Consider the following 57,128-nt stretch of genomic DNA (forward strand, 5'->3'; position numbering starts at 1 on the left):
ACTGATTACAACTGCCCGACATGTCTTGGTGGGCCGTTCGGGGCCACATTCGTGTACTGGCTGATGCTGTACATAGGGCATGACGAGAGCAAACTGAAGCTCCTGGATGGGGATACAGAGGACTGGAAGGCTGCAGGCCTGCCTGTGCAGAGCACCCCGTATGTGAGACCAGCCACAACCTACACCGTTCAAAGAATCAGATCAGAGCTGCTGGCGACAAATGATTATGTGAAGAACGCGGATGTTCAGATCGTGGATTCCAGGACATTTGATGCGTTCGGCCAGGGATCGATACCTGGAGCTCTGAACATACCTTACGATAAGGTCACAGAGAACGGCAGGCTGAAGGATGAGGCGGAGCTGGAGAGCGTCTTCGCAGGCCTTACGAAGGACAAGCCTGTTGTGGTCTACGCGAACACCGAGTTCAAAGCATCCATGGTCTGGTTTGCGCTGAGGATGATGGGCTACGATGCCAGGATCTACACATGGAACGACTGGCTGAAGAACCTCCCAGCGGTAAGAATGAGGCTCAACAGCACCCTGACGAGGGCTGAGCCGAATCCAGCATCTCCCGGTCCTGTGAAGATCTATGCGGTCTTCGAGCTGCCAGAGGAGGGCGCAGAGAATATCAGCGAGACAGCAGATGAGAACCTGACCACTCTCAGCGTGATGGGCTGTGCGACATGCGAACCTATAACCGTCTGGTCAGGCTCCCTCACCAAGAGCAAGAACCCCGGACTGAGCCTGGGCAAAACTACACAGTACTTCACGTGCACCGCCAGGGTCATGGACGCCCAGGGCGGTGAGGTCGCGTCTGTTCCCATGGAGAGGGTTTCTGACGATGAATACGTCGGAACATGGGATGCGACAAACGCATCTCCGGGCAGATACTCCGTCAGCTTTGTTGTGACTGTATACTCGCTCTCAAAGGAGTTCGAGGATGCCCTCACGGTTGTGATCCAGTAGGTGCATCAAGAGGTAGTGGGGTGGGCAATCCAGATAAAAGGCTCATAAGAAGAAAGGCGATATACATTTTCTCGGCAGCCCTAGCGGCTGCTCTTCTATTCTCCATCGTCTTCGCCGATGATCTCCTCATCTCTGACAGGGCGACGAGATGGTTCCAGAAGGAGTTCAGGGCCCTCATCGAAAGGGATCAAAGCGACACCACACCGCCTGTCATAACTAATCCCAGGATCTTCCCGTACCAGATCAAGCGCGGAGATCCAAGGGCGGAGATAAGCGCGAACGTTTGTGATGGATCCGGCATATCCTCTGTATACGCAGAGGTCGGCAGAAAACAGGTGCTCATGTTCGATCTGGATGGGGATGGAAGGTACATCGGCTACTGCGGCTCGAACCTGCCCCCCGGTGATTATAATATAAGTATAGTTGCCGTGGACAGGGCGGGCAACGCAGCCGTAACCCCATGCAGATCGCTTAGGGTTCTCGATCCGCAGGACCTCAACGCGAACAGGATCGAGGATTCACTGGAATCACTCGGCCCTGAGGAGACAAGAGTGATAGTGCTTCATGATGACAACGTGACAGATACTGCGGGCGAAAAGCTGCACACCTTGGATATCCTCAAGGGAAGCGCCATGCTCGTCCCGGGGAACAAGATCCCAGAGCTGGCCAGGCTGAAGGGCGTAAGGGGGATCTACAGGGATCAGAAGCTCAGGGTCCTGGGCGGATCATGTGGCACGGAGCAGGCAGGATCAGGCTTGCCCGGATCTCCTGAGAACCCGAGGAGAGCAACGACAGGACTTACAGGCAATGGCGTGACGGTCGCGCTCATAGATACAGGCGTGGATGCGGAGCACGACTCTCTAGATGATCTTGATGATGATCCAGCCACATATGACCCCAAGATCGTCGCATTCGTTGATATGGTGAACGGCCTGGAGAAACCGTATGATGACAACGGCCATGGAACGCACTGCGCAAGCCTCATATCAGGCACAAAGGGCATGGGTGTGGCGCCCGGATCGAGGCTTGCTGTGCTTAAGGTCATGGACAGGGATGGATCATGCTATCTATCAGATGCTCTATCCGCGCTCGACTGGTGCGCCAAGAACAAGGATACATACGGTATCAGGGTGATATCCTTCAGCGTTGGGGGGGAGAGGAGCTCCGAGAGGCCAACGCTCCTCGATGAAGCCTGCAACAAGATGGTCGAGGATGGTATCGTTGTTGTTGTGGCGGCAGGCAACTCAGGACCATCGCCATCCTCCATTGTCATTCCTGGAGAGGCAGAGGAGGTGATAACCGTCGGCGCGATAGATTCAAGAGGGAAAATCTTCGAGAGATCCTCGCGTGGGCCCACCTCCGATGGGAGGATCAAGCCGGACATAGTGACCATTGGAGTCGATGTTCCATCAGCGCTTGCAGGGACGAAGGATGATGAGAGCTGCATGAGCGGGACATCCATGGCCGTTCCACAGGTTGCCGGAGCAGTCGCTCTGCTCCTGGAGGGCTTCGGGAACCTGAGCCCGGCTGATGTCAAGAGGGTGCTTCTCAGATCTGCAGATGATTTAGGTGATACAGGCGCTGACAACACGTTCGGCTGGGGGGCGATGAACATCAGTAGAGCTCTGACATACCTGAGAGAAGATCCTGAGATGGTGGCCGGGCCCGAGCTGAAGAGCGTCGACCTGAGCTCGAATGAGGCAAATGTGGGGGATCTCGTCGTCATCGAGGCGCTTGTCGCAGGCGAGGTAGAGGAGGTGACATCCACGATAAGTGGAGCTGAGAAGGTGGCGGAGATACCCATGGTCGACTTCGATCTCAACAGCATATACACCACGTTCTGGGAGACAGGTCTCTGGAAGCCCGGGGATTACACCATAAATGTCGAGCTTCGCGGGAGGTATGGCGAGAGGATCAGCAGATCCATACCCTTTCGCCTGAACCCCAGGAGGGGATAGTCTTCCATCCACAATAGCGGCAGTGTTTTACGCCATTAGAGGCCGAGCGCCAGGGCAAATCCGCTGCCACCACATTGGTCCAGGACTCTCTCGCTCTGCACATCACGCCTTGAACACATCGCTTGCAGCCCTCACCTCCTTGAGCTGAGCCATGCGGTATCCGGTCACCACCTGCCGCCTTCCCGCAAGCGCGCGGTCGATCTCCACGTCTCCGGTATCGACCAGAAGATACTTCAGATCCCTGAGCTTGTGGGGCGTCGCTATCAGTATCAGCTTCTCGGGTCCCACGATCCTCAGAACCCTTGGGCTTATCTGCTGGCTTCCTCTCCCAAGTATGAACCCCTGAGCACCTATCGGGCTGACTATAATCCTGACGCCCCCATCAATCTCACCGAGTAGCTCCAGGAGATCGCTCTCAGATGCGTCTTTTAATACAGTCCTCCCGTTCCGGATGACATCAACACCCAGAAGAGTCTTCTCGCATCCGATCAGCTCTGCTATCTTCGCGGTCGTGGTTCCAGCTCCCAGGATGTAATAGGAACCATCGCTCATGAACTCCCTGGCAAACTGCGCGATCTCTAGCTTGAAGTGCTCCTCATCGGAGCTGGCGTAGACCTGCTTCCTCTGCTGGACCAGCGCTGGCAGGTAGGGCGTCCTGGCCGTGCCATACAGGCGCACCACAAGCTCTCCTTTCCTGTAGTGCTCCTCATCCACATCCGCTATCTCCGTCTCCCTCGTCCTGAGCTCGCCTTTGATGTATCCAAAGGCGAGATCTGCAGCAGCCTCAGGGCTCACAGCAAACACGCCAGAATGCATCTTCACGCCAGAAGGTATGCCTAGGATCGGCATATCCCCGGAGACGGATGCGACATCCCTCGCGGTGCCATCTCCTCCGCAGAAGAGTATCAGATCCACATTCTCAGATGCAAATACGGAACACGTCCTTTTTGTGTCCTCAGCTGTTGTTTTTTCCCGAGGAGTATGCACAACATAGTGCTCCACGTCCAGCTCCTGGAGTAGGCCCTCGCCCATCGGCCCGCCCGCGGTGAGCAGCTGCGCGGGAATATCTCCCCTGGACAGCTCCAGGAGTCTCCTAAAAGCCCTCTCCGCTCTATCTTTGGATACAGGAGCGGCTCCGAGGCGCTCTGCGAGAGCAGCGACGCCATCGGTGCCCTTGAGCCCGACCGCTCCTCCCATTCCTGCTATCGGATTTATCAGAAACCCGAGCTTACACCTTCGGCAGCCTGGCAAGCGATTGCCTCACCAGCTCCTCTGGATACTCATAATCCTCGAGGATCCCATCGTTGTACGCATCGTACGCAGATAGATCGAAGTGCCCATGGCCGCTCAGGTTTATGAGCAGCGTCTTCGTCTCTCCCGTCTTCCTGCATTGGATCGCCTCGTCGATCGCGGGCTTGATTGCATGCGCTGACTCCGGCGCCGGGACGATGCCCTCTGCGCGCGCGAAGGTCGTCGCGGCATCGAAGACCTCTCGCTGGTGGAAAGCCTGGGCCTCGATGATTCCAGCGTTCACCAGGCTGCAGAGCAGGGGCGCATCCCCGTGGTACCTCAGCCCGCCTGCATGTATCCCGGGCGGCACGAAGTCATGGCCGAGCGTGTACATCTTGAGCAGCGGCGTCAGGCGCGCAGTATCTCCGAAGTCGTACGTGTACAGACCCTTGGTGAGGCTGGGGCACGCCGTCGGCTCACACGCCACAAGCCTGAGCTCCTTCTTGTCATTGAGCTTGTCAGGGATGAACGGGAAGCACACTCCCGGGAAGTTGCTCCCCCCGCCACAGCAGCCGTATATCACATCCGGGTAATCGTCCACGAGCTCGAACTGCTTCTTGACCTCAAGACCCTCGACGGTCTGGTGAAGGAGCACGTGGTTCAGAACGGATCCGAGGGCGTAGTTCGTATCATCATGCGTGGCCGCATCCTCAACAGCCTCTGATATCGCTATTCCAAGGCTGCCAGGCGTGTCCGGGAACTGTTCCAGGATTCGCCTGCCAGCGTTCGTCCTGTTGCTCGGGCTCGGGAAGCACTCCGCACCCCAGACCCGCATCATGCTCCTGCGGTATGGCTTCTGGTCGTAGCTAGAGCGGACCATGTAGATCGTGCATTTCAGGCCGAAGATGCATGTGGCAAGCGCGAGCGCCGAGCCCCACTGTCCTGCCCCTGTCTCTGTGGCTATCCTCTCTATGCCCTCCTTCATGTTGTAGTAAGCCTGGGGCACAGCAGTGTTCGGTTTGTGGCTTCCCGCAGGGCTCACTCCCTCGTACTTGTAGTAGATCCTGGCAGGTGTTTTGAGGGCCTTCTCAAGCCTGACAGCCCTGTACAGAGGTGTCGGGCGCCAGAGTCTGTAGACGTCCCTCACCTCCTCGGGAATGTCTATCCATCTCTCTGTGCTCATCTCCTGCTTTATAAGGGATCTCGGAAATATCGGCTCGAGGTCCTCGGGCTTCAGCGGCTCATGAGTCGCAGGGTTCAGCGGCGGGTCAAGAGGTCTGGGCATATCTGCCGCCACATTATACCATCTCTTCGGGATCTCCTCCTCATCGAGCAGTATCTTGGATCTCAATCGGTTGTCCTCCATATGAATTAAAGAAACAATATGTTCATCATAGAACCTAAAACCACATTATATAACCTTTTTGAGGATGGTTGTAAAGGATTTCGATGCGGTGCATGCTCTTCCCATCCATGCTGTTCAAGCGCCTGCTCTTGAACCGCAAATGTTTAGCATGGTCAGCGAGGAACCAAACTTCCCATCCATGCTGTTCAAACGCCTGCTCTTGAACCATGGGTTTGCGTGCATATAGATATGTCAACAGCATACGAGATGGTGAAGTGCTGCCATTGGGCATTTCTCACTGGCCATCAGGCAGTTCGACCTGTAGCCATGTGGTGGATGGCCTCAATCACCGAGCACTGTAAAGGGAGAATCTGGCGCATATCACACAATGCTCGGGCGCATGAGATCTCAGTTTTATGAGTTAACGATCCATCGGGGACCTGTCCGAATAAGAGCTGAATTCAGAAACCTGTAGCTTGTAGCGTTTGGATGCCGGAGAAACTTAATCGTTATTCAGACAGGGGGGCCATCGGGGGAAAGTGTTTTTAACAGGAAAGTGCATCAAAGCACAAAAATATGCATTGAAGTACTTGATATATGGAGGAAAGCATGATACAAACACTCTTGCAAGTCCATGTCGAATGCAGATATCAGGGTGGTGCATTATGATCGTTCCCATTCCATATCTGGCGCTTCTGATCTCGATCGCGATAATGCTCTCGGTGACAATCATTCTGCTCACGAGGCGATACCATGATTAACCAAATACTTCTGCTGGTTTACGTGACAGTAATCCTCCTGCTCTCCTGGAGGTTCCGGCAGGGAACGTTCTCCGGCTTTGCCCTCTCCGACAGAAACATCGCCACGCCTGCGATCATTGGAATTGCATACACCGCAGCGTACTTCAGCGCAGCATCCTTCCTCGGTGGAGGCGGGTATGGTCTCACCGCTGGGATGCCATGGGTGGTCTTCTGCGCATTCTTCCATGTCGCATTCGCATGCCTCGCTTGGTTAATGGCTGGAAGGATATGGGCGGCGGCAAAGGAGTACGACGCGAAGACTGTTCCACAGCTCCTCGAGAGGCGATACGGATCGCCTTTGGGGAAGGTCATACTTGCCGCCATAATGCTCGTTCTTTACACAGTGTATCTGGTGCCCATCTTCAAAGGGTGCGCTACGCTCCTTCAGGGGCTGATCGGGGTCACGTACGTGCAGGGTTTGATCTTCACAGTTATCATCGTAGCAATTTATTACGCCATCGGAGGTCTCCCTGCCATAATATGGATAGGCTTCCTTCAGGGAGTGCTAATGCTCGGCGGTGCGGTGCTGCTTTACAGTAGCATGCTCTCTACATCTGGGGCTCTGGAGATCTGGTCCAGAATTCCAGCATATGCGACCTCGATGAGCGGCATCGATATACCCTGGCAGAAGACCCTCGGCATGGCATTCTCCATAAGCCTCGGGCTTCTCGCTCTTCCGGATCTCCTGATAATGATATTCTCCGCCAGGGACAGAAGGGTGGTGCGCTTCGCAGGCATCTATGGGCCTGTATCCATAGCGGTTTACTCCATCTGCATATTCTCGCTCGGCATTCTCGCATATGGTGTTCTCAGCGGAGAGCAGATCAGCTCATTCATAAAAAATCCGGACAGCCTGGTGCCGTTCCTCGCAAGAACCTACCTGCCGCCCGGGTTTGATGCGCTTGTCCTCCTTGCTGCAATATCTGCGGCGATGTCAACGATCAGCGCCATAGTTCTTGTTACCACAACCTCTCTGACATCAGACATACTGCACTACATGAGACCAGGCATCTCCGACGCCACAGTCCTCCGCCTGACGCGACTGGTCGGAGTGGTCATACTCGCTACAGCAGCGGTCTCGGCGATACGCGTTCCGTCACAGATCGTGCCCCTTGTCTCGATAAGCATGGGTGTGATCGCATGCTGCGTCTTCGTGCCGCTTGTGTTCGGGCTATACTGGCGGAGGGGTAATTCGGTGGGCTTTGTGGCAAGCCTTCTCGCATCGTTCATCTCCATCGTCATCTGGAACTTCTACGGGAACGCTCTCGTCCATCCCGTCTTCGTGGGGCTGATCTGCGGAGGCGCAGCATACATCACAGGCAGCCTTTTCACCTCTGGTTTGGGCACACCAAATCCAGATACGCTGAAAAGCTGAGGCCCAGAGCAGCGCCAACCATTCATTCCACATATTTTTATTCTTTATTACCGCGTCATTCTTGCCCTTTTCAGTGACAGGATATGCGCCAATCTCAAGGGTTCCGGCACTCGATATCCTCTCGCGCAGTTCAGCGCTATCTCGATCGCGGAACTCAGATCTGACATGTGGCCTGGTGATACGAACACCGGCCTGACGTTCGTCCTGGTGCGGAGAGCGGCGCCCACAACCTCCCCGCGATCAACCAGCAGGGAGAAAGATCCTCTTTCCCCATCAGGTTCGCGGAACTCCCCCCAAAGCCTGGACTTCGCACAGCCTATGGAGGGGCGGTCGAGGAGCAACCCGAGATGGCTCGCCTCCCCAAATCTGCGCGGATGCGCGATACCCTGACCATCGAAGAGCAGGACATCCGCCTCATCGATCCCCTCAAGAGCCCTGAGGATGACAGGACCCTCGCGAAACGTGAGCAGCCCCGGAATGTAGGGATAAACCACATCCATCTCCGCGAAGGATACGTCGAGGAGGCGCATATCATGGTAATCGAGCAGAACAGCAGCAGCATGTGCCCTCGATCCCGAGAAAGAGACATCTGCTCCTGCCACAGTTTCCACGCGATCCACCCTCTGAAACCTCACACTTCCGGCCAGCATCTTCTGTATCTCAACTGCTTCGTCCGGTCTTACATCCCACGAATGCAATGCCCTGTATCTCATTCCCATCCAGCCAAATACCAGAATGTGATGCTCTCACAAGCATCTCAGCGCATCCAGTGCATTTCAGCTCAGCGGGAATCACTCAATTCAAATGATGCAGATTTGTAAGACTGCGATGAATCCTCCTGCGACCACAAGAGTGATCTGCACACAATCCAGAGCAAACCCCATGATAGCCCCTGAGTTCCCAGAGGATCTGGTATGGCTCAACACCGACCGCAGGTACACACTGAGAGACCTCCGCGGCAGGTTTGTCCTCATTGACTTCTGGACATACTGCTGCATAAACTGCATGCATGTCGTTACCGACCTAAAAATGCTTGAGGAGAGATATCCTGAGCTTGTGGTGATAGGGGTTCACACCGCCAAGTTCGAGAACGAGATGAGAGTGGAGAACATCGAGAAGGCGATAATGCGATATGGAATCGAGCATCCAGTCATCGTGGATAGCGATCGAACCCTGTGGCGCGCATACGGTATAAGGGCCTGGCCGTCTTTCGTCCTCATAGCGCCGGACGGGGAGATCCTCGGGAGGACCTCTGGAGAGGGGATATTCTCGATCCTTATGCCAATAATGGAGCAGCTCATTCCGGAGTACGAGAAGCGCGGAAGCCTCCATCATGGAAAGCCGGCGCCCAGAGCGACACATAAGGGCGTTTCCGGAGCACTCTCCTTCCCCGGAAAGGTGATCTCTGGTGGAGACAATATCTTCATCGCGGATTCGAACAATAACAGAATACTGATCGTCTCTCCTGACGGTGATCTGATGGACGTTATCGGCTCCGGAGAGAGGGGATACAGTGATGGAGATTTCAGCGAGGCACGGCTCTTCAGACCCCAGGGGATCGCTATCGTCGGGGATGTTGTTTACATCGCAGATACAGGCAACCACATGGTCAGGGCGGCGGATCTGAGAAGAAGAACTCTTGTGAGGATGGCAGGAACGGGAAAGTCACGGCATCCTGGCCTTGGGGGCAGAGGCGCTGAAGTATCACTGAGCTCCCCGTGGGATCTCGTTTTCGTTCAAGATCATCTCTACATTGCGATGGCAGGATCACATCAGATATGGAGGATGGATCTTGAGGGGATGGTAGAGCCTTATGCAGGATCAGGTATCGAGGGGCTCGCTGATGGACCTCTGGAGCAGGCTCGCCTGGCCCAGCCGTCCGGGCTGACGACCGATGGGAATAGGATATACTTCGTCGACAGCGAATCTTCATCACTCAGGGTAATAGATGGCGATGTGAGAACGCTCATCGGAAGGGATCTCTTTTACTTTGGGGACATCGATGGTGATTTTGGGAGGGCCAGGCTTCAGCATCCACTGGGGCTTTTTTACAAAGAGGGATCCATTTATGTCGCGGATACCTACAACCACAGGATCAAGAAAGCTGACCTCTCGAGCGGATCCATTCACACCACCGCCGGAACTGGGAGTCCCGGTTTCGCAGATGGTCCTGGTGCTCAGGCTGCGTTTAATGAGCCCTCCGGCCTCACCTTTCTGGGGGATTCGTTATTCATAGCGGATACCAACAATCACGCCGTTAGGATATACGATCAGAGATCAGGGGATGTCTCCACGATGAGAATCGATACGAAGAAATAATGTGGATCCTCCTGATTACATGATGATCCTCAGGCCATTCGATCCATGGCGGGGCAGCCTCTGCACATGTCCGGAGAAGCTCAGCCTCAACCCCTACACAGGATGCGCGCATGGTTGTCTGTACTGCTACGCATCCTCGTACATAAGACACTTCAGCGATTGCAGGCCGAAGGGCGGGATCGACCGTCTAAGCTCCGAGATTGCTAGGCTGCGTGGGGATGAGCTGATATCGCTCTCCAACAGCTCCGATCCATATCCTCCTGTGGAGAAGGAGCTTGGAATCACGAGATCTTGCATATCGCTTATAAAGAGAAAGGGTCTGAGGCTGCAGGTTGTTACAAAATCAGATATCGTGCTCAGGGATGTGGATCTTCTCTCAGATATGAGAGCTGCGGTCTCCATTACAATCACATCACTTCGTCTGGATGACAGGCTCGAACCCGGAGCCCCTTCAAGCATTATGAGATTGAAAGCCATCAGAAAGCTCACTGATGAGGGCATACCGGTAGCTGCAAGGATAGATCCGATAATACCGGGGATGAACGACTCTGAGATCGATGCACTTGTGGAGAGCGTCGCAGATGCAGGCGCATCTTATGTCATATCATCCACCTACAAGGCCAGGCAGGATAGCTGGCGCCGCATGTCTCTTGCATTTCCTGAGGTCATGCAGAGCCTGAGGCCGATGTACTTTGTTCATGGCGAGCGTATCGGCGGCTACCGCTACCTTCCGCATGAGATCAGGCATGCCATACTCTCGCGCGTGAGGGATGCATGTCATCTGCACGGAATCCGCTTCGGCTCCTGCAGAGAGGGTTTCGGAAGCGACGCTTCATGCGACGGATCCCATCTCACAGAGGCCCAGAAGCATCGTATTTTACGATGAAAGTCTATATATACGAAGAATAACGAGTGTAGAGCCGAGTTCTTCTCGAAAGGGAGAATGTTTGGTAACTGTCACGCAAAAGCGGATAATCGACACATCAGATAGGAGGAGGATAAATTGAAGAAGAGCATTTTGGTCATCTCTGTGGTTCTGGCGGTGGCGGCATTCGCCATGACCTCTGCCATGGGATACACAGTAAAGGATGATACCAGCCCATACCCGTTCTCGAACAAGGCGGAGCCCAGACCATCGTTCTCCATATCCACAGGATCCCCTGCTCACAATCTCACGAATGAGCAAGTCGTTGTGAAGAAGGAGGCACGGTTCTCGTTCAATTCTCAAAAGCCAAAGGAATTCTCGATCGCGACAGGAAAGCCCTATCAGTACACGTTCACGCTCGGAGAGACACCTGCGGTGGTCGCAACAACAGAGGAGGCACCTGCTCCCGCTGCTGAACCAAATGTCACAGCCGAGCAGAATGTAACTCCAGAGGTGCCGGTGACCTATACGATCTCTGGAGTCGTGTATGAGGATGCGAATGAGAACGCTGTTAAGGACGAGAACGAGACAGGCCTCGCAGGCTGGACGCTGGATCTGAGCGGTGTAACAACCACAACCGCAGAAGATGGAACATACGCCTTTGCGGACCTGAGCGCAGGTGATTACGTCCTGAGCCTGATCGTCCCGCCTGAGTACAATCCGGTTGCTCCGGTGAATGTCACGCTCGACTCCAACAAGACCATAGACTTCCCCGTCACAAGGATGCCTGTGGTCGTTCCGCCGGCCAATGAGACCGCCGTCGCCACAAACGTGACTGAAACTGTGACCGAGATGGTACCACTCAATACCTCAACCCCGGCCTGAAGCCCGGGAGACATCTCTTTTTCTTTGAATCATCTCCACAGATTATCGGAGCCGTTGCGAGATCCGCTCTGGTAGGTGTTATGGTCTTCCAACACGCCGGTATTGGATGATATGGCAGGAATGGCAGGGAGTGGATTGGCAAGAGTCGGATATCTCAAATGGCGAAGCACCTCTGCGCCTGACCGAAAACTACTAAAGCGCAGAGGTAATCGAGCGGTTAGCGCCTCGGTAGCAAAGCTCGGTCATTGCGCGTCCTTGGTAAGGACGAGGCCGCGGGTTCGAATCCCGCCCGAGGCTCTGGCAGTGCTCATCTCTTGAGGACATAATTGACCTCGGATGTATCAACCTCCCATGGCCGGAGGCACTCGTCCTTCTGGAACCCGAGGCTCAGCCACATGTAGCCCGGAAACACGAACTCTCCGTGATGCCTCTCGTCGAACGCCTGGAAGAGAGAGAATATCGTGTTCCAGCCAACCTCGCCTATATGCGGCCTCCCCTCAACAACGTACTCTATTCGCTCCCACTCAGGGAGGACCATTCTGTAAAGCCCCTCAAGAACATCGTCCTGGTGAGAGCATCTCTCGAACAGGGCCTTTACCTCGTTAACATCCAGCTCCATCCTCATCAGGACGAACCTGCATCAGCATTGGTGATAATCTTTTCCGCTCTTAGGTCGTGTGCTTGAATCACTGAATGGATCTGCTGGAATCGACGCATACGCCATATCCGATAATCTGGATGGCGGCGATCGCTGCAGATTTTAATGATTAAGGTACACGATTCGCTCTCATATGAGTGTGGTGGCCAGAAATTATTTCGCATCTCATCCAGCATCATAGCCGGAATATGAAGCTAACCCGGCAGAAGCTCGCTTTATTCTTAGCCAAAACCGTAAAGGTGTGGCCACTCGTGTGCTCAAACGCTAAATGATACCACCAAAATCGGCATCCCCGGGTCGTGGACCGTATCACTGAATAATTAGCTACGATCGAGAGCCATGGGCGGGATATCCCATGAATCTAGATGGCTCAAGCGCTCCAGATTTCAATGAATCAAGTACACGACCCATCCTCGAACGAGATAAGGAATTCGTCTCGAAACTATTTAAGCAACGATGTGGATCTGCATCGATCCTGCGCGGAGATACAATCCACATAAATCAAACGCCTGGGAATTTTGAGACGACTTCAAGATCAAAACTTTCGGGACTAAACACGTCTGAGTAAATAGGAAAAAGTATATATAAATATTGTTAGTTGTAAACTAAAAAATGACCGGTATTTCGGCTTAGGTTAGGGGGAAAATCATGAAACTGCTTGTTGTCGTGATCTCTACCATCATATGTCTGACATGTGCTGCAACCGCGAACGAAAATGCGACTAATGAATCTTATACGTATATATTCCTTCAGCAGGCGACTGGTGGCAGCTTTGTGAGTGATGGTTCTGGAAACTATACACTGAGCCTCACAGGGGTGATCCCATACACTGTGGTATTCTCAGACAGGCCTGCAAGACTTGCGAAATTTGTGAAGATGGAAGATTTCCTTACCGGATTCGACTTCGATCCTCAAAATCCACCCAATGCAGCCGTGATGATCCAAGGCGCAAATGAAACGGTGGACGTTGTCGTTCTCGAGTTGACTGCTCCGATTTACGATGCGGCGAACCAGACTCTTATGTACGCTGCAAAACTTACCTCGGATTTTGAGTTTAAATCAGGATGGGCAAACGATCTGACAGCAAGAGCTGATCCCGCTCTCCCTGAGGAGTTCGAGGATGTTGCTCTGATAATTGATGATGCTGCCATAAATAGATGCGATCCCGGCCTCCCATGTATGTGCGGCGATATTTGCTGTCCGATCTGCAGTTAGCCTCTGGACCAAGAGGGTATCGCCAATACTGCTGGTATCTATAAACAATCAAGGCCCACCTGGTCGATTCTTCGGAGGGGCAAGCTGAGGTAGCCACAACCAGAGACGACCGACTTTGCCTCTTTCACCAATGCAGATCCGCCGAATCACCAGCAAAGGCCGACAATTGATTTGATCCCGCGCAGGATGGCCGGAATATAGCAATCAAAATGCGAAGACGCTCCCAGCGTCCATGATATCATCCACCATCACGCTGTAATCGTCAAGCTCCTTTATGCCCGCGGCTGAGACACCCCTCTCTCTCAGATCCTGCGTGAACGCAAAGATCTCCCCCTCTGCTCCACCAAGACACCCTGAGAGTATGTTGTAAACGCCATCTCCAAGAAGGTAGAGCCTGAAGTTCCGGCTGAGCATCCTGAGGCACAGCTCTGCCCTGGGGTTCCCGGGCGGCTTTGTCAGTATGAATACGGAGCTCATAGAATCACCAGATGAGACATTCGGGGTGCGGGCAGATTACATCACCACCATCGCTCTGAAGCTTTTGATGCGCTCCACGAACTCGAGATCGTCTAGCATCTCGACCCGATCCAAGAGATCGCATGACAGGAGCCCTCGCTCGGCCATCGATGGCTCATGCGCGAATACATCGATCTCCGGGTATGCATACAGGAGACCTGCCAGGTGGCCGCGCTGATCTGCAAGCGCAAGGTAGACGCCGTCTGCATAAAGCGCGACCGCAGATCCTATGGGAAGACAAACAGCAGCTGCGTTCAGCGCTCCAAAAGCCCTCTCGTAGCTGTATGGAGGCGAATCCACAAGAAATACAACCGGACCCATGTCATCACCCCGAGAGCGATATCACCTTATCGCTCTCCCTGATCATGCGCTCCAGATCGTACAGACTCGTTATGAGCACCCCATCGATGTACTCCGGGCACACCCCGTTCTCAGATGCATATCCGCGCGAGGATGCGCATCTGGGGCATGCTCTTATGATGGCGCCCAGAGACGCGAGCTCATGAAAGAGGCCACCGATATTCCTGAACTGCACCGGTCTCTGCCCCCTCTTCGGTATGTGAACAGCATCGAGATAGAGAAAGATGTTAACCCTGTACCTCTCAAGAGCTGCTCTCGCTATCCTGTATGCGATCTCAGCGTTCTGATTGATGTAAGGCCCATCTGTGAGCACTATCGTCAGAGTCTTCATACGAAATCGCCAAAGGAGATCTTTTTTGGATACGGCTAGCTCAGAGATACGCGAGAAGCGATCTCAGGTGCTCAAGCCTCGTCGCGTACTTATCCTCCTGGAGTGGCTTGCATTTCTCCAGACCCACCTCCCCGCTGACCAGCCTGATGGCAAATGAGTAGCAGCTCTGCTCGCCACACTCCCTGCAGTTCGTGCCCGGAAGATACCTGTAGACCTCCATTGGATCCACCCGGACCTTCTCCTTGGGCGCAGGGGTGACTCCCTTCTCTATGGCATCGTTTATCGTCCTCTTCAACTCCTCAAGAATCTCCCTCGCATGCGCCTCGTCTCTGATCATCGTCATCGTCACGTTTCCTGTGCCATAGAGCGTTATGAGCACGGTGCCCTTCTGTATGATCAGCGCTCCAATCCTCTCAGAGTATCTGCCTCTGGGAAAGAGCGGCTCCAGCGCCTTCAGCGCACCTCCCAGCGGGGGATCCATGCGCGCGATTATCCTGAACTTCGTTGTATCCGCGATGCATGGAAGGAGCTGCTTGACCTCGACCACCTCAACTGGCCTTGCGTCCCTGATCTCGATCCTCTCGCTCTTCTCACCCTTCGACTCCAGGAAGTTCCTCCCGAAATCCGTGAGGCTCGCCACGTTGTTCTCTATCTTAATGAGACCTGCCTGCTGGAGTATCTGAAGGTGGTAGTCCAGCATGCTCTGGCCCACTGCTTTGCCTATGTCCTCCTTCGAAAGATCCATCTCAAGAAGCAGGTTCATTATCTTCCGCCTGGTTGTGTTCGCCATGGCGTTGCTCACGAGCTTTACCTCAGCATGTCCTGCCATAATCTCACCTAACTCTCGCAAAACACCCTTTCCGGGGCTCCAGGATAGTAACGATCCCTGAGACGGAGCGCCACGTTGACCAGGGATATCAGCACCGGCACCTCGATCAGAGGGCCTATTACAGCTGCAAATGCCTCCTGGGACGCTATACCGAATACAGCAACGGCAACCGCTATGGCGAGCTCGAAGTTGTTGCTGGCAGCGGTGAAAGCGACTGCGGCTGTGTTCTCATAGCTCACTCCCAGATTGAATGCCATGTAGAAGCTCACGAAGAACATCAGCAGGAAGTATATCGCAAGAGGCACAGCGACCCTCAACACATCCATCGGCAGCTGCACTATGTAATCGCCCTTGAGCGAGAACATCACTATGATTGTGAAGAGAAGAGCGATCAGCGTTATCGGGCTTATCCTGGGTATGAAACGACCATCGTACCATTCCCTTCCCCTCGCCCGGATCAGCGTGAACCTGGTGATTATGCCGGCGAGAAAAGGTATCCCGAGGTATATGAAGACGCTCTCTGCGATCTGTGTTATTGTGACATCGACCACGGTGCCCTCAGCCACGCCAAGATATGCCGGGAGTACCGTGATGAAGATGTAAGCGTATACTGAGTATAACAGCACCTGGAAAACAGAGTTCAGTCCGACAAGAGCTGCGCAGTACTCGGTGGATCCGCAGGCGAGCTCGTTCCAGACGATTACCATTGCTATGCATCGGGCCAGACCTATCAGAATCACACCGTACATGAGATGCGGGTAGTCTCGGAGGAATATCACAGCCAGCGCAAACATCAGCACCGGCCCGATCACCCAGTTCTGTATCAGCGAGAGTGCCAATACCTTTCTGTCATTGAATACCTCTCCCAGCTCCTCATACCTCACCTTCGCAAGAGGAGGATACATCATGAGTATGAGGCCTATCGCTATCGGTATCGATGTCGTCCCGACCGATAGGCTGAGAATGGCATCAGTGATCTGTGGCGCGAAGTTCCCTATCGCGATGCCCACAACCATCGCCAGGAATATCCAGAGTGTGAGGAACCTTGACAGCAGTGGCAGCTTTGCAGCCATTACATCACCTTCCCAGCTTTCTGTACCTGCTCTCCGTGGACTCAGAATCTGTCACAGAACTGGAGCTGCGACCGAGAGCACCAGGTGCGTTCTGTGCTACTGTGGGGCTGTGCGAGATCCAGTCGCTCCAGGGGTAGATCATGGCATTGTAGCCCATCAGCTGGAGAGCAAACCATACAATTGATGCGTGACCCGGATTTTCGGAATACACAACAACAGGCCTGTCTATCTGAAGAGGTGCGAACAATTCCATGAGAGTCTCGTTATCCGCGATCCTGTCTCCGTCTCTGGCCCTCTCAGAATCGATGTGAACTGCCCCTGGTATCCTGGACAGGCCGAAGTCTCTGAACGGTCGGGCATCCACAATCTGGACCTCGCCGCTCATGACATAATCGTATGTTGCAACAAGGTTCTGTTTGTTCGGTATGTAAGCGCTCTCGTCTCTGACAGATGGCACGTTCTGCACGGGAAGACCCATTGATTGCCATCTCTCAACATCTCCATCCAGGAGGCTCACATCCCTGTGTCCAACATACTTCAGTGCGAAGAAACCCAGAGCTGCATCTTCGAGATCATCACCATAGACAACAATTCTATCTGAATTGGTAACGCCAATGCTTCCAAGAGCGCTCGCGATCTCCTCAGGGCTCTTCAGGGTACCGTTCTGGTTCACCAGCGACCCCCGGCTAAGCCTCATAGCACCCTTAACGTAAATGCCGTCATTCAAGTTCTCTGTGATTGCCAGGACCGTATCCGAGCTGGAGACCGACGGCATCGGCCTGAGAAGATCACCGTTCGGGAAATCATCTGATCTGTAATCGTCCTGCATGGCAGTGCTCTTGCCCTCAGCGCTGGGGCTGACGCTCTGGGCGGGGTTGTAGTTGAGGAATGCGTATGGATCCCAAGTGCCTCCGGCAGAGCACGCGCAGCCCGCGAGCGCTGCTGGCAGCGACAGCAGCATCGCAGATACCATGAGAATTGTCGCAGTCTGTATCGTCATTGCTATCATCCGATCATTTCTGTAATTTTGACAGTAAGCGCGCCTGGTTCATGATCTCAATCACCGCACCGTCCGCCAGGCGGTAGTTTGACCACTTGCCCACCTTCCGCTCTTTTATTAGTCCTGCATCCTTCAGTATGGATAGGTGATGGGATGTCGTCGATTGCGGTCGATCCAGCGCGGTCATTATCTCGCAGACGCAGAACTCTCCATTCTGGAGGAGCTTCAGAATGGCAAGCCTGCACGGATCCGATAGAGCTTTGAAGATCTTCACCTCATCTTGCACATCACTCTCTATGACGTCTACCAGAGAGCGAAGTCTCTGGATCTTATGCATCGCCCGCTCTTCATCGCCGATCAGCCTCGCGAGCTTCTTCACAGATTTATCAGTAAGTCCAGGCATTCGCATACGTATCGATATTTCTCGATATATAAGAATTTCCACCAGGCCTGAAAAATATCTGCATTACCGCTGTAAATCCATCTGAGAGATCATCTTCGGTACACATGTTTGTACGGGGATCGGAAGGTGGAAGGGCCCTTCCGGAGACGTGAACCTTCCATCCTCAAGAGCAGAGTTTATGCCGTGGCGGCCTGTGTTGTTGATGCTCCATCCTTCATCACATACAGCAGCGCACCAACGCCCATGCACACCGCGATCAACATAAAGATCCAGCCGATATACGGCAGCAGGAACAGAATGTTGAGTATAACGTACCCAACTGTGAATGAGACAGCGCTACCTGTTCCGCTTCTGAATATAGCCATAACCTTCCTCCCCAGCGTGAACGATACGAGAAGGCATGAGAGCATGATGCCCACTCCGAGGAGCAGCAGGAGCATCACCGATACTGGAATGCCCACAATCGTTATGGCTAGAATCATCGCGAGAATGAGGGACACGATTATCGCCAGGAATCCCACCAGCGTCTCGATCGCCGGATCTCTGAGCATCTTGTCCTCAGATGACCTAAAGAGCCATGGTGCTACCCTGAGTCCTATCAGACCGAGGAGAAGATAGCCGATGATGCTGAGCAGGTGGAAGAAGCTCATGAATGCCGTATCCTCGTGTCTGCTCTCGATCCTCTGGAACTCCACACGTCCGGCAGTTCCGTTGTTCTCAAACTGCTCTGCCGCAACGGTGAGTGTGCCGTTGATGCTTCCCTGGTTGCTGAATCGCTTCGCCCCGATGAGGGCATCTCTCCCAACGGTTGTGCCGGGAAGCATACTGATATCCTCGCCCATCAGCACAGCGTTTCGCTGAATCTTTGAGGAGATGTTGATTCTGCTTCCAGCGGCGACCAGCTTTCCGCCGATGTCAGATCGAAGGACAACCTGACCGCCGGCCAGAATGAGATCGCCGGCTATCGGCGCATTCACGGTGACAACGCCTCCAGCAACAACTGCGCTGTCGACAGGTGCGTTTATGTTCACCACGCTGCCTGCCGCGAAGATATCGTCATCCACAGGAGAATCAATTGTTATGGTTTCATCTGAGTACATTCTGAGCGATGTTGCTCCATGAACCAGCAGCGATATCATGAAAAATATACATATCAATAAATGTTTCCGCATCGGGACCCCCTAAAAAATCTACCCCCATGGGATAAATATCTATCTGATAGAAAGCAAAAGGGCGCAAGTTTCTATCTTCAGGAGCGCAGGTCACATTTCAGATCTGCACAGCGTAGCAGTTTTATCCCACCTAGTTATATCCCACCCATATTTAGTGATCCATACGGAGCTCTCCAAAATTATGTCTCATGTGTGTATCATTGAGCTCAAGATGCACGCGACCTTGGCATTATGCAACTGCACACTGATTACTGAAGCATACCAGTTATTCGAGCCGATGACAAAATAGCTCAGGCCCACCAAAACACATCTGCCACCTTGGGCTGCGGATCCAGCACTACCGATGGAACGCAACGGCTGGGGATGATCTGGATTTCCTGCCTCTGCACATCAGTGCTTCGGCAGGAGAACAGCATTCACCACGCCATCCTGCCCGGGTCTGCTCAAAACCCTGGCCTCGCCGATCTCGGTCCTGATCACAGCACCTCTCGTGATTATGTTCCTTCTCACATAATGCCTGTTTGCAGGATTGTCCACCACTGTCTCGATCTTCACAAGCTTTGTGGCACCTGTGACCGGATCCGAGACGCTGGCAACGTCTGCTTTAAGAAGGCGGAGCTTCTGGTTGCCTCCACGTGTGCGGATCTTCTTGACCCTGATTGGACCGACAAGCGTCTCTGCTGGCTCTCTGCCCAGCTCATACTTTCTCTTCCCTCTGGCCGGAACCAACCTTCCACCAGTGGGCTTTCTAGCCGACTTTCCCTGCCACTTCATAACCGATGACCTCCGTTCCCCTTTTTCAAATCCTTATATAGACTTTACGGCCACTATGCTTTTCGGGTTAGAGGGCCCTGACAGTTTCCCGTCAGGGATATCGTCTCTACCCTTGCACGTTCATCCAGAGAAATCAGGCCGCGCTTTCCAGATACGCGGCCGTCTCTTCCGACTGGAGAGCGTCATATTTCAGGTACAGCGTCTCATATCCGTCCTTCTCGAAGGCGAACTGCCATGTGCCGGGCACACCGCTGATTTCGGCTATGCCGCCTGAATCGGTCACAGCCTCAAAGCTCTTTCCATCGCCATCGACCCCTGTTATATGGACATCGGAAAGAGCAGGGCCATCGAGGCTTCCCTCATGAACATGAACTGTGAGGGTGACCTGATCCTGAGACGACATGGCGGCTTTTTCCAGATACGCGGCCGTCTCTTCCGACTGGAGAGCGTCATATTTCAGGTACAGCGTCTCATATCCGTCCTTCTCGAAGGCGAACTGCCATGTGCCGGGCACACCGCTGATTTCGGCTATGCCGCCTGAATCGGTCACAGCCTCAAAGCTCTTTCCATCGCCATCGACCCCTGTTATATGGACATCGGAAAGAGCAGGGCCATCGAGGCTTCCCTCATGAACATGAACTGTGAGGGTGACCTGATCCTGAGACGACCAGGCTGGCACTGTCAAACACAAACATACCATTAGCAGTACAGAGATCCATTTGAATTTCATCCATTATCACACTCCAAAATTATACAAAATTATATTATGCCCGATCAGATCCTCTCTGATCGGGTGTATCTGCTCAGGCCTGGACTATGACGACGTACACACTCCCTTTGCCCGGCACTGTATTGATCCTATCGATCTTCCCATCCATCATCGACTTCGGAGCGGGCTTTTCAGCCACAGGCTTGTCAGAGGTGTCATCTGCTGGAAGCCCCCTCATGTCCGGCCTGTCCAATCTCCCATCCATCATCGACTTCAGAGCGGGCTTTTCAGCCACAGGCTTGTCAGAGGTGTCATCTGCTGGAAGCTCCCTCATGTCCGGCCTGTCCAATCTCCCATCCATCATCGACTTCAGAGCGGGCTTTTCAGCCACAGGCTTGTCAGAGGTGTCATCTGCTGGAAGCTCCCTCATGTCCGGCCTGTCCAATCTCCCATCCATCATCGACTTCAGAGCGGGCTTTTCAGCATCCGGCCCAGTTGTTTTCGCTCTGGGCGGTAGGCAGCCATCTTTTATCTGGTCATCTGACATTCCACATCCTGCGGCGACTATCCTGTTTTCGGCCTGTTTGTCATTGCCAGCGTCCGGTGCTGATAGAGCCGGCGCTATGAGAGCGCACATCGCCAGCAATGCTATTCCAATCTTACAGTACTTCATACAATTCCTCCGTTTGATGCCAGCTCATCACAGACAGCTCAGAGCTGACAGCCTAGGCTTTTTTTTGAACGATTTAAAAAGATGTAAGCGAACGAACATGCGTGTGATGTTCTAGAACTGGCCAATCGATGTTTCTGGAAGTTACAATAATCCTCCTGGTTGGTTCAGTTTTCGTTCTGGAACGGCCATATCGTGCCAAACGGCGCCATGACTTGAATACCGATTCGCCAGCGAAGGCAAATCATCAAACTCCTGAGGCTGGGTGTATATCGTTGAAATCCGCAACGCCCAACCCATCCGGTTTATACTGAAACAACCACAATCTGAAACGCTTTCATCCTTTTGGCATGCCTCTAGGATAGCAGGCGTGATTTCCAGCAGGATCTCGGCAATTCGATCCCACGCCTCGTGGATGGCATGCAAAAAAATGCTGCATACAGGAAAGGGTTGAGTATTCCTAAAACCTCTGGTTTTGAGGCAAATGTGAGCCAAATGCGATATCAGCGAGAATCCGCCATTGTAAAAATAAGGGTTTATAGGAATACTCGGTTAATGTGAAATATAAATTGCATAAAATTACATAAAAACATTGAACGATGAAATGCCTCTGTGCATGCCCTTCGCTCTCAGTCCTCCTCCCTCTCGTACTTGAATGATAACTTCACCTTTGCCCTGTACTCCACGATCTTGCCCTTGTCCAGCCTCACATCAAGCTCGGTGACCTCTGCCACCCTCAAATCTCTCAAAGTCTTTGAAGCTGTCTCCACAACAGTCTTTACTGCATCTTCCCACCCAACCGTCGATGTGCCGACGAGCTCTATGAATTTATATACATCCCCGTTCAAGCAAATCACCTCAGTAATTAATTGATACATTGCTCCTCAATCTTAATATAACTTTCGAGATTGTGGCAAGACCTGTCCGGATAAGAGCTGAGCCAGAAATCTGGACCTTACCGCATTCTGCAGGTCGGAAACACCTTAATCCTCATTAGGACAGGTCTTTGTAGCGATTACGTCTTCAGACCTCCAGGACTTCCTGCAGAGGGCGCGTTTCGTCTGACCGAACCCCATCAACGATGGACTTTGTCCACCATGTTTGAGTGCGTCTGTCACATAATCCTCAAAAACTATAGCGATGAAGCGTGACTGAGTTTTGATGATACGTGAGTATTTCAGACTTCATCAGACGATAGCCACGATCGTGGCCAGATCGCAGGAGCACATAGAGATCGCAAAGAGCGCGATAATAGACAGCAGGACCCAGCTTGAGGAGTTCATAGCTTTCGACCCTCTATTCCAGCTGACCCTCGTGCCCTACGATCTCCCGGTAGATAATGCCCCGCCTATTGTAAAAAGGATGTGCCATGCATCGTCACTCTTCCACGTCGGACCTATGGCAGCTGTCGCCGGAGCGATTGCAGCATTTGCAGTCGAGGCCATGGTGGAGGCGGGGGCTGATTACGCTGTCGTTGACAACGGTGGGGACATAGCGATCTTCTCGGATGAGCCTCTGCTTGTTGGGATATACGCCGGCTCATCTCCGATAAAGAATCTGGCACTTGAGATCCATCCCACAGGAGGAATCCTGGGGGTGTGCAGCAGCAGCGGGACCATTGGGCCGTCAATAAGCTTCGGATGTGCAGATGTCGCGACAGTGATATCCAGAGATCCGGCGATAGCAGATGCCGGCGCGACAGCGCTCGGCAATGCTGTCACGCCAGATGCCAGCCTGAAGGAGTGCTTCAGTGTGGTTGATAGAGATGAGGTGATCGGAGCTTTGATCATAAGGGGTGATGAGATGGCGGTGTGGGGAGAGGTACCGCCCATACGGAGAGCGCGGGTCAAATACGACCTCATAACAAAGGGGTAGGCGGCCTGAACAGGATGAGCATCGCTGAAATCCGCAACGCTCAGTCAATCCAAACTTGTGAGACGCTCGCCCGAGTCTCTCGATTCATTCAGCTATTCGCACACACGACCAATATGGTTACGTTCTCTTGTACAGAAGCGTCGCAGTCGTGGCCGGATTCAGGGTCCCTACGGCCTTTGGTGAAAAGCAAAGTTTTATCTTCCACGTAATTCAACCCTGCATGCATGTCAGGAGAAACTTCTGCGTGGGATCGCTTTCTACCATCTTGAGCACCTTCGCGGCCAAGTGGTGAAGATATTCGATACGACCCTTAGGGACGGAGAGCAGACGCCTGGAGTATCGCTCACCCCTGAGGAGAAGCTCATAATCGCCAGGCAGCTCGACAAGCTCGGGGTCAATGTCATCGAGGCTGGCTTTCCGGTATCGTCCAAGGGCGAGTTTGAATCTGTCCGGGCCATAGCGAATGAGGGGCTTACAGCCACGGTCTGCGGCCTCTCCAGGATAATCAAAAACGATATCGACAGGTGTCTCGATGCCGATGTCGGCATGGTCCATGTATTCGTATCGACCTCCGACATACAGATAGCGCATACGATAAAGAAGAGCAGGGAGGAGATAGTTGCGGACTCGATAAAGGCGGTCGAGTACGTGAAAGACCATGGTGTTTTGTGCCTCTTCTCGGCCATGGACGCCACAAGGACGCCTCCTGCTTTCCTCAGGGAGATCTTCACGGCTGTTGAGGGCGCTGGGGCTGACATAATAAACATACCAGACACTGTGGGTGTAATGGCGCCGTCCGCGTTCCACCGGCTCGTGAAAGAGGTCTGCAGCTACATGAACATACTCGTGGATGTGCACTGTCACAACGACTTCGGGCTTGCGGTGGCGAACAGCTTGGCTGCTGTGGAGGCCGGTGCCAGGGAGGTCCAGGTCACAGTCAACGGCCTGGGAGAGAGGGCCGGCAATGCGAACCTCGCAGAGACCGTCATGAGCCTCCATTCGATATACGGAGCGAAAACCTCGATAAGAACACAGTACCTCGTTGAGACTGCGAGGCTTGTGGAGCGCCTCACAGAGACCCGGATACCCATTAACGCGCCGATCGTCGGGGATAACGCGTTCTCCCACGAGAGCGGCATACACAGCCATGGTGTTATAGAGAGAAGCGACACATTCGAGCCTGGGATAATGACTCCTGAGATGGTCGGCCACAGGCGCAGGATAGTCCTCGGAAAGCACACCGGAAGGCATGCGGTGAAGAAGGTGCTCGAGGAGGCTGGATATCATCCGACAGAGGACCAGCTCCAGGAGATACTTCGGAGGATAAAGGAGCTCGGCGACAAGGGCAAGCAGGTCACGGATGCAGATCTCCAGACCATTGCAGAGGTCGTCCTGGGCGAGATCGCAAAGGGAGAGCAGGCGCTCGTCCTCAAAGAGGTGGCTGTGATGACAGGGAACACTATCACACCCACAGCCACTGTCAGGGCTCTATTCAGGGGAGAGGAGAAGGTTCTCGCAAACATTGGCGTGGGACCTGTGGATGCTGCAGTGAAGGCTGTGAGGGAGATACTCGGCCAGGACAGCCTGATCAGGGTGAGGGACTTCAGGATTGAGGCAATCACAGGAGGCTCTGATGCCCTTGCGGAGGTCGTGATAGGGGTTGAGGATACTGAGGGAAGAAAGGTCTCAGCTCGATCCGCGCGGGAGGACATAGTCATGGCATCGGTGGAGGCGCTTGTCAGCGCGATAAACCGTCTTCTGCTTCTTGAGGAACGTACATCCAAGTGACCAAAAGAAATGAGCAGGGGATGTTGTATTGGTCGAAGTCATAGATGCACACTGTCATCTCGATTTCAAGCATTTCAATAAAGACAGGATGGATGTTATAGAGAGAGCGAGAGCTTCTGGTGTTGTGGAGATGATCAACTCCGGGGTCGACCTCCAGACGAATAGAGAGACGCTGAAGCTGGCCAGGTCGCATGAGTTCATTCACGCGACTCTGGGGCTCAGCCCCAACTCCCTCGACCAGATGAGGCCCAAAGATGTGGATCTCGTACTTGATGAGATCCGGCAGAACTCCGGGGAGATAATCGGGGTTGGAGAGGCAGGGCTGGATTACTACAGGTGCAGCGATCCGGCTCTGAGAAGGCAGCAGATCGATGTATTCCGCAAGGTGATACTGCTCGCAGAGGAGCTCGAGAAACCGCTTGTGATACACGCCAGAGAGACCGAAGATATCGCATTCGATCTTGTGAAGGATATGGAGAAGGTGGTATTTCACTGCTACAGCGGAAGCCTGGAGACCATGAGAAAGATCGTCGACAGGGGATTTTATGTGTCGATCGCAACAGTTGTGTGCAGATCTGTGAAGCACCAGGCTCTGGCAAGGAACGTGCCCCTGGATCAGCTGCTCATCGAGACAGACAGCCCGTTTCTGTCCCCGAGAAGGGGCAGGAACGAGCCGTCTTTTATCCTTGACTCGCTCAATCTCATAGCTCGGATGAGGGGCATGGACCCTGAGGATCTCGCCACGGCAACTGTGAGGAACACAAGAAGGATTTATGGAATGTGATGTCTATCTCCAGGACACCTTGAGATGCGAGTTTAACACATATGTACAGAGGGGGCGCGGGTATTCGCATCTGCCTTCGCCCCTCAACCACGCCATCGCGTTGAACTCGTTTCAGCGCGAGTTGAGATGCATCAAATGATAGTTGCCAGGCATACCCCCTGTGATTTGACAAATCAATAGGATGAAGATATGCGAAGTTGGTTGCCGATGGTTGTGTTGTCAGAGCTCGCCTCACCGGCATTCGATCATACAACCCATGTGCTACATGGCATGCAAACCTTACGATAAGAGGATCGATGCTGCCGCGTACTGCATGCGGACCTGTTCGAATAAGAGCTGTGGCCAGAAATCTAGACCTTACCGCCCTCTGCAGGTCGAAAACACCCGATCCTTATTCAGACACGTCCCTGCATGCGATAGAAAATTATATGAATCGACCTGTGGACATAATAAAGATTGGGGTTCTGAAATAGAGGATTAGCGATCATGGCTATACACTTCGAGCACATCCTGAAGTACCTTGGATCCAAGAAGGAGAAGGGAAGGAAGAAGATCGGTCTCCTGGTAGACGGTCCCAACATGCTGCGCAAGGAGTTCCAGATGGACCTCGAGGAGATACGGAACATACTCAGAGACTACGGCGACATAAAGGTCGGAAAGGTTTTCCTGAACCAGTATGCCTCCGAGAAGCTGGTGGAGGCGGTCGAGAACCAGGGGTTTGAGCCGGTTATATGCACAAGCGACGTCGATGTGAGGATGGCCGTGGAGGGTGTCGACATGATCTACAACCCTGTCATAGACACCATAGCGCTCGTCACCAGAGACGCTGATCTGAAACCGGTTCTCATGAAGGCGATGGAGCACGGCAAGGAGACGATCATATTCGGGGCAGAGCCCGGCTTTTCTGTTGCACTGAGGAACTCCGCAGATTATGTCATAGTGCTCAGAAACGGCGAGTACGTCACAGAGTCATGAGACTGGAAGTGATACCATAGGTACCATAAGAAAGTTGATCTCAGTCGGTATGGTCTCTGACTGGGATGATATCAGGCCCAGAGGCTCCAGCATCTCCGCATCTCTTGCGATAATCGCTCTGTGCATCCTCGTATCGATCGCAATGGCCATTGACCCCTGGGCTGTGAGGGGATACCTCTCCCTGAATCCAGCGCTTGTCGAGTCCAGGCCGTGGACGCTGGTGACGCACATATTCGTTCATGCTGACATAGGCCATCTCTTCTGGAATATGCTGGCCCTCTTATTCTTCGGAACAGAGCTCGAAAGAAGGGTTGGCGAGAGAAATTTCCTCTTGGTCTTCTTCGCATCCGGAATATTCGGCGGCATTATAGAGATGCTTGTGGCAACAGGATATATGATGGGAGCCAGCGGGGCTATCATGGGGGTCATGGGAGCTCTGGCGATAATCGCGCCCGAGATCAGGGTTATAATCTTCCCCATACCAATACCTCTGGGGATACCACTGGCGATAGCCCTGATCGCGTTCCTGGATCTGTACTACCAGATAAGCCTGCGGGGAGCGGATGGCATAGGGCACATGGCGCACCTCGCAGGACTTCTCGCCGGCCTATTCTTTGGTCAGAGCTTCGGAAGGAGAAGAAGGTATTACTGATGGGGAACGCTGGTGTGCACCGCATCAGCTGCCTGGAATATCATGTGAGTTACCACGAGATATCTCGTCTGAGATATCGAATCCCGCGATCTCATGCTGCTGCAGCATGAGATCACAGGAAGATATTTCAGGTGTGCCCGCAGGATGCAGAGGATTTATATTTGTTGAGATCGAGAGATAAAGAGCTGCATCGAGGAGTTTCTGAGCACCATGAGGTGTTGCCTGGGATCGCAGTCTCATTGCCTGCGGTATTTTTAGGAGGATCCACCATGCGTCAGAGATCTAAAAAGGGTATGCGTTCGAAGGAGGAGGTCTCACAGCTGAGAACCCCCATAGTATGTGTTATGGGGCACGTCGATCACGGGAAGACAACGCTGCTTGACAGGATAAGAGGCACCACAGTCGCACAGTACGAGGCTGGAGCCATAACGCAGCATATAGGCGCTACCGAGATCCCTCTGAGCGTAATACAGCAGTTCTGCGGTTCAGGATTCAAGGCGAACCTCATGGTTCCAGGGCTGCTTTTCATAGATACGCCTGGCCACCATGCGTTCACATCGCTCAGAAGCCGGGGTGGGTCGCTTGCGGATCTGGCGATCCTCATAGTTGACATTAACGAAGGGTTCCAGCCGCAGACCATCGAGTCGATCAACATCCTGAAGAGATTCAAAACTCCCTTCGTGGTCGCTGCGAACAAGATAGACAGAATCCCAGGATGGCGACCTGTCGAAAACGCCCCCATGGAGAAGAGCCTCGCAGGACAGACTGAGCGAGTGGTGGAGACTCTGGAGACGAAGATATACGAGCTCGTTGGTGAGCTCTACAAATACGGCTTCGACTCCAACCGCTATGACAGGATAGCAGACTTCACAAAGACCGTGGGCATAATCCCGGTCAGCGCCATAACTGGCGAGGGAATTCCAGATCTTCTTCTTGTCCTGGTCGGCCTCGCACAGAGGTTCCTGAAGCAAAACCTGGTGATTGAATCGAGTCGGCCGGGCATGGGAACGATACTCGAGGTGAAAGAGGAAAGGGGTCTCGGGACAACGCTGGACGTCATACTTTACGACGGGATGATCAGCGTCGGGGACACGATCGTGGTCGGAACTCCCCGGGAGCCGATAATAACGAAGGTGAGGGCGCTTCTCAAGCCGAGACCGCTCAAGGAGATACGGAGCGAGGAGCGGTTCACCCCCGTGAAGCATGTCGTAGCCGCGTCCGGCATAAAGGTATCAGCCCCGAAGCTGGAGACAGCGCTTGCTGGATCCACCATACGTGTTGTGGGAGAGGGCGAGGATCCTGAGGCGATAGCCAAGGAGATAAGGTCTGAGATCGAGGCTGTCAGGATCGATACAGACACTGTTGGTGTGATACTGAAGGCGGATACCATTGGATCTCTGGAGGGGCTCGTCGGCGAGCTACGTGCAAAGAACATACCCATTCATGTGGCTGATGTGGGGCCGGTAACGCGCAGGGATGTAATAAGGGCCGCGGCCATAAAGGATCCGCTTCTCTCGGTCATACTCGGATTCAATGTCGAGATACTCCCAGACGCTCTCTCTGAGATACAGAAGCTGGACATTCCGGTATTCCAGAGTGACGTCATATACACGCTTCTCGAGAGCTACGAGGAGTGGATGGAGGAGAAGAAGATGCAGATGGAGCAGGAGCGGCTCGAGGCCATCGTAAAGCCAGGATGTGTTCGCATACTGCCCGACTGCGTCTTCAGGCAGTCCAAGCCTGCGATTGTCGGCGTGCAGGTTGTCGGAGGGACGATATCACATAACGTGCCCTTGATCCGCGAGGACGGCGCAGTGGTCGGCACCATACGCGGGATCCAGCAAAGGAACGAGAACATACCCATGGCAACGGTAGGCCAGGAGGTCGCGATATCGATCGATGGGCCTACGGTTGGACGTCAGATCCACGAGGGTGATCTGCTTTACGTCAACATACCTGAGAAGCACGCCAGGATAATCGAGCAGGAGCTCAAGCAGAAGATGTCTCAGGATGAGATTGAGGTCTTCGAGAAGTTCCTGGAGATCAAGCGGAAGAAGGACATGTTCTGGGGAAGATGAGCGTGCTCAGTTGCGACGAACGTCGTGCTTGGACAACTCCTCGTGAATCAAGTCTCCTTTTTCGCCTGTGAATCATACGGGCTGCATGCTGCAGATTCCGGTGATGTGAGTGCATGACAACCGGCTGGGCAAGTGAGATGCCTCTGGGGCATCGATGGCCAAATGTCGAGCTGATGCAGGTACGCCTCACCCACGGTATGGCCATGGTATGAATGGGGACCTGCGTGCTGTACTCAACTGCTGGCGCAGTGCTCAGATCCTGAGACCAGGTGGTCCTCTGTTGTGCTGCAGCCCATCTGCTCCATGATTCTGTTCATCGCATCGTAGACATGAGCAACCTGATCCTCCTCCAGATCCATCTCTCGGATTGGGAGCGACATGAGCACACCCATCTCCAGGCTGTAGCTCATATCATCATGCATTGAGGCACGCCTCACGCTGTTGAGCTTCTCGATGATCATCTCTGCTTCCGCAGACTCATCGCCGACCATCTCCATCCTCCATCCAGATGTTATGTACCTTATCAGCTCCATCCTAAGATCGTCGTTGATCCTAAGAACGTCCAGCATCTCGATGATCATCCCCAGAACGCTGCTCCTGAACTCGCCATGCTTCATCATCCTTGGGCCTGTGAAGACCGCCTCGTAGTAATCTGCAATACCGAGAAGTTTTTTGCGGATGTTTGATCTCGACATTCAAACCCACCGCTTCGGAGTCCAAGCCTCCTGCAAGCACTCAGTGGTTTACATCTACAGTTTTATAGTTGTCACAAATTAACTATATAGATGAAAATAGCCTATAGATGATCTGTAGATTGCTTGCTGCTCCAGGAAGCGGCCAGCATGCCACCTGCACAGTACGCCGACAATACGCTGACAATACGAACTGAGATCGTGGGAAATGGTTTATCTACAATGCACCCAACCCACGGAGCATGTTCACGATAATCACAGGCGCACAGTTTGGTGATGAGGGAAAGGGCAAGATCGTGGATCTGCTTGCGGAAAAGTATGATATCATAGCGCGCTTTCAGGGCGGGGATAACGCAGGTCACACTGTGAAGGTTGGGGATAAAACATACAAGCTCCATCTGGTACCGAGCGGCGTTCTTTTTGATAAAAGACTTCTGATAGGCCCGGGCGTGGTGCTAAATCCGAAGGTCCTCTGGGAAGAGCTCCAGACCCTCTGGGGAATGGGCATGAAGGTCGATCTCGGCATAGACCCGAAGACGAGCATAATAATGCCATATCACATAGAGATGGATGCTCTGAGGGAGAAAGCAAGGACAGCAAAGATAGGCACCACCAGGCGCGGGATAGGGTATGCGTATATCGATAAGATAGCGCGTGAAGAGGTGCAGATGGCAGACATCACCGATCCGGAGATGCTGAAGAGAAAGCTCGAGGAGATCGCTCCGGCGAAGGAATCTGCGATAAAGGAGATGGGTGGAGATCCATCCGTCGTGAGGGACGAGGCGCAGCTAAGAGCGTACCTGGAGATCGGAAGGGCTCTGAAGAACAACCTCACAGATGTATCGCTTGAGATAAACAGGGCGCTCGATGAGGACAAGATGGTTCTCGCAGAGGGCGCGCAGGGCGCGTTCCTGGATGTGATCCATGGCACGCAGAAGTTCGTCACATCGAGCTTCACAACAGCGGGCAGCGCGTGCGCCAACCTTGGGGTTGGTCCGGTGCGTGTCGATAATGTCGTGGGCGTTGTGAAGGCTTACATCACACGCGTGGGCGAGGGGCCGATGCCAACAGAGCTTAAGGACGAGATAGGAGACCGGCTCAGGGAGGCAGGCGGTGAGTATGGGACGACGACCGGAAGGCCGAGGCGCTGCGGATGGTTCGATGCCGTCCTGGGGAGGAAGGCGGTTTATCTGAATGGATACACGGAGCTTGCGCTGACAAAGCTGGATGTGCTCACAGGACTCAGACGGATAAAGATCTGCGTCGCATACGAGCTCGACGGAGAGATCCTGGAGTATCCGCCGGAGAGCACCTACGAGCTGGCGAGATGTGTCCCAGTGTATGAAGAGATGGAGGGGTGGTCTGAGAGCATAAGCGAGGCCCTCGATTACAGTGATCTGCCCCAGAACGCGCGGGCGTATGTGGAGAGAATCCAGGAGCTCATGGATGTGGATATAGCCGCGATATCTGTTGGACCTGCAAGGGAACAGACAATCTACATGGAGTGATCGCGTGGGGCGATCCCCAGGTCGTCTCTCGTGAATAGAGATTCGAGCTCGAATCCCGCCGCCGATAGGGCCTCCCGCCCTCCCTCCATCCTGTCCAGGACTGCAAGTGTTTGTATAGGGGTGTAACCCGCCTCCTCGAGCCGCTCGATCGATCTGAGCAGTGAATTGCCTGTGGTGACGACATCATCGACAACCGCAACCTTTGCGCCCGCCTCCATCAATGGCCCCTCAATGAACCTCCTCTTGCCGTGCCGCTTCGCCTTCTTTCTCACGATCAGGCCGCAGAGATCCCTCCCCTCCATATGGCCGACCACAATCATGGAGGAGACGATCGGATCCGCTCCGAGCGTCATCCCGCCGATAGCACTGACCTCAGGCCTCACGAGATCTAGGAGAAGCCTGGCTGTCAGATACGCCCCTCTCGGAGTGAGAACTATCCTCCTGAGATCGACGTAGTAGTCACTGGTGCGGCCGGATGAGAGGACGACTGTGCCGATCTCCAGCGCCATCTCTTTTATCAAGCTGAGAAGCTGCTCCCTGAGCTCTGACATTCTGACCTCAGCATTCTCAAAGCATGAATCGCTCGGAATCACTTCCGAGCAGCGATCTCCTCTTTGTATATCGGCGTTCCCTCTGACTCTGTGCACTCCCTGAAGAGCTTCATTAGGAGCTTTGTCACCGGCCCGGGCTTGCCATTTCCGATTACCCTGCCGTCGATCCTGGCGACCGGTGCGATCTCAGCTGCAGTTCCCGTAACGAAGACCTCCTCTGCGGTGTAGAGGTCAAAGAGCCCGAGCCTGGTCTCATGAACAGGTATTCCGTTCCTGTTCGCAAGCTCCAGCACGACCTCTCTGGTTATACCCTTAAGGTTGTTCAGCGTCGGTGGAGTGTAGATTTTGCCATCTCTCACAACAAATATGTTGTCGCCGCTGCCCTCTGAGATCGTGCCCTCCGCGTCCAGGAATATCGCCTCATCCCCTCCTTTTATATTGGCCTCTATCTTCGCGAGGATGTTGTTCAGGTAGTTCAGAGACTTTATGTTCGGGGGAAGCGCAGCTGGCGAGTTCCTCCTCACGGTGACTGTAATCGCGTTCAGCCCGACCTCGTAGAGGTCGCCGTACATCGCATCCCAGCTGATCGCTATTATGATGACAGTGGGCTTTGAGCACTTTCTCGGATCAAGGCCCAGATCGCCAACTCCCCTGGTGACCACAGGCCTGATGTACGCGTCTCTCAGATTGTTTCTCCGGAGGGTCTCGAGTATCGCCTCGCACATTTCCTCCTGCGTCATCGGTATATCGAGCATTATGGCCTGCGCTGAATCATAGAGGCGCCTGACATGCGCCTCGAGCCTGAAGACCCTGCCTCCGTATGCGCGAATGCCCTCGAAGACCCCATCTCCATAAAGAAGGCCGTGGTCGAAGACGGAGACCACAGCCTCCTCTCTCGGGACGAAGCTGCCGTTGACGTAAACGATGCTCATGGATGTCCTCCCAAATTGCTTAGGATAAATGGGTTTTGATACCATCGTATCGATGGATTTATTAAATAATGCATGAACCTAGGTGGTTACATCTTTATCGGATGTTGATGTTATGACACGACTTGGTTTCGTGGTTTCAGAGTTCAATAGGGATATAACATACCAGATGGAGCTCCTCGGAAGGGAGCATGCGCGATTTCTCGGCGCTGAGGTCGTGCAGACGATAATGGTTCCCGGGGTATACGACATGCCACTGGCTGTCAGAAAGCTCCTGAAGAGCGATGAGATCGATGCTGTTGTTGCAATCGGATGCGTTATACAGGGCGAGACAGCGCACGACGAGATAGTCGCACAGCATGCTGCAAGAAAGCTCATGGACCTCTCGCTGGAGTTCGACAAGCCGGTCACGCTCGGCATTAGCGGCCCGAGGATGTCCAGGCCAGATGCCCACAAACGTGTCGATTACGCCAAGCGCGCGGTCGAGGCAGCCGTTAAGCTCGTCAGGCGCCTGAGGGGGGAGTGATATGGTATCTAAGAGGCTCGCCTCGATAGAGGAATCCGCCACAATGAGGATCTCCTCTGAGGCCAAGCGTCTGAACTCAGAGGGGTTTGATATTATAGATCTCGGGGTTGGAGAGCCTGATTTCGATACTCCCAGACACATATGTGATGCAGCCTGCAGGTACATGTTGGAGGGAAAGACGAGATACACGCCGACGAACGGTATACCTGAGCTCAGAAGGGCGATCGCGAAGAAGCTTCGCGAGGAGAACAGGATACCAGCGGTGCCTGAGGATGTTATAGTGACTCCGGGAGCGAAGATGGCAGTCTTTGCAGCCATCCAGGCTCTTCTCGATGAGGGGGATGAGATGGTGCTCATCGGGCCATCATGGGTGAGCTACGAGCCCTGCATAAAATTCGCTGGCGGCAGGCCTGTATGGGCTGATGTCGACCAGGACTTCATGCCGATGGATCTTCCTGAGGCGATAACGGAGAGGACGAAGGCGATACTCGTGAACTCCCCGTGCAACCCGACCGGCGCAGTATTCGGGCATGAGGTGATGAAAGAGATCAGGGATATCGCTATCGACCACGATATCTATGTCGTATCCGATGAGGTCTATGAGAAGATAATCTACGGGCATGAGCACATAAGCATAGCCTCGCTTCCTGATATGGCTGACAGGACCATCACAATCAACGGCTTCTCAAAGTCATACGCAATGACCGGGTGGAGGCTGGGATACCTCACGGGCCCGAGGGATATGCTGAAATGGATCAGCAGGCTTCTCTCCCACTCTGTGTCCCACCCGACCACGTTTGTCCAGTGGGCAGGCATCGCAGCGCTTGAGGGGCCCCAGGATGATGTGAGGAGGATGACAGAGGAGTTCAGGGCCAGAAGGGACATTCTTGTGGACGGGCTGAGATCGCTGGGGATCAGATGCGCGCTCCCCGGAGGGGCGTTCTACATGTTCCCAGATGTATCTCACCTCGGCGGAGGAGATGTTTTCGCGGAGCGCCTGCTGAAGGAGGCGAAGATCGCGGTCACCCCCGGTTCCGCATTCGGTCCTGGGGGAGAAGATTACATAAGGATCTCCTACGCTACATCCCGGGAGCGCATCAAGGAGGCGCTGGAGCGCATGGAGAGCATGCTTAACAGCTAGCACACACTGCAGCTCTGGCACGCCAGGAGCTGTGTCAGGGGCGTTCGGGCCGGCATGCTCCCCTGCAGGTCAGCAGTAGTAGGTGCACCCCTGCAGGCGGCACTCATTTCTTTTTCGCATTCGCAAATAGATCGTGTCCGAATAAGTGGCGGGATCCAAAAATATGAGCCTTACAGATCTCGTTTGTCACAATTACTCTTCGCTTATCCGGACAGGTCTCACAAATGCATCACAAAAAAATTATATAAGATTGCGAGAACTCTTCCCTGCGAATGGTATACACATACTCAGTTTCCGAGCTCTGCACGAGGATCCAGGAGAGAATAACCGGTGACGTGAGGCTTCATGATGTCTGGGCATGTGGCGAGCTCTCCAACGTTGTGAACCACAGCTCAGGCCACAGGTACTTCACTCTGAAGGACTCCGAGGCTCAGATCTCATGCGTCATGTTCAAGAGACACGCAGAAGAGCTCGATTTCGTTCTCAGGAACGGAATGAACGTCAGGGTCTTCGGTGATGTTGGATTCTACAAGGGAAGGGGAAATGTCCAGCTCCAGGTGCGATCCATCTCTCCAGACACTGGCATCGGAAGGAGCGCGATGGAGCTGGAGTCTCTTCGCAGGAGACTGACAGCAGAGGGTCTGTTCTCGCCTGAGAGAAAGCGGCCTCTTCCCAGATATCCTGAGAGAATCGGGATCGTCACATCAATGGATGGGGCTGCACTTCGTGATGTAATACGCTCTCTCGGAAGATATCCTGCAAGAATCATACTCTCTCCGGCGACCGTGCAGGGGGATGCCGCTGCTCAGAGCATGATCTCCGCACTGAGAGCGCTGCGCGGAAGGGCGGATGTCATAATACTCTGCAGGGGTGGCGGCTCTGCTGAGGACCTCTCCCCGTTCAACGATGTGCACCTTGCGCGTGCGATAGCGGAGAGCGATGCTCCTGTCATATCAGCAGTGGGCCATGAGGTTGATGTCACGGTCGCCGATCTGGTCGCGGACGCGAGGGCATCGACGCCGACAGCTGCTGCGAAGCTCGCGGTGCCTGATGTGAGGGAGATCGAGCAGCTCCTGAGAAACATGGAGGATCAAATGACATGGGCGATCGATTCGCATCTGGAGCGCATAAGGTCGAGACTGGATTACCTCAGCAGGGGCATTGAGGCCCGCAAGATGTACGCCATCCTGGAGATGAGAAAGCTCAGGCTTCGGGATATATCCAGGAGACTTCTCGATGCCGAGAGATCGATCGTTGATTCGAGGGCGAGAAGGCTCGAGATCGCAAGGGCAAGACTTGATTCCGCAAGCCCTCTCGCTGTTCTCTCCAGAGGTTACACCATGGTTGTAGGTTCGGCAGGGGTTGTGTGCCATGCAGTAGATCTTGCAGTAGGGGAGGAGATCAGGCTTGTGTTCTCAGATGGAGAGGCGTGCTGCAATGTGAACAAAATCGAGATCAAACCCAGGTGAAGTGAACTGGACTGCGGCTGGAGACTATTATACGCCCGCAGAGCCCCTCACAACCACAAAGCTGCAACCCCCACGCCGCTTCTACGCTGCTGTAGACCTAGACCCTGAGCGAGTGGGGCTCGATGCAGCCCGCATCGCAGAGGAGGTGATCGTGCATCTCCTGAGCTGTGCAGACGTAAAGGTATCCCTTGATATCCAGGCCCGCTCCCCAGAGGGATTCCCCGAGGACGTCGTGCGGATCGTGAACGAGAACAGCAGAGACCTGAGGTTCAGTAACTCCGGTTTCGAGCCCGAGTAGCGAACTCGCAGGCCCTCTGAGAGCGAGCGTTTCCGCTTTAACTTACAGTCTGGGATACGTGATGCTCTTGAGACACTATCCTATGCATCTCCCCGGACTTTCAGCCTGTTAGCGAGGATTCTGACTCGAAGTAGTCGCACCGATCGACGTCCTCCAGCTCGATCACGACTGGTGTGCATGTTCCTGACCTTATCGCACTGAGTCTGGCCTGGAAGACTGCGCCCTCTGTTATATTGTACTTCTCAAGGAATGCCTGCCCAGGATACCAGGAGTTGCACAGCTGCAGCAGCAGGCTGCAGTTCCCGCTCTGGTTGAGGTAATCGGAGACCCACACAGGCAGCTCTTCTGATGGCGTGAACTCATACCTCACCTCGTACCCGGCATACCCTGGCCCGCCTGCGACCTCTGCCTGACCTATCGATTCGTTGGTCTGCGTCACAGAACAGATCGTGGCAGTTCCATTGTATATCTCGTACTCACATGGCCCACCGACCATTACCGGCACCTCTCCCGAGGAACTGTTGTTCATAAGATATGCATCTCCGCCCATCGACCCGGTGCTGGCAGCGTTAGCAACGGCTGCAAGCAACAGGAGGGGCAAGAAAAGAATGTTCATGCTTCTCATATGTCTCATAACGTGCTGATCGGTTATTATCTTTCCTCCATCTCCCAGCAGGGCATGGATAATCTCAACAGAGCTATTCATACCGCCTGAAGCATGCTTATGAGGCGGAAGGTTTAAATAAAGCTCTTGAGGTACAAAATGATACATTAATGTATTAAAAACTACATAATTGATCGTGGTGTTGCATCATGTACGGAAAAATGGTCAGGCTTGAGAGGATCGTGAACCGTGCGACAGGGCGCTCTGTCATAGTGCCGATGGATCATGGTGTTACTCTGGGGCCGATAAAGGGCATAAGATCCATGAAGAATACTGTGGATGCTGTGGCGTCATCTGGAGCAGATGCGGCTGTTGTTCACAAAGGCGCTGCGATATTCGGCCACCGTGGCTACGGGCGTGATCTTGGCCTGATAATTCATCTCTCCGCGTCCACATCGCTCGGGCCGGATCCGAACAACAAGGTGCTTGTGGCCACTGTGGAAGAGGCCCTGAAGCTCGGAGCAGATGGTGTCAGCATTCATGTCAACATCGGTGCAGAGGACGAGGCACAGATGCTCTCCCTCCTCGGATCAATCTCAAGAAGCTGCCAGGAGTGGGGGATGCCGCTGATGGCGATGATGTACCCCCGCGGGAGAAAGATCTCGAATGAGTACGCGGAGGAGTTTGTTGGACATGCAGCCAGGGTCGGCGCGGAGCTCGGGGCGGATATCATCAAAACATCCTACACTGGGGATCCAGACAGCTTCTCCCGAGTTGTGGATGGATGCCCTGTGCCGCTGGTTGTCGCGGGCGGACCGAAGGTCAGCTCAGAGATGGACCTGCTGAGAATGGTCAGGGACGCCGTAGATGCTGGAGCGAGTGGCGTCGCCATAGGCAGGAACATATTCCAGCACGAGAATCCCTCGATCATCACGAGAAGGATATGCGCCGTGGTGCACAGAGGGTACACGCCTGAGGAGGCGATGGAGATCAGAGGCCATGAGGATGTCAGGTAGCTCTTGTTTTTTATGGAGTGAGACCACCTGCAGCGTATGTGATAAAAAGAGGCGTCTGAGGATGAAAGCATTTGAAGCTCAGGCCATGTTTCTTCCAAAAATGGCCTGAGGCAGGTGGTTAACCCTCTACTGTCATGCTTTTAACTCTGTGGAGCGGAGAAGGCCGGTGGTGGCGGAAACCTCGGTCTTAAGGCATGAGCAGTTGACGGTGAGGTCTCCCCAAGGTCTCCCCAGGATCCTGATTCCCCGGATGGTGGTGCAAAACATATTGGCGGCCACCACGGGACAAGGGGCGCTGGCGATTGCTGTCACAGTTTTGAGACGACTTCGATAGTTACCCGCCCTCGAACCTCCGGACCAGCTCTTCCTTGATGCTCTTTATGGCCTCTACAGCAGGCCCACCCACATCTACAGGCGCCCTCCCGCTGAGGTCTGCCTCGATCAGATTCCTGTCGAAGGGTATCGTTCCGAGAACAGGTATTCCCATCTCCTCGAGCTTCTCCTTCACTATTCCGGGATCATCGGTTTTGTTGATCACGGCCAGCAGGTTTGTTATTCCTATGTTCTCGCCTAGTCTTTTAATGCGCTCGACGGTCTCTATGGATCTCAGGCCGGGCTCGACGACCACTATCATCGCATCAACGCCTCTCGCCGTGCCCCTGCCAAGATGCTCTATGCCCGCCTCCATGTCAAGTATCACGACATCTTTCTCCTTGGAGATGACATGCCTGAGAAGCGCCTTCAGGAACGCGCTCGCAGGGCACATACATCCGCTACCGCCCGTCTCCAGCGTGCCCATGACAGCAAACCTCACGCCATCAGGACCTATGCATCCGCATTTGTCTATCACATCATCTACTTTCGGATTCAGACGGTACATGCCCATCGGCATTCCCGCCCTCTCCTCAATGAGCTCTTTGTATTCGGTGATGGGCCTCGGATTCTTTTCTATCCCAAGAGCTGATCCGAGGTTCATATCAGGGTCCGCGTCTATCGCGAGAACCCTGTAGCCATCACGAGCGAACAGACGCGCAAGCGTTCCAGCGAGAGTTGTCTTGCCAACACCACCCTTTCCCGAGACTGCGAGCTTTATTGCGACGACCCCCAGAGTCTGTGTTTATATCCACGTAAAGGATATTGGTATATATCGTTTGCACCGGGGGGATCGAGCTGGTCGAGAGGATAAGAAAGAGGGATGGGCGAATAGTCGATTTTGACCCCTCGAGGATATCCAGGGCGATATCAAAGGCATTCAATGCGCTGGGCATCGTGGACGAGAAGACACCCGTGGAGCTCGCCGGAAGGGTCGTGGATGTAGTGGACGAGCGCTTCAGGGATGAAATACCGTCCGTGGAGGACGTCCAGGATATCGTAGAGGAGGTTTTGATAGACGCTGGTTACGCCCAGGTCGCCAAGGCGTACATACTCTACAGGCAGAGGCGGTCCGAGATACGGGAGGCGAAGCACTATCTTGGTGTTGCAGACGATCTCAAGCTGAGCGTCAACGCGATCGAGGTTCTGAAGAAGAGGTATCTGAAAAGAGATGAGTTTGGGAATGTCGTCGAGACCCCTGGGGAGATGTTCGAGCGTGTCGCTTCAGCTGTATCTGCAGTGGAGAGGCGCTACGAAGGCGATGCAGATGACGCCAGAAAGAAATTTCTCTCTATGATGAGATCTCTCAGCTTCCTCCCCAACTCCCCGACGCTGATGAACGCCGGCCTCCCCCTCGGCCAGCTCTCAGCATGCTTTGTGGTTCCTGTGGAGGACTCGATCGCTGGTATATTCGACGCTCTGAAGTACATGGCGCTGATACATCAGAGTGGTGGGGGGACTGGATTCAGCTTCTCCAGGCTCCGCCCGAAGGGGGACGTCGTCAGGAGCACTGGCGGCATCGCCAGCGGCCCTGTATCGTTCATGCGCATATTCGACGCCGCTACAGATGTGATAAAGCAGGGTGGTAGGAGAAGGGGCGCGAACATGGGCATTTTGAGAGTGGATCATCCGGATATAACAGAGTTCATCGCATGCAAGGATCGTGGCGGCATGGATAACTTCAACATCTCTGTGGCGATAACGGAGGAGTTCATGCGCCAGTGCGAGCGCGATGGATCTGTGGAGCTGATAAATCCAAGGACAGGAGAGGCGACCGGTGAGATGAGCGCCAGGGATCTAATGGTCATGATGGCGACGTACGCATGGCGCCGTGGTGATCCTGGAGTGGTATTCATCGACAGGATTAACGCGCTGCACCCTGTCCCGGGAATCATAGAGGCGACAAACCCCTGTGGAGAGCAGCCACTCCTCCCGTTCGAGTCATGCAACCTCGGTTCTGTGAACCTGAGCAGAATGGTTGAGAGAGGAGAGATCTCTTGGGACAGACTGGAGGAGACCGTAAGGCTTGCAGTCAGGTTTCTCGACGATGTCATAGATGCGAACAGATTCCCGCTGAAGCAGATAGAGGATGCGACACTGCGCACGAGAAAGATCGGGCTGGGGGTCATGGGGTTCGCCGAGATGTTGATCCAGCTGGGAGTATCGTACGCGTCACAGGATGCCCTCAGGATCGCGGAGGAGCTGATGGCGTTCATCACAAAAACAGCGCGCGAGGAGTCATGCGCCCTGGGGAGGGAGAGGGGGTCCTTCCCGCTCTTCGAGGAGTCCTCCTTGAAGAAATGGGATGCGATGAGGAACGCAACAGTCACCACGATCGCACCCACCGGCACAATAAGCATAATCGCCGGCACCTCCTCAGGCATCGAGCCGCTCTTCGCCGTGTCCTTTGTCCGGCACGTCCTTGAGGGAGCGAGACTGATAGAGAGCTCTCCGCTCTTCGAGAGGATGGCATCCGAGAGGGGCATAATGACGCCGGCGCTGAGGGCAGAGGTCGCGCGCAGGGGCTCGATACAGGAGATCCCGGGGATTCCCGATGATATTAAAGAGCTGTTCCTCACCGCCCTGGATATAAGCCCGGAGCAGCACGTCAGAATCCAGGCAGCGTTCCAGAAGCACACAGACAATGCGGTCTCGAAGACTGTGAACCTCCCGGAGAAAGCATCTGTGAGCGATGTCATAAAGGTCTACAGACTTGCGTACGAGCTGGGCTGCAAGGGGATCACTGTGTACAGATACGGCTCCAGGGAGCAGGTGCTCTACCTCGGAGAGCCAGACGCCCTCGCGAACGGCTGCAGGTTCTGCGGTGGATGAGTGAGTCTCTCTTTGAATCCCCCGATCATCCTGCCAAAACAAACCACCTCAACGAAGCTGAACAGATGCCGCGCATATCCCTCTGCAGGATCTCTCCGACTCATATCCCGAGATGCCTCATGAGATCCTTCGCGCTCAGTGTGTTTATCACATTAGATGGCTCCAGCCATCCCCGGCGTGCAACCGTAACACCGTATCGCATGAAGCCCAGCTGATCGGGTGAATGGGCGTCTGTGCTGATCGCCATCCTCACACCCATCTCCTTAGCGCGCCTCGCCCATTCATCACTGAGATCCAGCCTCTCAGGGTATGCATTGATCTCCATGATCGTGCCTGTCCTGGCAGCAGTCTCGAGAATCAAATCCATATCGACCCGGTATGGCTCCCTCCTCCCTATGATCCGCCCCGTGGGATGCGCGATTATATCGACGTGCTCGTTCTCCATCGCGGCCACAAGCCTGCTGTTGATCTCTCGCTCCTTCTGGCTCTGTGCCATGTGGATCGCTGCCACCACCACATCACATCTCTCCAGAATCTCATCCCTGTAATCCAGGCTGCCATCCGCCCTTATATCAACCTCTGTTCCAGCAAGTATCCTAAATCCCTCGAGACCCTCGTTCATTCTGTATATCGTCTCCACCTTCTCCAGGAGCCTCTCCTCAGAGATGCCTCCGGCTATCCCGACGCTCGGCGAGTGGTCTGTGATTGCTATGTACTCATACCCCAGCGATCTCGCGTGAGAGACCATCTCCTCGATGGATCCGACGCCATCAGACCATGTGCTATGGACATGGAGATCTCCTTTTATGCTGGACAGATCCACAAGCTCAGGGAGTCGATTGGCAAGCGCAGCCTCGATCTCACCGCGATCCTCCCTCAGCTCAGGGGGTATGTACTGCATGCCAAGCGCCTTGTACACATCCTCCTCGCGATCGAAGAAGAGCTCCTCTCCTGTGTCCAGCCTCTTGAGGGAGTACTCTGAGAGAGAGTAACCGCGCTGTAGTGCTATGCCGCGCAGCTTCACGTTGTGCTCCTTCGAGCCCGTGAAGTACTGGAGCAGGGTTCCGTATGATCTCGGCTCGACGATCCTCAGATCGACCTGAACAGTGCCCTCGATGATGATGCTGGCCTTCGTCGGGCCCTGGCCCAGAATATCATCGACCATCGGCATGCGAACGAAAGCAGCTATCGACTCTGATGGCCTTGATGATGTCGCCAGGATGTCTATATCCCCAACGGTCTCCTTACCCCTCCGGTAGCTCCCGGCAACGGTGATGTTGCTCAGCCCCTCAATACCCTCCAGGTGTCTCATGATATGCTCAACGATGCGCACAGCGACGCTGAGCGGTATGCGTGTGGAGCGCCTCCTGTGCCGCTCTATCGCCTTCAGTATGTTTGCCTCTTTCGTCGGCCCCATGCCGGGAAGCCTTCGGATTCTGTGCTGCCGCGCAGCAGCCTCGAGCTCATCAACTGTTGATACACCGAGCTTCTCGTGGAGGAGCGCGACAGTCTTGGGTCCCACGCCCTGGAGCTGGAGCAGCTCCTTCATGCCCTTCGGTGTGGAAGAGACGAGATCGTCATACGCTTTTATGTGGCCTGTTGTGAGGTACTCTGAGATCTTCTCTGCAATCGCCTTTCCAACCCCAGGTATTCTGTCAAGCTCTCCACGCCTCCAGACATCCTCGATATCCTCTTTAAGAGACTCGATGGCTCTCGCGGCTCTGCTGTAGGCTATCACCTTGAAGCGGTTCTCCCCTCTGATCTCCAGCAGCTCCCCCATCTCATAGAGTATGGCCGCGATCTCCTTGTTTCTCACATGATTAAATCGTACAAGGTGGTATAACAAACTTGGCTCATGTGGCTTCATGGCTGAGATCGATCCGCTCTGCGCGCAAACTCACAAAATCCATTGCAGCACAGGTTCCAGTGCTCTTTGGTTGTCTCGAAGGGCCTGGAATCTCAGATCACAACTTCCAAAAACAGCTCATCTCAGCTTATCCAGTGCTGAGCATGATGGATATCCTTCCTGCGACTGGACCGGTGTTATCATCACGTTGGACGTCGCGATGGCGCTCCCGCCCCTGCCCATGTTGATCGCTATGACTGTGATCTTGTCAAGAGAGATGTCCATGTAGTTTATCCTGGGCGCGCTCTCAGCGATCTCGCCGCCGTATGAGAGATCCCTCTCCATATTCGAGTTCAGAGCAACGAGATCTCCTGTGCTGGAAGGCGCGAGCTTGGCGAAAGACGCACTTGGTATCTCAGGGATATCTGTCTGCATTAAACTCAGGTTGCTGGATTTGCGGAGAAAATCCTGATGGAACGCCCGTACATCCTCTATGGAGAGACCCTGCACGCTCTCCTGGGCAGATGCATTTGCAAGAAAAATCAGTGCAACACCCGTCAGCAGAATCATAATGCTGACGGGCGATTGCATATTGTTCATAACCTCCTGCTACTCCCCTGCTCACTTCTGCTGTGTTGTTATTGTGACTGTGTTAGTGGCTCTGCTGCCGGCACCAGCGCCAAGGGCTATCTGCTGTGGAAGTCCGATCCTCTCGAGGTTGACGGTTGTTGGTGCGGCATTTCCAAGATCACAGCAGGCGTTTGCATCCTGGTTCTTGGTCACCGTCTTTGAGTTCGCTGCAACCGCGCCGAATGCCGCAACAGCCACATCCGGGCCTGCTGCGGAGTAGATGTCATCGTAGTTGTAGTTCTGTCCTGGAATGACCGGGAAAGCAAAGCCAGCGCCGCCCGCGGAGTAGACTCCATTGGCAGCTATGAACGCTGTCTGAGATGTGCCCATCCCAGCCATCGGGGCAAAGTCCTGGGCCATGGCAGTGGTCAACAGCGCCAGTGTCACAGCCAGCAATATCGCTCCTTTCATGTTTTTTTCACCACCCATACATCCTTTAGATGTAAGAGTTAATCTACTTGGAATTATTTATATTTTTTGGTAACTTTCTTAAGTCATGGTTATATATTCTAACAAAGATATCAAATGAATCTAACCGCATGCCTGCAATTAAATCTGATGGATAATAAATGCACTGGCCGTATGACAGTGCAGAGTCTCCCAAAAATGATCCAGGTCTCGACACCAGACATCGTATACTATCATAATATAATATTCAAAACTGAATAGCAAAGCTAACTCTGTTTGTTGAGAGAAACCCTTCGCGCAGCTAAAAGCCGCAAACCTGTGGAGGTAATGCTGTCAGTTACCCTTCAGTGCTACCCATCCATCGTTGCACTTTGTGCTCATGGAGTATAAACTTTCCGAAAATGATGATGAACACCGCAAGTGGTCTACCTTTGTTGAGTTGATCCGATGGGGTTGGCTCCCTGAATGTGTTTATTTTGAAAGATATCGACATCGAAATCGATATCCAGTGGTCTGTTAGTTTTTTGACGTCTCATTGTTTGGTTGATGGCTATGAATCGCCTGCAGTTATTTCTTTTGCGCTTATCCACACATCACAGGTAGATTACCACACCGTAAGAGCACAGAGAATCCGCACGCTCTTATCCATATGATAACTTACCCATAGAAGTACTGGTTCTGCTATGCATCCCTGGTGAATGAATAAGTGCGTTCAGCAACCACATTGTACGACCCACAAGTTGCCAAGCACATAAGAGCGAATACGCATGCTGTCTGTTTAGTAAAGCCGCCGATGGGATTCGAACCCATGAACTGCTGATATCCCGGAGCCTGAGGCTCATACGAATCAGCCGCTCTAACCGGGCTAAGCCACGGCGGCACAGGATGGTGTTGTGACAGATCCTGATTTAAGCATTGCGATCGTGAGAATGTGCTGCCTACATCACAAGTGCTTCCCCGGATCACAGACTCATCCGGATGTCAGTGTATTTCAGATGCATGCAGCCTGTTGGGGTCATGTGGCGTGTCAGCCGTCAGACAGCTCGTCCAGTAATTTGAGCCAGTGACCATGGTCCGGCTTAATCTCTGCAAACCACGCCGCAGACCGGGAGCTCTGCCAATTCAGGCGGTTGTCATTCATCTGGGACATACGAAGCGAGGATGGATTCAGGCCCTCCCCTCATCTCCAGTCTCGACCCTGTCAAGTATCGCCTTGAACTCTGCCCACAGCTCTATGGGTATGCGCACACCATTCTTCGACCACCCGGTATATCTCTCAGAGGTCAGGTACTCCCTGATATCCACACCCACAGACCCCCTGAACTCCGTCTTCCTGATCACAACCTCTGTGCTCTCGTTCTTTCTGATCCTCCCGATCTCCTCATCCACCTCGTTCACCTCCCAGGCTCCAATCTCCGCTCCTGCTAAATACTTTGTGCACCTACAAAATGAGAAACCTGCGAGATGTGAGCATGGACAGAGCACTCTTCGAGATGGAGTACATAAAATGGATACGGTCTGTTGCAGGGAAGGTCGGCGGCCGGATGGCATGCTTGTCAAAGCCTGAGCGTGATCGTCTGCTGAGCGAGTACATGAGGCTTGAGGATCCTCTGGAGGTGTTTCGCGAGCTGTCCAGCATCGATCGTGTCAAGGGCCTTCAATGCGAAAATACAGACAAACACATATTTCTGGAGACTGACACGATCAACTTCTTCCCATCGTTTGGTGGTGGGAGCAACGCGCTCGACTTCTCGATCTCGATGAGCAGGCGTATGTACTTCAGAGGCCTGTGGTTCTCGATGATCTCTCTGAACAAAAGTTATGTAGAGAGGGCGACGGAGAAGATGCTTCTCTTCACGCTCGAACATGAGTTTGAAGTGGCCAGAATATTTGAGGATATAACAAAGGATTCAGGCTCAGAGATAAGGAGATACGATTCAGAGCGCATAGGAAAACTGAACATTACTCCGGATGATCTGAGGGAGGATGAGAGGCTCTTTATGGAGCTGATCGAGACGCAGCCCCTACTGCCCAGGCCGTATGCAGAGATGGCTCTCCTCCTCTACCTTGAGGAGAACTTCTCGATCCTGAGATGCTTCGGCACCCCGAGCACCACTGCGGATGAGGAGGCGTTCGGCGCAGGCCTATACGAGGAGTTCACAGGATGGAAGGGGTTCACGCAGAACAGCTACAGGATATTCGTCTCTGAGATAAGGAGCAAGATAAGAGATGCATACGCAGGTTATGCATGAGAGCTGTTCGTGAAGTATTTATATAGTGTATGCAGTAGGGAGCATCATCGAGACTCGAGGAGATCCAAAATTGCCAAAACCGGAAGTTAACATAGGCATGGTCGGCCATGTGGACCATGGGAAGACCACACTGGTCAGGGCACTGTCCGGCATATGGACCGATCAGCACAGCGAGGAGATGAAGAGAGGTATATCGATCAGGCTTGGCTATGCCGATGCTACCTTCAGGAAGTGCCCTAACTGCCCAGCACCCGACTGCTACACCGTGGACGAGATCTGCAAGCACTGTGGATCCCCCACCAACATTCTCAGAACAGTCTCCTTCGTGGACTCCCCGGGGCATGAGACTCTCATGGCCACAATGCTCTGCGGGGCCGCAATAATGGACGGCGCAGTTCTGGTGATAGCTGCCAACGAGCCGTGCCCTCAGCCCCAGACGAAGGAGCATCTGATGGCCCTGAACATAACAGGGATAGACAAGATCGTCATCGTGCAGAACAAGATAGATCTCATCTCTAAGGAGGAGGTGCTGGAGCACTACAGGCAGATAAAGGCCTTTGTCAAGGGCACGGTTGCTGAGAATGCTCCTGTGGTGCCTATATCGGCTCAGCAGAACATAAACATAGACATGGTGATCCAAGCGATAGAGGAGGTTATTCCCACGCCGTCGAGGGATGCCAAGAAACCGCCGTTGCTGAAGATAGCGAGATCGTTCGATGTCAATCGCCCCGGAGCTCCGGTTGAGAAACTGATAGGGGGCGTTGTCGGTGGCACCCTGAGCCAGGGCGTGCTTCGAAAGGGCGACAAGCTCGAGATAGTCCCCGGCAGGCTCGTTGAGGCGGAGGGCAAGAAGCAGTGGGTCCCGATAGAGACCAAGGTGACGAACCTGAAAGCGGGTGGGGAGGATGTTGCAGAGGTCACCCCAGGAGGGCTGATCGGCGTCGGTACGAATCTGGACCCCGCGATAACGAAGAGCGATAATCTGGTTGGACAGGTTGCGGGCGCTCCTGGAAAGCTTCCTCCTGTGTGGCACAGCTTCGTTATGGACATGAAGCTCCTGGATAGGGTGGTTGGGTCCACGGAGGAGGCTGCTGTTGAGCCGATACATACAAGCGAGCCGTTAATGCTCAACATAGGAACAGCAACGACTGTGGGCGTGGTGACGAGCGCTAGGGAGAGCGGCAAGGTTCAGGTACAGCTCAAGAGACCGGTGTGCGCAGAGGTGGGAGACCGAGTCGCGGTCAGCAGGCGCATCGGTGCCAGATGGCGTCTGATCGGTGTCGGAACCATAGTCTCCTAGAGGTAGAGGGTGCTTGAAGGTACTCCTGGATACAAATGCGCTGATGATGCCCGAGCAGTTCGGCGTCGATATATTCTCCGAGCTCGAGAGACTGGGGTACTTCGATTATATCGTTCCAACAGCTGTGGTCAGAGAGCTCAGGGCGATCTCGAAGTTTGCAGAAAAAGGAAAAGACAAACGTGCTGCGAGTGTTGCGCTCGGCCTCCTTTCCAGATGCAGAGTCGTGGATGCAGATGGTGTGGCGGACGACGTCCTGGAGAGGCTGGCATCAGAGACAGGAGCCGCGGTGCTCACAGGAGATAAGGAGCTCAGGAAAAGATTATCTAAAAGAGGCATCACGGTAATCTACCTGCGCCAGAGCCAGTACCTCGAGATCGATGCGCAGGGGAGGTTCTGATGTACAAAAGAATGAAGCTTGAGGGTGTTGTGAGAATACCCCCTGAGGATATGGGCAATCCCTTGAACGACGCGGTGGAGATGGCCCTCCGGAATAAGTATGAGGCAAGAGTCGACAGGACGCTTGGCGCCATTGTGGCCATCCTCGGCGTTGACAGCATAGGAGAGGGCCGCATAATAGCTGGCGATGGCGCTGTGTATTACGATGTGATATTTGATGCGGTGGTCTTCAAGCCGGAGATGCAGGAGGTCGTGGAGGGGGAGGTCGTCGAGATAGTCAAGTTCGGTGCATTCGTGAGCATAGGACCGTTCGATGGTCTGCTTCACGTGAGCCAGATAACAGATGAGTACATGGCATACGATGAGAAGAACGCCAGGCTTGTGAGCAAGGACACGAACAAGTTCCTGGCGGAGGGTGATAGGGTCCGAGCCAGGATAATAGCCGTGAGTCTTAATGAGAGAGATCCTAAGGGTAGCAAGATCGGGCTCACGATGCGTCAGACAGGCCTTGGAAAGATCGAGTGGCTTGAGGCCCTCCGACGTGGTGAAATCTCAGAGGCAAAGGCAGAGGTGAAGGAGCAGGTGGAGGAGAGGGCCGAGCAGAAGGCGGAGGCTGAATGACCGAGCAGGCATGCCGTGAATGCCACAGAATCGTGGAAGGGCTTGTATGCCCGATCTGTGGATCGTCCTCGCTGAGCAAGGACTGGGCAGGATATATCGTGGTAATAGATCCAAGAGGCTCGGAGATTGCTGCAAAGCTGGGCATAACATTGCCCGGAAGATATGCCCTGAAGGTGCGATAGCTTGAGAGTTCTTGTACTTCCTGAGGAACTGCGTGATGAGCTGAAGGAGCCGCTTGGCGTCCTCTACAGATGTCATGGGGTTGAGTGCGTAGAGAGGATGTCTGATCATCTCAGAGCTGCGGAGAGGGTGATCGCGGTTGGGGATATAACCACGTTCTACCTCCTAAAGGCATCTTTCATACCAGACCTAATGATAGTCGATCACAAGACCAAGAGGTCTCCGGTCGAGGACAGCATCAAGCGCAGGCATCTCGAGGGGAGCTACAGGGTTGTGAATGTCGAGAATCCAGCCGGCACCCTCACGGAGGAACTTCTGGACGCGGTCCGCGAGTCGCTGAATGGATGCACGCCCACTGAGATCATAGTTGATGGCGAGGAGGATCTTGCGGCCCTGCCTGCGATACTCTACGCGCCACTTGGATCTGCTGTCGTTTACGGGCAGCCATCTGTGGGAAGCGTTCTTGTCATGGTCACACCTGAGAAGAAGAGAGAGATAGAAGGCATTCTTAGAAGAATGACCGTTAAAGAAAAGGTTTAAGAGATGTGTGAGAAGGTGATCCGATTATGGATATAGAGATTGTGAGCGAGCGTGAAAATCCGCTGCTGAAGAGACGGGAGATCGTGCTTAAAGTTATACACGGCGAGGGTCCGACGCCGACAAGGAAGAGCGTCGTTGAGAGGCTTGCAGCCATCAAGGACTCGAAGCCGGGACTGGTTGTAGTAAGAAAGATGAACAGCCTGTTCGGGAGGAGAGAGAGCATAGCCCATGCGAGGATCTACGAAAGCGAGGAGCGCATGAGGCAGGTGGAGAATCCGCATATAGTGAAGAGAAACGTCTTCACAGAGCAGAAGGAGGCCAGCTAGATGGCTGTGCACAAGTATTATCAGCTCAGCGGCGAGACGATAAAGGCCCGAAAGCCCATCTGTCCGAGGTGCGGGAATGGCGTCTTCCTCGCGGAGCACGAGGACCGGATGAGCTGTGGCAGGTGCGGCTACACAGAGTTTAAGAAGTAATCCAAGAAAAAGACGTGCCAAAAAGGGATGCGTTTAAGGTCATGGATTCGCAGGTCGTGGACTTAAACCATTGAATGGTTCTGCAAGAATCATTTGCTCCGATGGGAGATAACGTTTGGGTTGAGGGATGCGGGTTTCAAGGATAAGTACACAACCTGAGCACCAGAAAATGTTATATTGTCACAGAAAATAAAAGCAATCCAAGACTGGAGAGGTGATTACAGCATGAAAAAGCATATCCGCGAAAAGGAGATCATTAGGATACTTTCGGAGGAGAGCTATCATGGGAAGCTACCACGCGATATGCGCAATCACCTCTGTGAGAGCATCCATCACAACCAAGGCCTGATGGCGCGGCTAGCTAAGATGTAGCTGTTCGGACGTGGGGTGTCTGCGGCTTTTCTTTCTTAGCCATTCTTCTATCTTCTCGATTTTGTTGGTGCATTCGTACTTGGCGATTCTGGTTAACACCGATATGATCTTATCTTGCTCTTCATGTATGTAGACCCGTCGGCCCTTAAGATCATGTCAGCAAGATAGAAGGCCGTCCTCTTCTGTCCATCCCAAAAGGGATGCTGATCAGCCAAATACAGTGCCCAAGCTGCCCTCTTGAAGACATCCCTCTCTTTGTTGATCCTCTCCACAAGGTAATCGAGAGTGCCTTTATCTCTGATTCCCTGGATCTCCAGATCAGGACCTAGAAGGTCGTGAATCTCGATGATCATCTCCGCAGTGATCTTGTATCGGGTCATGACCAGCCTTCAGCCGCTTGATCGCTCAACAAGCCTCAACAAGTACAAATGCTTGATGAACCTCCCCGCTTCGTTGATTTAGCAGGCTTCGCGAATCACATGCACAGGGCATCAGATCGAGACCATCGCTCTCTCGCTCGTGAAATCTGCTGGGTCCATCGGGCTGCTCGACCAGGCCTCATCGATGCTGTCCAAGACCTCATCACCTGAGATCAGTTTGAGGTCTGTCAGATGGAGGCGCGAACGCTCTCCGAGCATCACGAACTTCGTCGGGTTGAACCTGAGGGCGACGGTGCTGTTTCCCTTTCTCAGCGAAGCTGTGTTCGCGATCTCCCCTATCACATCGCCATCATCGTTCCTGAGTCTGGCCGTGATCGTGTAGGTCCCGGGGACGTTGACCGTCACCCCGACACCGATAACTATGCTGCTTATCCTGCCTCCAGCGCGCTCGCTCATGTCTGCAAATCTCCTGCTGAAGTATGCCCTGGGTGGTTGGAACTCGGACGGGCTTTTATCGATGATCGCTGTCTCGTTGCGCTCATCTAAAACATCGCCGTCCTCTCCGTAGAGAAGAATGTCTCTGAACGAGAGAGGACCACATCCACCGCTCTTCCATACCTCACTCCCATCAGCTCTGAGCTCGATAACGCCAGTGTCGTGGATCCATGCGGAGCCGCTCATCCATTTGATCATCCTGCCTGAGCAGTCAAAGAGCCCCCCTTCAGCTCTGTAAACACCAGGAACAGAAACATTCACCGCGACCTTTATCACGAGGGTGTCTATAAATCCATCATTATCATCATCTTCAAAGCCGATGCCATCCACGCCCTTCACAGATGCGCCTGCAACCGTTACCATTACAGGTATCTCGAGGGTGCTGTTATCCCCCCGGAGCTCGAGATAACCACGAACCTCTTTTGCCGGAGCGTCCTTGGGCACTTTGAGCGTGATGTTCACCTCTCCAGCAGATCCCGACTGAATCTCATTTGGGCCCGAAACATCGAGCCATTCCCAGGGCTCTCTGGTGTGCAGCGTTGTTACGAGCTTGAAATCCTGTTTATCGGAAAAGAGATCGTAGCCTATGACAACGACAGTCCAGCTGCCGGGGGGCGGATCATATACCTGGATCTCCTCTGTGCTCTCATAGCCCTCTGATCGAGCTGCAAGCCTCCCGTCCGGCGAGTAAAGCCTGAGATCGAGATCGCTCTCCGAGTTATCCCAGAGCAGCCTGAGCGAGAGCCGCCGCACATCATCAGGCACATCGAACTTCGCGGTCCAGGAGAGCCTCTCGCTCACGTAACCCTCTATGCTGAACGATGTGCTGTTCTCCATGATTCCACTGTAGCTGATGTTTCTGAGTGGTAATCCGTCATTCAGCAGCTGTATTCCCGCAGATACCTCTCCGCCGGGTGCCACAGCGCCAGCATCCCATGCAGCCGGCTCGCCCCTCACAAAAGACCTCTCAACCCTGAGCAGGTATCTCTCCGAAGAGGTCGCGTTCCTCTGGTGCACCGCCAGGATCCATCTGCCGGACGCGGGGTTGGTGAGAACAGCCTCCTCCATGCCACCGGATGAATCCTCATGGTAGTACTCGCTCGTCGGCGCCAGCAGGAATAGATCCATCTCCGAGCTTCCAGACCAGATCAGCCTGCCTTTTATCTGCTGTGTTCCCAGAGGCACATCAAGATAGTAGTACCGCCAGGATCCAGGCGAGATCTCGTCGGCCACGGATGCGCTGCCCATGACCATGATCAGAGGCGTGGCGACCTCAACACGCACTGGCACCGAGACTATGGGGGTGCCCTTCTCGCAGATCTCCATCGATCCGGTGTAAACACCAGGTGCGGTCCCGTTCGGCACCTTTATGCTCGCGCCGAATACAGCATGGCTGTTTCCGGACAGGGATTCCGGCAGATCCATGACCGTTATCCAGCCCGCAACATCTCCCCTCACATCAACACTCAGGTTCTCCCGCGCTTTATCTGTGAAGAACACAAATCTGGTGGTCCAGTCCTCGTCGCCAGGCGCGAGCGCATATATCTTCTTCTGCGGCCTGTCAGCGCCCGAGTCGAGGCCTGCTGAGACCGCCTTCCCACCGCTCATGAACGCCCATCTACCCGCAATCCAGCGGTCGGGCATGACCCCGCAGAGATCGTCGCTCAGAAGTCTGTACGAGTTATAGGCGTTCACGAGCCCGGCCCCCTGATAGTATGGCTCGTACTCCTCTCCGAGCGTGTTGTTCAGACGGACAGCTCCCTTCAAAAGTGCTGCCTTCACACCAGCAGGGCTCAGCGATGGATCCTTCTGGAGGAGCAGCGCTGCAACGCCTGCAACAGCTGGCGTTGATAGCGAGGTTCCAGAAGATTTTGCGTAGTAGGTATCAACATACTTGAGATCATTGCGCCCCAGAGGAGCTGATGCTATGACGTTGACCCCAGGAGCGACGATATCCGGCTTCGTTCTTCCATCCCTCGTGGGCCCGGATCCGCTGAAGTCTGCAATATGTCCCCTGCAATCTGTGGCCCCCACTGTTATGACCTTCACGCCATCTCCCGGAGAGTCAATGCATCCGCTGAGGGCGAGCAGCAGAACAAAGAAAACCATCAATTTAACCGTTGTTTCCGGCTGCAACACAGACCACCGCTCCGGCATCCATCGCTTTATCAGCGGCCATCGTAACTGGCGGATTCGTCTCGCCGAGGTTAAGCCCTGCCAGGCTCAGGCTCAGAACTTTGGCGTTGTTATCAAGAGACCACTCGATCCCTGCGATTATATCCGAGACCTTTCCGTTGCCATCGCTCCCTATTACCCTGACATTCAGCAGCTGCGCTCCAGGTGCTATGCCTTTGTATCTCCCCCCAGATGCCCTTCCGGAGCCGGCGATGATTCCCGCACAGAGCGTTCCGTGCCCGACAAGATCATCCGTCGTGTCCTCTCCTTCCACGAAGTTCTTTTCGCCGATGACCTTTCCGATGAGATCTGGATGGTTCTTATCGATCCCCGAGTCTATGATGGCCACTATCACTCCTGAGCCGTCTATGCCCTCGGCCCACACCCTCTCTGCATCGACCATCTCCGATGGGCATATCGAATCCGCATCCTGTGAGGAAACAGGGGCTGTGACGCTCACATCTCCGTCCAAGTAGATCCCCTCAACACCATCATCGGCAGCGAGCCTTTTTATCTCATCACTTTTGCAGACCGCGGAGATCCCATTTATGAGATGGTATCTGTACCGAACATCAATGCCGTCTAGATTGGGAGAGCATCCCTCTTTGAAGAGCACTATCACCGGTACTGGCTCATCACTGCTCATCATCCTCTCAACCGCTGGATCGATATTCGAGCTATCGGTATGCGCAAACTGCAATGAGAGCAGAAGGGCCGCAGCGAAAACGAGCGCAAGATGCTCACGTCTCATAACTCCTCCAGGGTACGGGGATGGCGTGCTCGGGAGCGTCTGGAACCATCCCGCTCCTCACACCCCTTGAGAGATAATGCTAAATAAACCTGCTCTTCAAGATCATAACAATGACAGGCGGCATTCTCTGGCTCAGCTTGATACTGCTTCTTATCTCCTCAACCACAAGACGCTCCGGGATATCCGGTGCAGGATGGATGCTTCTCGGGGTATACTGGCTCATGGAGGCGTGGCACTACACCTCGATAAAGGATTACTTCAACGTGATGGTGGTCATTGGAGCTGCTGCGGTCTCGTTCTCCTTCAGCTGGAGGATTCTGTCTGGGGAAATGTCAGAGACAGCTGAATGGATCAGCATGGCAGCCGCCATCTGCGGTCTTCTCTACTTTCCTTTTGCAGAGGTTCAGACTCTCTCTGAGCTTCTGATAAGATGGACGACGCTTCTTACATTCTGGCTGCTTGCCGGTCTCAATGTTCCGGTCTCGATGGAGAGCTGGAATCTCCTGGCGCTCAACGGCCGATCTGTGGAGATCGTGCTCGCCTGCACCGCCATTGAGAGCATAGCGCTGTTCGCAGGCGTGATCCTCTCGGTCAGAGCCCCCCGGGCAAGAAGGCTCGGCGCGCTCATGCTCTCCACGGCGGCGATATACATTCTCAACATCGGGAGGAACGCATTCGTGCTCCTCGCGTACGGAGAGGAGTGGTTCGGCCAGGAGAGCTTCTATCTTGCGCACAACGTTATCGCCAAGGTGGGCTCAACCCTGGTGCTGCTCATCATAGCGTACATGGTCTTTGCGATTCTCCCAGAGCTGCTAGTGCTGATCGATGATCTCTTCGCCGAGCTCAGGGCATCGAGGAGGGCGGAGGTTTGAGCTTAAGGCTCGCCCCGGGATCGCTGCCATGGGTTGTAACACCATTCGCAGCATCCCTTATGATCTACCCGTTCAGCACCGCGCTTTCACTGATCTTTTTGTTCGTAACGGCTTTCATGATACACTTCCACCGCGATCCTGAGAGGTTTCCTGAGGGGGAAGGCATGCTCTCACCGGCGGATGGGAGGATAGTCGAGGCAGATGAAAAACACATTTACATATTCATGGGGCCGATGGATGTTCACGTTAACAGAGCACCCCTGGATGGAGTGGTCAGGAGCGTCGAGTTTCGTGGCGGAGATCACTCGCCCGCGTTCCGTCACCCCCTCAAGAACGCGCACAGCATCATCGAGATCGAGAGCGAGATGGGGCGCTTCACGCTGAAGCAGATCTCCGGAATGGCCGCCAGAAGAGTGGTCTGCTGGGTATCACCCGGCGACAGGCTGAGGCGCGGCCAGAGGATAGGCATGATCAGATTCGGATCGGGAGTGATAGTCACGGCCCCACCGGGATACAGGATCATCGCGCGAAAGGGATCCAGGGTCCGCGCCGGCCAGACCGTGATAGCGGAGCTGAGGGAATGAGGCTCAAAGCACAGGATCTTCTCTCCCTCATGAACGCGATATCAGGGTTCAGCGCCATGATTTTAGCTCATCTCCAGATCCGCGATCTCTCCGTGCTCATGCTTATGGCAGCAGCGCTCTTTGATGGTGCCGACGGCATTGTTGCGAGAAGATCCGAGCAGAGCGAGCTCGGCCCACATCTGGATTCGCTCGCTGATGTGGTCTCGTTTGGGGTTGCTCCTGCTCTCATGACGTTCTTCCTTCTAAAAGAGCCGTACCTTCTGATGCTCAGCGCACTGTACATGCTCTGCGGAATGCTCAGGCTCGCGAGATACAACATCTCCCCGAAGGAATGGGCGCACTTCGAGGGGCTCCCCATAACAGCTGCAGGTCTGATGCTTGGCGTCAGCATGCTTCTGGATTCGCTCATTTTCACCTCCTGTCTGATGATCCTTCTCTCGGCTCTCATGGTGAGCACCCTGCCGTATCCAAAGCTGAGGGACCCGAGGGTTGTTTTTGTGTGCATGATTGTTGGAGCTGCCGCGCTTTCAGCGCTTCATCTTTCAGGTATGAGGGCCTCAGCGATCGTCATCCTGATATCAATGGCGTTTTATCTGATAGTGCCGGTGGTGATACCGTGTACACGCCGAGGGAGATAGCGGCATTCGAGGCTGGGATAAAGCTGGGCGCTCTCTACCACCAGTTCGTCGGCACGCCTGTCAGTGTGAAGACCGCGGACTCGCTGGAGCGGGCCATCGAGCGATCGATATCCCTGCAGCCGTATGTGAAATCTGTGAGCGTGCGCATAGACAGAAGCATGCTCAGTGGGAACGTCTTCGGCTACTCAGAGCTCTCCGGCAAGATGATAAGGGCAGCGGTTGAGATTGCGTATGAAGGAGCACGCGTGAGGGCCGTTCTTGAGTACGATCCCGAAAAGGATTACCCGATGATGCATCTGGAGTAACTGATGCATTGCTGTTTGCCTCTGGAAAGGAGATCAATATGTTGTGGTCACTCCCATTATGGCATCACCGCCCATCTCGGTGATGCGGCTGCCCATCTAGAGCCTGCTTGAAGCCATATCTGCTTTGCAGCATGCTCTCCAACACGCTGGTACTGCCGCGGCCGTATGGATTACTTTTTTATGTCCACTTCCCTTTGTAGCATTGGTGCTGATCATGAGCAAGGTAACTGTAAGCCTTATCAAGGCAGACGTGGGCGGATGGCCCGGGCACGCCTCTGTGCATCCAGCGCTGATCGACAAGGCTGAGGAGGTTCTGTCTGAGGCGAAATCCGCGGGCACACTTATCGACTTCAAGGTCATGGCA

General features: G+C 54.0%; 61 protein-coding genes and 2 tRNA genes (2 of these 63 cut by a window edge). 34 read left to right on the top strand and 29 right to left on the bottom strand.

Annotated elements, in window-relative coordinates; all coding sequences use genetic code 11:
• Positions 1–966, top strand: partial view of a sulfurtransferase gene (locus MTHE_RS06645; protein WP_175265888.1) — the 3' portion only. Its footprint begins 420 nt before the window's first position; the window shows 966 of its 1,386 coding nt (coding positions 421–1,386); its start codon lies beyond the left edge, outside the window; it ends in the stop codon at positions 964–966.
• Between the two features lie 20 nt (positions 967–986).
• Positions 987–2,924: a S8 family peptidase gene (locus MTHE_RS06650; protein WP_232840838.1), complete on the top strand. Its 1,938-nt coding sequence runs from the start codon at positions 987–989 to the stop codon at positions 2,922–2,924.
• A 102-nt stretch (positions 2,925–3,026) separates the two neighbouring features.
• Here MTHE_RS06650 and MTHE_RS06655 read toward each other — a convergent pair whose 3' ends face one another.
• Both MTHE_RS06655 and MTHE_RS06660 read right to left on the bottom strand, forming a co-directional pair.
• Entirely contained in the window at positions 3,027–4,175 is a 1,149-nt protein-coding gene (locus tag MTHE_RS06655; RefSeq protein ID WP_011696446.1) for an ATP-NAD kinase family protein, read from the bottom strand.
• Positions 4,153–5,505 (bottom strand): TrpB-like pyridoxal phosphate-dependent enzyme, encoded by a 1,353-nt coding sequence (locus MTHE_RS06660; protein ID WP_011696447.1) that lies wholly within the window; start codon positions 5,503–5,505, stop codon positions 4,153–4,155. Before MTHE_RS06660 ends, MTHE_RS06655 begins: the two co-directional genes overlap by 23 nt.
• Positions 5,506–6,252: 747 nt before the next feature.
• On the opposite strand from MTHE_RS06660, the gene MTHE_RS06665 reads away from it, so the two are divergent.
• Positions 6,253–7,674 (top strand): sodium:solute symporter family protein, encoded by a 1,422-nt coding sequence (locus tag MTHE_RS06665; protein WP_011696448.1) that lies wholly within the window; start codon positions 6,253–6,255, stop codon positions 7,672–7,674.
• A gap of 47 nt (positions 7,675–7,721) precedes the next feature.
• On the opposite strand, the gene MTHE_RS06670 is transcribed toward MTHE_RS06665, so the two are convergent.
• Positions 7,722–8,387, bottom strand: a complete 666-nt coding sequence (locus MTHE_RS06670) for an endonuclease V (RefSeq protein WP_217417050.1) — start codon at positions 8,385–8,387, stop codon at positions 7,722–7,724.
• A gap of 115 nt (positions 8,388–8,502) precedes the next feature.
• Here MTHE_RS06670 and MTHE_RS06675 point away from each other — a divergent pair, with 115 nt between their 5' ends.
• The 4 genes from MTHE_RS06675 to MTHE_RS06690 all read left to right on the top strand — a co-directional run bounded on the left by MTHE_RS06675 (position 8,503) and on the right by MTHE_RS06690 (position 12,040).
• Positions 8,503–9,993 (top strand): thioredoxin-like domain-containing protein, encoded by a 1,491-nt coding sequence (locus tag MTHE_RS06675; protein ID WP_175265889.1) that lies wholly within the window; start codon positions 8,503–8,505, stop codon positions 9,991–9,993.
• Position 9,994: 1 nt separating this feature from the next.
• Positions 9,995–10,879: an SPL family radical SAM protein gene (locus MTHE_RS06680; protein ID WP_011696451.1), complete on the top strand. Its 885-nt coding sequence runs from the start codon at positions 9,995–9,997 to the stop codon at positions 10,877–10,879.
• A gap of 117 nt (positions 10,880–10,996) precedes the next feature.
• The gene (locus tag MTHE_RS06685; RefSeq protein ID WP_011696452.1) at positions 10,997–11,743 is read left to right on the top strand and encodes an SdrD B-like domain-containing protein; all 747 of its coding nucleotides are present in this window, start codon (positions 10,997–10,999) and stop codon (positions 11,741–11,743) included.
• Between the two features lie 222 nt (positions 11,744–11,965).
• Positions 11,966–12,040: transfer RNA gene (locus MTHE_RS06690), tRNA-Thr, on the top strand.
• 10 nt (positions 12,041–12,050) lie between these two features.
• Here MTHE_RS06690 and MTHE_RS06695 read toward each other — a convergent pair.
• Positions 12,051–12,368: a hypothetical protein gene (locus MTHE_RS06695; RefSeq protein WP_011696453.1), complete on the bottom strand. Its 318-nt coding sequence runs from the start codon at positions 12,366–12,368 to the stop codon at positions 12,051–12,053.
• A 681-nt stretch (positions 12,369–13,049) separates the two neighbouring features.
• Between MTHE_RS06695 and MTHE_RS06700 the strand changes: the two genes are divergently transcribed.
• The gene (locus MTHE_RS06700) at positions 13,050–13,616 is read left to right on the top strand and encodes a hypothetical protein (protein ID WP_011696454.1); all 567 of its coding nucleotides are present in this window, start codon (positions 13,050–13,052) and stop codon (positions 13,614–13,616) included.
• Positions 13,617–13,820: 204 nt separating this feature from the next.
• Here MTHE_RS06700 and MTHE_RS06705 read toward each other — a convergent pair whose 3' ends face one another.
• The 12 genes from MTHE_RS06705 to MTHE_RS06760 all read right to left on the bottom strand — a co-directional run bounded on the left by MTHE_RS06705 (position 13,821) and on the right by MTHE_RS06760 (position 22,301).
• Positions 13,821–14,093: a DsrH/TusB family sulfur metabolism protein gene (locus tag MTHE_RS06705; protein WP_011696455.1), complete on the bottom strand. Its 273-nt coding sequence runs from the start codon at positions 14,091–14,093 to the stop codon at positions 13,821–13,823.
• Between the two features lie 36 nt (positions 14,094–14,129).
• Positions 14,130–14,453: a DsrE family protein gene (locus MTHE_RS06710; RefSeq protein ID WP_011696456.1), complete on the bottom strand. Its 324-nt coding sequence runs from the start codon at positions 14,451–14,453 to the stop codon at positions 14,130–14,132.
• 4 nt (positions 14,454–14,457) lie between these two features.
• Positions 14,458–14,823 carry a DsrE/DsrF/TusD sulfur relay family protein gene (locus MTHE_RS06715; RefSeq protein WP_011696457.1) on the bottom strand — a complete coding sequence of 122 codons (366 nt, stop codon included), beginning with the start codon at positions 14,821–14,823 and terminating at the stop codon, positions 14,458–14,460.
• Positions 14,824–14,863: 40 nt separating this feature from the next.
• On the bottom strand, positions 14,864–15,652 hold the full coding sequence (locus MTHE_RS06720; RefSeq protein ID WP_011696458.1) for a (Fe-S)-binding protein: 789 nt from the start codon (positions 15,650–15,652) through the stop codon (positions 14,864–14,866).
• 8 nt (positions 15,653–15,660) lie between these two features.
• Positions 15,661–16,725 (bottom strand): ACR3 family arsenite efflux transporter, encoded by a 1,065-nt coding sequence (gene arsB, locus MTHE_RS06725; protein WP_011696459.1) that lies wholly within the window; start codon positions 16,723–16,725, stop codon positions 15,661–15,663.
• Positions 16,726–16,729: 4 nt separating this feature from the next.
• Entirely contained in the window at positions 16,730–17,734 is a 1,005-nt protein-coding gene (locus tag MTHE_RS06730; RefSeq protein WP_011696460.1) for a sulfurtransferase, read from the bottom strand.
• Between the two features lie 4 nt (positions 17,735–17,738).
• A complete protein-coding gene (locus tag MTHE_RS06735) occupies positions 17,739–18,128 on the bottom strand; it encodes an ArsR/SmtB family transcription factor (RefSeq protein ID WP_175265890.1) in 390 nt (129 codons plus the stop codon).
• A gap of 176 nt (positions 18,129–18,304) precedes the next feature.
• Positions 18,305–19,267 carry a hypothetical protein gene (locus tag MTHE_RS06740; RefSeq protein ID WP_175265891.1) on the bottom strand — a complete coding sequence of 321 codons (963 nt, stop codon included), beginning with the start codon at positions 19,265–19,267 and terminating at the stop codon, positions 18,305–18,307.
• 423 nt (positions 19,268–19,690) lie between these two features.
• Positions 19,691–20,074, bottom strand: coding sequence for a 30S ribosomal protein S8e (locus tag MTHE_RS06745; RefSeq protein WP_011696463.1), 384 nt, complete (start codon positions 20,072–20,074; stop codon positions 19,691–19,693).
• Positions 20,075–20,207: 133 nt separating this feature from the next.
• The gene (locus MTHE_RS06750; protein ID WP_232840928.1) at positions 20,208–20,753 is read right to left on the bottom strand and encodes a hypothetical protein; all 546 of its coding nucleotides are present in this window, start codon (positions 20,751–20,753) and stop codon (positions 20,208–20,210) included.
• A 124-nt stretch (positions 20,754–20,877) separates the two neighbouring features.
• Positions 20,878–21,456, bottom strand: coding sequence for a hypothetical protein (locus tag MTHE_RS06755; RefSeq protein ID WP_011696465.1), 579 nt, complete (start codon positions 21,454–21,456; stop codon positions 20,878–20,880).
• A 626-nt stretch (positions 21,457–22,082) separates the two neighbouring features.
• Positions 22,083–22,301: a dodecin family protein gene (locus tag MTHE_RS06760; RefSeq protein WP_175265892.1), complete on the bottom strand. Its 219-nt coding sequence runs from the start codon at positions 22,299–22,301 to the stop codon at positions 22,083–22,085.
• 313 nt (positions 22,302–22,614) lie between these two features.
• Between MTHE_RS06760 and MTHE_RS06765 the strand changes: the two genes are divergently transcribed.
• The 6 genes from MTHE_RS06765 to infB all read left to right on the top strand — a co-directional run bounded on the left by MTHE_RS06765 (position 22,615) and on the right by infB (position 29,605).
• Positions 22,615–23,328, top strand: coding sequence for a UPF0280 family protein (locus tag MTHE_RS06765; RefSeq protein WP_011696467.1), 714 nt, complete (start codon positions 22,615–22,617; stop codon positions 23,326–23,328).
• Between the two features lie 285 nt (positions 23,329–23,613).
• Positions 23,614–25,116 (top strand): 2-isopropylmalate synthase, encoded by a 1,503-nt coding sequence (locus MTHE_RS06770; RefSeq protein ID WP_011696468.1) that lies wholly within the window; start codon positions 23,614–23,616, stop codon positions 25,114–25,116.
• A gap of 28 nt (positions 25,117–25,144) precedes the next feature.
• Positions 25,145–25,900 carry a TatD family hydrolase gene (locus MTHE_RS06775; RefSeq protein WP_011696469.1) on the top strand — a complete coding sequence of 252 codons (756 nt, stop codon included), beginning with the start codon at positions 25,145–25,147 and terminating at the stop codon, positions 25,898–25,900.
• 486 nt (positions 25,901–26,386) lie between these two features.
• Positions 26,387–26,875 carry a TIGR00288 family NYN domain-containing protein gene (locus MTHE_RS06780; protein WP_011696470.1) on the top strand — a complete coding sequence of 163 codons (489 nt, stop codon included), beginning with the start codon at positions 26,387–26,389 and terminating at the stop codon, positions 26,873–26,875.
• Positions 26,876–26,924: 49 nt separating this feature from the next.
• A complete protein-coding gene (locus MTHE_RS06785) occupies positions 26,925–27,527 on the top strand; it encodes a rhomboid family intramembrane serine protease (protein ID WP_175265893.1) in 603 nt (200 codons plus the stop codon).
• Positions 27,528–27,796: 269 nt separating this feature from the next.
• The gene (gene infB / locus MTHE_RS06790; RefSeq protein WP_011696472.1) at positions 27,797–29,605 is read left to right on the top strand and encodes a translation initiation factor IF-2; all 1,809 of its coding nucleotides are present in this window, start codon (positions 27,797–27,799) and stop codon (positions 29,603–29,605) included.
• Positions 29,606–29,838: 233 nt separating this feature from the next.
• Here the strand turns inward: infB and MTHE_RS06795 are convergent, their stop codons facing one another.
• Entirely contained in the window at positions 29,839–30,300 is a 462-nt protein-coding gene (locus MTHE_RS06795; RefSeq protein ID WP_011696473.1) for a hypothetical protein, read from the bottom strand.
• Between the two features lie 239 nt (positions 30,301–30,539).
• Between MTHE_RS06795 and MTHE_RS06800 the strand changes: the two genes are divergently transcribed.
• Positions 30,540–31,805: an adenylosuccinate synthase gene (locus MTHE_RS06800; RefSeq protein ID WP_011696474.1), complete on the top strand. Its 1,266-nt coding sequence runs from the start codon at positions 30,540–30,542 to the stop codon at positions 31,803–31,805.
• On the opposite strand, the gene pyrE is transcribed toward MTHE_RS06800, so the two are convergent.
• Positions 31,793–32,356 (bottom strand): orotate phosphoribosyltransferase, encoded by a 564-nt coding sequence (pyrE, locus tag MTHE_RS06805; protein ID WP_011696475.1) that lies wholly within the window; start codon positions 32,354–32,356, stop codon positions 31,793–31,795. The two genes, MTHE_RS06800 and pyrE, sit on opposite strands and share 13 nt — an antisense overlap.
• 38 nt (positions 32,357–32,394) lie before the next feature.
• Positions 32,395–33,288 (bottom strand): branched-chain-amino-acid transaminase, encoded by an 894-nt coding sequence (ilvE, locus tag MTHE_RS06810; protein WP_011696476.1) that lies wholly within the window; start codon positions 33,286–33,288, stop codon positions 32,395–32,397.
• A gap of 112 nt (positions 33,289–33,400) precedes the next feature.
• Here ilvE and ribH point away from each other — a divergent pair, with 112 nt between their 5' ends.
• From ribH to MTHE_RS06830, 4 genes are all read left to right on the top strand, one after another.
• Positions 33,401–33,811, top strand: coding sequence for a 6,7-dimethyl-8-ribityllumazine synthase (gene ribH / locus MTHE_RS06815; protein WP_011696477.1), 411 nt, complete (start codon positions 33,401–33,403; stop codon positions 33,809–33,811).
• Position 33,812: 1 nt separating this feature from the next.
• Complete coding sequence (locus tag MTHE_RS06820) at positions 33,813–34,952, top strand: pyridoxal phosphate-dependent aminotransferase (protein ID WP_011696478.1); 1,140 nt, start codon at positions 33,813–33,815, stop codon at positions 34,950–34,952.
• Between the two features lie 272 nt (positions 34,953–35,224).
• The gene (gene xseA, locus MTHE_RS06825) at positions 35,225–36,421 is read left to right on the top strand and encodes an exodeoxyribonuclease VII large subunit (RefSeq protein WP_011696479.1); all 1,197 of its coding nucleotides are present in this window, start codon (positions 35,225–35,227) and stop codon (positions 36,419–36,421) included.
• Between the two features lies 1 nt (position 36,422).
• The gene (locus MTHE_RS06830) at positions 36,423–36,719 is read left to right on the top strand and encodes a hypothetical protein (protein ID WP_011696480.1); all 297 of its coding nucleotides are present in this window, start codon (positions 36,423–36,425) and stop codon (positions 36,717–36,719) included.
• A gap of 100 nt (positions 36,720–36,819) precedes the next feature.
• Here MTHE_RS06830 and MTHE_RS06835 read toward each other — a convergent pair whose 3' ends face one another.
• The gene (locus MTHE_RS06835; protein WP_011696481.1) at positions 36,820–37,248 is read right to left on the bottom strand and encodes a hypothetical protein; all 429 of its coding nucleotides are present in this window, start codon (positions 37,246–37,248) and stop codon (positions 36,820–36,822) included.
• 284 nt (positions 37,249–37,532) lie between these two features.
• Between MTHE_RS06835 and MTHE_RS06840 the strand changes: the two genes are divergently transcribed.
• On the top strand, positions 37,533–38,339 hold the full coding sequence (locus tag MTHE_RS06840) for a 2-amino-3,7-dideoxy-D-threo-hept-6-ulosonate synthase (RefSeq protein ID WP_011696482.1): 807 nt from the start codon (positions 37,533–37,535) through the stop codon (positions 38,337–38,339).
• A gap of 334 nt (positions 38,340–38,673) precedes the next feature.
• Here MTHE_RS06840 and MTHE_RS06845 read toward each other — a convergent pair whose 3' ends face one another.
• Positions 38,674–39,432 (bottom strand): ATP-binding protein, encoded by a 759-nt coding sequence (locus MTHE_RS06845; protein WP_175266066.1) that lies wholly within the window; start codon positions 39,430–39,432, stop codon positions 38,674–38,676.
• 44 nt (positions 39,433–39,476) lie between these two features.
• Between MTHE_RS06845 and MTHE_RS06850 the strand changes: the two genes are divergently transcribed.
• Entirely contained in the window at positions 39,477–41,543 is a 2,067-nt protein-coding gene (locus MTHE_RS06850) for an adenosylcobalamin-dependent ribonucleoside-diphosphate reductase (protein ID WP_011696484.1), read from the top strand.
• Positions 41,544–41,643: 100 nt separating this feature from the next.
• Here the strand turns inward: MTHE_RS06850 and polX are convergent, their stop codons facing one another.
• From polX to MTHE_RS06875, 5 genes are all read right to left on the bottom strand, one after another.
• Positions 41,644–43,359: a DNA polymerase/3'-5' exonuclease PolX gene (gene polX, locus MTHE_RS06855; protein ID WP_232840839.1), complete on the bottom strand. Its 1,716-nt coding sequence runs from the start codon at positions 43,357–43,359 to the stop codon at positions 41,644–41,646.
• A gap of 168 nt (positions 43,360–43,527) precedes the next feature.
• Positions 43,528–43,959 carry a hypothetical protein gene (locus tag MTHE_RS06860; RefSeq protein WP_175265894.1) on the bottom strand — a complete coding sequence of 144 codons (432 nt, stop codon included), beginning with the start codon at positions 43,957–43,959 and terminating at the stop codon, positions 43,528–43,530.
• A 51-nt stretch (positions 43,960–44,010) separates the two neighbouring features.
• Positions 44,011–44,430, bottom strand: a complete 420-nt coding sequence (locus MTHE_RS06865; protein ID WP_011696487.1) for a hypothetical protein — start codon at positions 44,428–44,430, stop codon at positions 44,011–44,013.
• Positions 44,431–45,212: 782 nt separating this feature from the next.
• Positions 45,213–45,307, bottom strand: a tRNA-Thr gene (locus MTHE_RS06870).
• 287 nt (positions 45,308–45,594) lie between these two features.
• On the bottom strand, positions 45,595–45,825 hold the full coding sequence (locus tag MTHE_RS06875; RefSeq protein ID WP_175265895.1) for a PC4/YdbC family ssDNA-binding protein: 231 nt from the start codon (positions 45,823–45,825) through the stop codon (positions 45,595–45,597).
• Positions 45,826–45,899: 74 nt separating this feature from the next.
• On the opposite strand from MTHE_RS06875, the gene MTHE_RS06880 reads away from it, so the two are divergent.
• The 8 genes from MTHE_RS06880 to MTHE_RS06915 all read left to right on the top strand — a co-directional run bounded on the left by MTHE_RS06880 (position 45,900) and on the right by MTHE_RS06915 (position 50,192).
• A complete protein-coding gene (locus MTHE_RS06880; RefSeq protein WP_175265896.1) occupies positions 45,900–46,679 on the top strand; it encodes a hypothetical protein in 780 nt (259 codons plus the stop codon).
• Between the two features lie 70 nt (positions 46,680–46,749).
• The gene (locus tag MTHE_RS06885; RefSeq protein WP_011696489.1) at positions 46,750–47,979 is read left to right on the top strand and encodes a translation initiation factor IF-2 subunit gamma; all 1,230 of its coding nucleotides are present in this window, start codon (positions 46,750–46,752) and stop codon (positions 47,977–47,979) included.
• 13 nt (positions 47,980–47,992) lie between these two features.
• Entirely contained in the window at positions 47,993–48,376 is a 384-nt protein-coding gene (locus MTHE_RS06890) for a type II toxin-antitoxin system VapC family toxin (protein ID WP_011696490.1), read from the top strand.
• Complete coding sequence (locus tag MTHE_RS06895; RefSeq protein ID WP_011696491.1) at positions 48,376–48,996, top strand: DNA-directed RNA polymerase; 621 nt, start codon at positions 48,376–48,378, stop codon at positions 48,994–48,996. The genes MTHE_RS06890 and MTHE_RS06895 overlap by 1 nt, the downstream gene beginning before the upstream one ends.
• A complete protein-coding gene (spt4, locus tag MTHE_RS06900) occupies positions 48,993–49,178 on the top strand; it encodes a transcription elongation factor subunit Spt4 (RefSeq protein ID WP_011696492.1) in 186 nt (61 codons plus the stop codon). Before MTHE_RS06895 ends, spt4 begins: the two co-directional genes overlap by 4 nt.
• A 1-nt stretch (position 49,179) precedes the next feature.
• Positions 49,180–49,716 (top strand): GTP-dependent dephospho-CoA kinase family protein, encoded by a 537-nt coding sequence (locus MTHE_RS06905; protein WP_011696493.1) that lies wholly within the window; start codon positions 49,180–49,182, stop codon positions 49,714–49,716.
• Positions 49,717–49,742: 26 nt separating this feature from the next.
• Entirely contained in the window at positions 49,743–50,042 is a 300-nt protein-coding gene (locus tag MTHE_RS06910; RefSeq protein WP_011696494.1) for a 30S ribosomal protein S24e, read from the top strand.
• Positions 50,043–50,192 (top strand): 30S ribosomal protein S27ae, encoded by a 150-nt coding sequence (locus tag MTHE_RS06915; RefSeq protein ID WP_011696495.1) that lies wholly within the window; start codon positions 50,043–50,045, stop codon positions 50,190–50,192.
• Between the two features lie 464 nt (positions 50,193–50,656).
• Here MTHE_RS06915 and MTHE_RS06920 read toward each other — a convergent pair whose 3' ends face one another.
• The 3 genes from MTHE_RS06920 to MTHE_RS09265 form a co-directional block, all read right to left on the bottom strand.
• Positions 50,657–50,917, bottom strand: coding sequence for a Fic family protein (locus MTHE_RS06920; protein ID WP_175265897.1), 261 nt, complete (start codon positions 50,915–50,917; stop codon positions 50,657–50,659).
• Positions 50,918–51,055: 138 nt separating this feature from the next.
• Entirely contained in the window at positions 51,056–53,548 is a 2,493-nt protein-coding gene (locus MTHE_RS06925; protein WP_217417052.1) for a S8 family serine peptidase, read from the bottom strand.
• A gap of 4 nt (positions 53,549–53,552) precedes the next feature.
• On the bottom strand, positions 53,553–54,365 hold the full coding sequence (locus MTHE_RS09265) for a S8 family peptidase (RefSeq protein WP_175265899.1): 813 nt from the start codon (positions 54,363–54,365) through the stop codon (positions 53,553–53,555).
• A gap of 110 nt (positions 54,366–54,475) precedes the next feature.
• Between MTHE_RS09265 and artA the strand changes: the two genes are divergently transcribed.
• The 5 genes from artA to fbp all read left to right on the top strand — a co-directional run.
• Positions 54,476–55,237 (top strand): archaeosortase A, encoded by a 762-nt coding sequence (artA, locus tag MTHE_RS06935; RefSeq protein WP_175265900.1) that lies wholly within the window; start codon positions 54,476–54,478, stop codon positions 55,235–55,237.
• Entirely contained in the window at positions 55,234–55,821 is a 588-nt protein-coding gene (locus MTHE_RS06940) for a phosphatidylserine decarboxylase (protein WP_011696498.1), read from the top strand. Before artA ends, MTHE_RS06940 begins: the two co-directional genes overlap by 4 nt.
• Positions 55,818–56,459, top strand: a complete 642-nt coding sequence (gene pssA, locus MTHE_RS06945; RefSeq protein ID WP_011696499.1) for a CDP-diacylglycerol--serine O-phosphatidyltransferase — start codon at positions 55,818–55,820, stop codon at positions 56,457–56,459. The genes MTHE_RS06940 and pssA overlap by 4 nt, the downstream gene beginning before the upstream one ends.
• Positions 56,438–56,764, top strand: coding sequence for a dihydroneopterin aldolase family protein (locus MTHE_RS06950; RefSeq protein ID WP_011696500.1), 327 nt, complete (start codon positions 56,438–56,440; stop codon positions 56,762–56,764). The genes pssA and MTHE_RS06950 overlap by 22 nt, the downstream gene beginning before the upstream one ends.
• A 214-nt stretch (positions 56,765–56,978) precedes the next feature.
• Positions 56,979–57,128 carry the 5' end (the start) of a fructose-1,6-bisphosphate aldolase/phosphatase gene (fbp, locus tag MTHE_RS06955; RefSeq protein ID WP_011696501.1) on the top strand. Its footprint extends 966 nt past the window's final position, so 150 of the gene's 1,116 nt are visible here — the first part of the coding sequence; its start codon is at positions 56,979–56,981; its stop codon lies off the right edge, out of view.

Origin of the sequence: Methanothrix thermoacetophila PT (assembly GCF_000014945.1) — an archaeon.
GTDB lineage: Archaea > Halobacteriota > Methanosarcinia > Methanotrichales > Methanotrichaceae > Methanothrix_B > Methanothrix_B thermoacetophila.

What these genes read in the sequence shown, in the direction of transcription:
- MTHE_RS06895 (WP_011696491.1), top strand. Translation starts at nt 48,376, where the DNA reads ATGTACAAAAGAATGAAGCTTGAGGGTGTTGTGAGAATACCCCCTGAG.
- ilvE (WP_011696476.1), bottom strand. Translation starts at nt 33,288, where the DNA reads ATGAGCATCGTTTACGTCAACGGCAGCTTCGTCCCGAGAGAGGAGGCT.
- MTHE_RS06880 (WP_175265896.1), top strand. Translation starts at nt 45,900, where the DNA reads ATGGACAGAGCACTCTTCGAGATGGAGTACATAAAATGGATACGGTCT.
- MTHE_RS06780 (WP_011696470.1), top strand. Translation starts at nt 26,387, where the DNA reads ATGGCTATACACTTCGAGCACATCCTGAAGTACCTTGGATCCAAGAAG.
- MTHE_RS06860 (WP_175265894.1), bottom strand. Translation starts at nt 43,959, where the DNA reads ATGATTCTGCTGACGGGTGTTGCACTGATTTTTCTTGCAAATGCATCT.
- pssA (WP_011696499.1), top strand. Translation starts at nt 55,818, where the DNA reads ATGAGGCTCAAAGCACAGGATCTTCTCTCCCTCATGAACGCGATATCA.
- MTHE_RS06735 (WP_175265890.1), bottom strand. Translation starts at nt 18,128, where the DNA reads ATGCCTGGACTTACTGATAAATCTGTGAAGAAGCTCGCGAGGCTGATC.
- MTHE_RS06865 (WP_011696487.1), bottom strand. Translation starts at nt 44,430, where the DNA reads ATGAAAGGAGCGATATTGCTGGCTGTGACACTGGCGCTGTTGACCACT.
- MTHE_RS06915 (WP_011696495.1), top strand. Translation starts at nt 50,043, where the DNA reads ATGGCTGTGCACAAGTATTATCAGCTCAGCGGCGAGACGATAAAGGCC.
- MTHE_RS06670 (WP_217417050.1), bottom strand. Translation starts at nt 8,387, where the DNA reads ATGAGATACAGGGCATTGCATTCGTGGGATGTAAGACCGGACGAAGCA.
- spt4 (WP_011696492.1), top strand. Translation starts at nt 48,993, where the DNA reads ATGACCGAGCAGGCATGCCGTGAATGCCACAGAATCGTGGAAGGGCTT.
- MTHE_RS06920 (WP_175265897.1), bottom strand. Translation starts at nt 50,917, where the DNA reads ATGATCATCGAGATTCACGACCTTCTAGGTCCTGATCTGGAGATCCAG.
- infB (WP_011696472.1), top strand. Translation starts at nt 27,797, where the DNA reads ATGCGTCAGAGATCTAAAAAGGGTATGCGTTCGAAGGAGGAGGTCTCA.
- arsB (WP_011696459.1), bottom strand. Translation starts at nt 16,725, where the DNA reads ATGGCTGCAAAGCTGCCACTGCTGTCAAGGTTCCTCACACTCTGGATA.
- MTHE_RS06785 (WP_175265893.1), top strand. Translation starts at nt 26,925, where the DNA reads ATGGTCTCTGACTGGGATGATATCAGGCCCAGAGGCTCCAGCATCTCC.
- MTHE_RS06820 (WP_011696478.1), top strand. Translation starts at nt 33,813, where the DNA reads ATGGTATCTAAGAGGCTCGCCTCGATAGAGGAATCCGCCACAATGAGG.
- MTHE_RS06800 (WP_011696474.1), top strand. Translation starts at nt 30,540, where the DNA reads ATGTTCACGATAATCACAGGCGCACAGTTTGGTGATGAGGGAAAGGGC.
- MTHE_RS06910 (WP_011696494.1), top strand. Translation starts at nt 49,743, where the DNA reads ATGGATATAGAGATTGTGAGCGAGCGTGAAAATCCGCTGCTGAAGAGA.
- MTHE_RS06765 (WP_011696467.1), top strand. Translation starts at nt 22,615, where the DNA reads ATGATACGTGAGTATTTCAGACTTCATCAGACGATAGCCACGATCGTG.
- MTHE_RS06700 (WP_011696454.1), top strand. Translation starts at nt 13,050, where the DNA reads ATGAAACTGCTTGTTGTCGTGATCTCTACCATCATATGTCTGACATGT.
- MTHE_RS06795 (WP_011696473.1), bottom strand. Translation starts at nt 30,300, where the DNA reads ATGTCGAGATCAAACATCCGCAAAAAACTTCTCGGTATTGCAGATTAC.
- ribH (WP_011696477.1), top strand. Translation starts at nt 33,401, where the DNA reads ATGACACGACTTGGTTTCGTGGTTTCAGAGTTCAATAGGGATATAACA.
- MTHE_RS06710 (WP_011696456.1), bottom strand. Translation starts at nt 14,453, where the DNA reads ATGGGTCCGGTTGTATTTCTTGTGGATTCGCCTCCATACAGCTACGAG.
- MTHE_RS06715 (WP_011696457.1), bottom strand. Translation starts at nt 14,823, where the DNA reads ATGAAGACTCTGACGATAGTGCTCACAGATGGGCCTTACATCAATCAG.
- MTHE_RS06745 (WP_011696463.1), bottom strand. Translation starts at nt 20,074, where the DNA reads ATGAAGTGGCAGGGAAAGTCGGCTAGAAAGCCCACTGGTGGAAGGTTG.
- MTHE_RS06665 (WP_011696448.1), top strand. Translation starts at nt 6,253, where the DNA reads ATGATTAACCAAATACTTCTGCTGGTTTACGTGACAGTAATCCTCCTG.
- MTHE_RS09265 (WP_175265899.1), bottom strand. Translation starts at nt 54,365, where the DNA reads ATGAGACGTGAGCATCTTGCGCTCGTTTTCGCTGCGGCCCTTCTGCTC.
- MTHE_RS06720 (WP_011696458.1), bottom strand. Translation starts at nt 15,652, where the DNA reads ATGGCAGGACATGCTGAGGTAAAGCTCGTGAGCAACGCCATGGCGAAC.
- MTHE_RS06755 (WP_011696465.1), bottom strand. Translation starts at nt 21,456, where the DNA reads ATGAAGTACTGTAAGATTGGAATAGCATTGCTGGCGATGTGCGCTCTC.
- MTHE_RS06740 (WP_175265891.1), bottom strand. Translation starts at nt 19,267, where the DNA reads ATGATATCGCTGCTGGTTCATGGAGCAACATCGCTCAGAATGTACTCA.
- MTHE_RS06840 (WP_011696482.1), top strand. Translation starts at nt 37,533, where the DNA reads ATGTACGGAAAAATGGTCAGGCTTGAGAGGATCGTGAACCGTGCGACA.
- MTHE_RS06695 (WP_011696453.1), bottom strand. Translation starts at nt 12,368, where the DNA reads ATGAGGATGGAGCTGGATGTTAACGAGGTAAAGGCCCTGTTCGAGAGA.
- MTHE_RS06730 (WP_011696460.1), bottom strand. Translation starts at nt 17,734, where the DNA reads ATGATAGCAATGACGATACAGACTGCGACAATTCTCATGGTATCTGCG.
- MTHE_RS06705 (WP_011696455.1), bottom strand. Translation starts at nt 14,093, where the DNA reads ATGAGCTCCGTATTCATACTGACAAAGCCGCCCGGGAACCCCAGGGCA.
- artA (WP_175265900.1), top strand. Translation starts at nt 54,476, where the DNA reads ATGACAGGCGGCATTCTCTGGCTCAGCTTGATACTGCTTCTTATCTCC.
- pyrE (WP_011696475.1), bottom strand. Translation starts at nt 32,356, where the DNA reads ATGTCAGAGCTCAGGGAGCAGCTTCTCAGCTTGATAAAAGAGATGGCG.
- MTHE_RS06925 (WP_217417052.1), bottom strand. Translation starts at nt 53,548, where the DNA reads ATGGTTTTCTTTGTTCTGCTGCTCGCCCTCAGCGGATGCATTGACTCT.
- MTHE_RS06675 (WP_175265889.1), top strand. Translation starts at nt 8,503, where the DNA reads ATGAATCCTCCTGCGACCACAAGAGTGATCTGCACACAATCCAGAGCA.
- MTHE_RS06835 (WP_011696481.1), bottom strand. Translation starts at nt 37,248, where the DNA reads ATGAACAACAGTTCCTCGGGAGAGGTGCCGGTAATGGTCGGTGGGCCA.
- xseA (WP_011696479.1), top strand. Translation starts at nt 35,225, where the DNA reads ATGGTATACACATACTCAGTTTCCGAGCTCTGCACGAGGATCCAGGAG.